General features: G+C 72.8%; 60 protein-coding genes and 1 pseudogene (2 of these 61 running past the window's edge). 33 read left to right on the forward strand and 28 right to left on the reverse strand.

The window, feature by feature from the left end; genetic code table 11:
* Positions 1-42 carry the beginning of an aminotransferase-like domain-containing protein gene (locus Vau01_RS38505; protein ID WP_204004161.1) on the reverse strand. It extends 1,356 nt beyond the left edge of the window, so 42 of the gene's 1,398 nt are visible here — the first part of the coding sequence; its start codon is at positions 40-42; its stop codon lies beyond the left edge, outside the window.
* Here Vau01_RS38505 and Vau01_RS38510 point away from each other — a divergent pair.
* On the forward strand, positions 41-958 hold the full coding sequence (locus Vau01_RS38510) for a DMT family transporter (protein ID WP_204004164.1): 918 nt from the start codon (positions 41-43) through the stop codon (positions 956-958). The two genes, Vau01_RS38505 and Vau01_RS38510, sit on opposite strands and share 2 nt — an antisense overlap.
* Here Vau01_RS38510 and map read toward each other — a convergent pair.
* Complete coding sequence (map, locus tag Vau01_RS38515; protein WP_204004167.1) at positions 915-1,685, reverse strand: type I methionyl aminopeptidase; 771 nt, start codon at positions 1,683-1,685, stop codon at positions 915-917. The two genes, Vau01_RS38510 and map, sit on opposite strands and share 44 nt — an antisense overlap.
* Before the next feature lie 57 nt (positions 1,686-1,742).
* On the opposite strand from map, the gene Vau01_RS38520 reads away from it, so the two are divergent.
* From Vau01_RS38520 to Vau01_RS38530, 3 genes are all read left to right on the forward strand, one after another.
* Positions 1,743-2,024, forward strand: a complete 282-nt coding sequence (locus Vau01_RS38520; RefSeq protein WP_204004170.1) for a helix-turn-helix domain-containing protein — start codon at positions 1,743-1,745, stop codon at positions 2,022-2,024.
* Positions 2,025-2,132: 108 nt separating this feature from the next.
* Positions 2,133-3,437, forward strand: a complete 1,305-nt coding sequence (fucP, locus tag Vau01_RS38525; RefSeq protein WP_204004173.1) for an L-fucose:H+ symporter permease — start codon at positions 2,133-2,135, stop codon at positions 3,435-3,437.
* Positions 3,434-4,699: an ABC transporter substrate-binding protein gene (locus Vau01_RS38530; RefSeq protein WP_204004175.1), complete on the forward strand. Its 1,266-nt coding sequence runs from the start codon at positions 3,434-3,436 to the stop codon at positions 4,697-4,699. Before fucP ends, Vau01_RS38530 begins: the two co-directional genes overlap by 4 nt.
* Here the strand turns inward: Vau01_RS38530 and Vau01_RS38535 are convergent.
* Together Vau01_RS38535 and Vau01_RS38540 are read right to left on the reverse strand one after the other, a co-directional pair.
* Positions 4,696-5,343 carry a hypothetical protein gene (locus Vau01_RS38535; RefSeq protein ID WP_204004176.1) on the reverse strand — a complete coding sequence of 216 codons (648 nt, stop codon included), beginning with the start codon at positions 5,341-5,343 and terminating at the stop codon, positions 4,696-4,698. The two genes, Vau01_RS38530 and Vau01_RS38535, sit on opposite strands and share 4 nt — an antisense overlap.
* Positions 5,344-5,387: 44 nt before the next feature.
* Entirely contained in the window at positions 5,388-5,951 is a 564-nt protein-coding gene (locus Vau01_RS38540; protein ID WP_204004178.1) for a TetR/AcrR family transcriptional regulator, read from the reverse strand.
* A gap of 85 nt (positions 5,952-6,036) precedes the next feature.
* Between Vau01_RS38540 and Vau01_RS38545 the strand changes: the two genes are divergently transcribed.
* Genes Vau01_RS38545 through Vau01_RS38555 form a run of 3 tightly spaced genes read left to right on the forward strand, consistent with a single transcriptional unit; the run spans position 6,037 to position 8,621 of the window.
* Complete coding sequence (locus tag Vau01_RS38545) at positions 6,037-6,471, forward strand: hypothetical protein (RefSeq protein ID WP_204004180.1); 435 nt, start codon at positions 6,037-6,039, stop codon at positions 6,469-6,471.
* A gap of 9 nt (positions 6,472-6,480) precedes the next feature.
* Positions 6,481-7,161, forward strand: coding sequence for a class I SAM-dependent methyltransferase (locus Vau01_RS38550; protein ID WP_204004182.1), 681 nt, complete (start codon positions 6,481-6,483; stop codon positions 7,159-7,161).
* Between the two features lie 50 nt (positions 7,162-7,211).
* Positions 7,212-8,621, forward strand: coding sequence for an MATE family efflux transporter (locus Vau01_RS38555; protein ID WP_204004184.1), 1,410 nt, complete (start codon positions 7,212-7,214; stop codon positions 8,619-8,621).
* Here the strand turns inward: Vau01_RS38555 and Vau01_RS38560 are convergent.
* Complete coding sequence (locus Vau01_RS38560; protein ID WP_204004186.1) at positions 8,605-10,815, reverse strand: DUF6055 domain-containing protein; 2,211 nt, start codon at positions 10,813-10,815, stop codon at positions 8,605-8,607. The genes Vau01_RS38555 and Vau01_RS38560 overlap by 17 nt on opposite strands.
* Positions 10,816-10,970: 155 nt before the next feature.
* On the opposite strand from Vau01_RS38560, the gene Vau01_RS38565 reads away from it, so the two are divergent.
* Positions 10,971-11,480 (forward strand): hypothetical protein, encoded by a 510-nt coding sequence (locus tag Vau01_RS38565; protein WP_204004188.1) that lies wholly within the window; start codon positions 10,971-10,973, stop codon positions 11,478-11,480.
* 4 nt (positions 11,481-11,484) lie between these two features.
* On the opposite strand, the gene Vau01_RS38570 is transcribed toward Vau01_RS38565, so the two are convergent.
* The 5 genes from Vau01_RS38570 to Vau01_RS38590 form a co-directional block, all read right to left on the reverse strand.
* Complete coding sequence (locus Vau01_RS38570; RefSeq protein WP_204004190.1) at positions 11,485-12,171, reverse strand: cupin domain-containing protein; 687 nt, start codon at positions 12,169-12,171, stop codon at positions 11,485-11,487.
* A complete protein-coding gene (locus Vau01_RS38575) occupies positions 12,168-13,130 on the reverse strand; it encodes a DUF6807 domain-containing protein (protein ID WP_204004192.1) in 963 nt (320 codons plus the stop codon). Before Vau01_RS38575 ends, Vau01_RS38570 begins: the two co-directional genes overlap by 4 nt.
* Positions 13,106-14,203 (reverse strand): Gfo/Idh/MocA family protein, encoded by a 1,098-nt coding sequence (locus tag Vau01_RS38580; protein ID WP_204004194.1) that lies wholly within the window; start codon positions 14,201-14,203, stop codon positions 13,106-13,108. The genes Vau01_RS38575 and Vau01_RS38580 overlap by 25 nt, the downstream gene beginning before the upstream one ends.
* 92 nt (positions 14,204-14,295) lie before the next feature.
* Positions 14,296-16,086, reverse strand: coding sequence for an NPCBM/NEW2 domain-containing protein (locus Vau01_RS38585; protein ID WP_204004196.1), 1,791 nt, complete (start codon positions 16,084-16,086; stop codon positions 14,296-14,298).
* 41 nt (positions 16,087-16,127) lie between these two features.
* Positions 16,128-16,511 (reverse strand): hypothetical protein, encoded by a 384-nt coding sequence (locus Vau01_RS38590; protein ID WP_204004197.1) that lies wholly within the window; start codon positions 16,509-16,511, stop codon positions 16,128-16,130.
* Positions 16,512-16,565: 54 nt separating this feature from the next.
* Between Vau01_RS38590 and Vau01_RS38595 the strand changes: the two genes are divergently transcribed.
* From Vau01_RS38595 to Vau01_RS38615, 5 genes are all read left to right on the forward strand, one after another.
* Positions 16,566-17,516 (forward strand): hypothetical protein, encoded by a 951-nt coding sequence (locus Vau01_RS38595; protein ID WP_204004199.1) that lies wholly within the window; start codon positions 16,566-16,568, stop codon positions 17,514-17,516.
* A 34-nt stretch (positions 17,517-17,550) separates the two neighbouring features.
* Positions 17,551-17,721 carry a hypothetical protein gene (locus Vau01_RS38600; protein WP_204004202.1) on the forward strand — a complete coding sequence of 57 codons (171 nt, stop codon included), beginning with the start codon at positions 17,551-17,553 and terminating at the stop codon, positions 17,719-17,721.
* Positions 17,722-17,739: 18 nt separating this feature from the next.
* Positions 17,740-18,207: a GNAT family N-acetyltransferase gene (locus tag Vau01_RS38605; RefSeq protein WP_204004204.1), complete on the forward strand. Its 468-nt coding sequence runs from the start codon at positions 17,740-17,742 to the stop codon at positions 18,205-18,207.
* Positions 18,208-18,209: 2 nt separating this feature from the next.
* The gene (locus Vau01_RS38610; protein WP_239152189.1) at positions 18,210-18,686 is read left to right on the forward strand and encodes a nitroreductase family deazaflavin-dependent oxidoreductase; all 477 of its coding nucleotides are present in this window, start codon (positions 18,210-18,212) and stop codon (positions 18,684-18,686) included.
* A 75-nt stretch (positions 18,687-18,761) separates the two neighbouring features.
* On the forward strand, positions 18,762-19,787 hold the full coding sequence (locus tag Vau01_RS38615; protein WP_204004206.1) for an MBL fold metallo-hydrolase: 1,026 nt from the start codon (positions 18,762-18,764) through the stop codon (positions 19,785-19,787).
* Here Vau01_RS38615 and Vau01_RS38620 read toward each other — a convergent pair.
* A complete protein-coding gene (locus Vau01_RS38620) occupies positions 19,780-20,226 on the reverse strand; it encodes a hypothetical protein (protein ID WP_204004208.1) in 447 nt (148 codons plus the stop codon). The two genes, Vau01_RS38615 and Vau01_RS38620, sit on opposite strands and share 8 nt — an antisense overlap.
* Positions 20,227-20,404: 178 nt before the next feature.
* Between Vau01_RS38620 and Vau01_RS38625 the strand changes: the two genes are divergently transcribed.
* From Vau01_RS38625 to Vau01_RS38650, 6 genes are all read left to right on the forward strand, one after another.
* On the forward strand, positions 20,405-21,985 hold the full coding sequence (locus tag Vau01_RS38625) for a hypothetical protein (RefSeq protein ID WP_204004210.1): 1,581 nt from the start codon (positions 20,405-20,407) through the stop codon (positions 21,983-21,985).
* Between the two features lie 72 nt (positions 21,986-22,057).
* Complete coding sequence (locus Vau01_RS38630; protein ID WP_204004212.1) at positions 22,058-22,657, forward strand: dihydrofolate reductase family protein; 600 nt, start codon at positions 22,058-22,060, stop codon at positions 22,655-22,657.
* Positions 22,654-23,814, forward strand: a complete 1,161-nt coding sequence (locus tag Vau01_RS38635) for a sensor histidine kinase (RefSeq protein ID WP_204004214.1) — start codon at positions 22,654-22,656, stop codon at positions 23,812-23,814. The genes Vau01_RS38630 and Vau01_RS38635 overlap by 4 nt, the downstream gene beginning before the upstream one ends.
* Positions 23,811-24,467, forward strand: coding sequence for a response regulator (locus Vau01_RS38640; RefSeq protein ID WP_239152190.1), 657 nt, complete (start codon positions 23,811-23,813; stop codon positions 24,465-24,467). The genes Vau01_RS38635 and Vau01_RS38640 overlap by 4 nt, the downstream gene beginning before the upstream one ends.
* Positions 24,468-24,567: 100 nt before the next feature.
* Positions 24,568-25,533 (forward strand): hypothetical protein, encoded by a 966-nt coding sequence (locus Vau01_RS38645; protein WP_204004216.1) that lies wholly within the window; start codon positions 24,568-24,570, stop codon positions 25,531-25,533.
* Entirely contained in the window at positions 25,451-26,314 is an 864-nt protein-coding gene (locus Vau01_RS38650; protein WP_204004218.1) for an exodeoxyribonuclease III, read from the forward strand. The genes Vau01_RS38645 and Vau01_RS38650 overlap by 83 nt, the downstream gene beginning before the upstream one ends.
* Positions 26,315-26,500: 186 nt before the next feature.
* Here the strand turns inward: Vau01_RS38650 and Vau01_RS38655 are convergent, their stop codons facing one another.
* Complete coding sequence (locus tag Vau01_RS38655) at positions 26,501-26,737, reverse strand: hypothetical protein (protein WP_204004220.1); 237 nt, start codon at positions 26,735-26,737, stop codon at positions 26,501-26,503.
* A 7-nt stretch (positions 26,738-26,744) separates the two neighbouring features.
* Between Vau01_RS38655 and Vau01_RS38660 the strand changes: the two genes are divergently transcribed.
* Positions 26,745-27,623: an alpha/beta hydrolase gene (locus Vau01_RS38660; RefSeq protein WP_204004222.1), complete on the forward strand. Its 879-nt coding sequence runs from the start codon at positions 26,745-26,747 to the stop codon at positions 27,621-27,623.
* Between the two features lie 53 nt (positions 27,624-27,676).
* Here the strand turns inward: Vau01_RS38660 and Vau01_RS38665 are convergent, their stop codons facing one another.
* The 8 genes and pseudogenes from Vau01_RS38665 to sigJ all read right to left on the reverse strand — a co-directional run bounded on the left by Vau01_RS38665 (position 27,677) and on the right by sigJ (position 35,620).
* On the reverse strand, positions 27,677-29,011 hold the full coding sequence (locus tag Vau01_RS38665) for a WD40/YVTN/BNR-like repeat-containing protein (RefSeq protein WP_204004224.1): 1,335 nt from the start codon (positions 29,009-29,011) through the stop codon (positions 27,677-27,679).
* Positions 29,004-29,558, reverse strand: coding sequence for an RNA polymerase sigma factor (locus tag Vau01_RS38670; protein ID WP_239152191.1), 555 nt, complete (start codon positions 29,556-29,558; stop codon positions 29,004-29,006). Before Vau01_RS38670 ends, Vau01_RS38665 begins: the two co-directional genes overlap by 8 nt.
* Positions 29,559-29,690: 132 nt before the next feature.
* Positions 29,691-30,134 (reverse strand): cellulose binding domain-containing protein, encoded by a 444-nt coding sequence (locus tag Vau01_RS65410; RefSeq protein WP_373320366.1) that lies wholly within the window; start codon positions 30,132-30,134, stop codon positions 29,691-29,693.
* Positions 30,135-30,278: 144 nt separating this feature from the next.
* A pseudogene (locus Vau01_RS65415) lies at positions 30,279-31,316 on the reverse strand (glucuronyl esterase domain-containing protein); the annotation flags it as partial.
* Positions 31,317-31,515: 199 nt separating this feature from the next.
* Positions 31,516-32,118, reverse strand: coding sequence for a phosphoesterase PA-phosphatase (locus Vau01_RS38680; RefSeq protein ID WP_204004226.1), 603 nt, complete (start codon positions 32,116-32,118; stop codon positions 31,516-31,518).
* A gap of 25 nt (positions 32,119-32,143) precedes the next feature.
* The gene (locus Vau01_RS38685; RefSeq protein WP_204004228.1) at positions 32,144-33,394 is read right to left on the reverse strand and encodes a D-alanyl-D-alanine carboxypeptidase family protein; all 1,251 of its coding nucleotides are present in this window, start codon (positions 33,392-33,394) and stop codon (positions 32,144-32,146) included.
* Positions 33,395-33,417: 23 nt separating this feature from the next.
* A complete protein-coding gene (locus Vau01_RS38690) occupies positions 33,418-34,584 on the reverse strand; it encodes an NAD(P)/FAD-dependent oxidoreductase (protein ID WP_204004230.1) in 1,167 nt (388 codons plus the stop codon).
* A gap of 73 nt (positions 34,585-34,657) precedes the next feature.
* Positions 34,658-35,620 carry an RNA polymerase sigma factor SigJ gene (sigJ, locus tag Vau01_RS38695; RefSeq protein WP_204004233.1) on the reverse strand — a complete coding sequence of 321 codons (963 nt, stop codon included), beginning with the start codon at positions 35,618-35,620 and terminating at the stop codon, positions 34,658-34,660.
* Between the two features lie 83 nt (positions 35,621-35,703).
* Between sigJ and Vau01_RS38700 the strand changes: the two genes are divergently transcribed.
* The 3 genes from Vau01_RS38700 to Vau01_RS38710 are packed head-to-tail and all read left to right on the forward strand — an operon-like array spanning position 35,704 to position 38,650.
* A complete protein-coding gene (locus Vau01_RS38700; RefSeq protein ID WP_204004235.1) occupies positions 35,704-36,915 on the forward strand; it encodes a pectinesterase family protein in 1,212 nt (403 codons plus the stop codon).
* 60 nt (positions 36,916-36,975) lie between these two features.
* Complete coding sequence (locus Vau01_RS38705; RefSeq protein WP_204004238.1) at positions 36,976-37,563, forward strand: sigma-70 family RNA polymerase sigma factor; 588 nt, start codon at positions 36,976-36,978, stop codon at positions 37,561-37,563.
* Positions 37,505-38,650 (forward strand): hypothetical protein, encoded by a 1,146-nt coding sequence (locus tag Vau01_RS38710; protein ID WP_204004240.1) that lies wholly within the window; start codon positions 37,505-37,507, stop codon positions 38,648-38,650. Before Vau01_RS38705 ends, Vau01_RS38710 begins: the two co-directional genes overlap by 59 nt.
* Here the strand turns inward: Vau01_RS38710 and Vau01_RS38715 are convergent.
* The 4 genes from Vau01_RS38715 to Vau01_RS38730 form a co-directional block, all read right to left on the reverse strand.
* Positions 38,634-39,203: a mycothiol transferase gene (locus tag Vau01_RS38715; protein ID WP_204004242.1), complete on the reverse strand. Its 570-nt coding sequence runs from the start codon at positions 39,201-39,203 to the stop codon at positions 38,634-38,636. The two genes, Vau01_RS38710 and Vau01_RS38715, sit on opposite strands and share 17 nt — an antisense overlap.
* Positions 39,204-39,248: 45 nt before the next feature.
* The gene (locus Vau01_RS38720; RefSeq protein WP_204004244.1) at positions 39,249-40,220 is read right to left on the reverse strand and encodes an MEDS domain-containing protein; all 972 of its coding nucleotides are present in this window, start codon (positions 40,218-40,220) and stop codon (positions 39,249-39,251) included.
* The gene (locus Vau01_RS38725) at positions 40,217-40,558 is read right to left on the reverse strand and encodes an STAS domain-containing protein (protein WP_204004246.1); all 342 of its coding nucleotides are present in this window, start codon (positions 40,556-40,558) and stop codon (positions 40,217-40,219) included. Before Vau01_RS38725 ends, Vau01_RS38720 begins: the two co-directional genes overlap by 4 nt.
* 76 nt (positions 40,559-40,634) lie before the next feature.
* A complete protein-coding gene (locus Vau01_RS38730; RefSeq protein ID WP_239152193.1) occupies positions 40,635-41,735 on the reverse strand; it encodes an SGNH/GDSL hydrolase family protein in 1,101 nt (366 codons plus the stop codon).
* Positions 41,736-41,792: 57 nt separating this feature from the next.
* Between Vau01_RS38730 and Vau01_RS38735 the strand changes: the two genes are divergently transcribed.
* Both Vau01_RS38735 and Vau01_RS38740 read left to right on the forward strand, forming a co-directional pair.
* Positions 41,793-42,752, forward strand: coding sequence for a hypothetical protein (locus Vau01_RS38735; protein ID WP_204004250.1), 960 nt, complete (start codon positions 41,793-41,795; stop codon positions 42,750-42,752).
* 92 nt (positions 42,753-42,844) lie between these two features.
* The gene (locus Vau01_RS38740; protein ID WP_204004252.1) at positions 42,845-43,645 is read left to right on the forward strand and encodes a (2Fe-2S)-binding protein; all 801 of its coding nucleotides are present in this window, start codon (positions 42,845-42,847) and stop codon (positions 43,643-43,645) included.
* Here the strand turns inward: Vau01_RS38740 and Vau01_RS38745 are convergent.
* On the reverse strand, positions 43,635-44,183 hold the full coding sequence (locus tag Vau01_RS38745; protein WP_204004256.1) for a carboxymuconolactone decarboxylase family protein: 549 nt from the start codon (positions 44,181-44,183) through the stop codon (positions 43,635-43,637). The genes Vau01_RS38740 and Vau01_RS38745 overlap by 11 nt on opposite strands.
* 49 nt (positions 44,184-44,232) lie before the next feature.
* Here Vau01_RS38745 and Vau01_RS38750 point away from each other — a divergent pair, with 49 nt between their 5' ends.
* From Vau01_RS38750 to Vau01_RS38760, 3 genes are read left to right on the forward strand one after another with little or no spacing between them, the layout of a single operon-like run.
* Positions 44,233-44,574 (forward strand): winged helix-turn-helix transcriptional regulator, encoded by a 342-nt coding sequence (locus tag Vau01_RS38750; protein ID WP_204004259.1) that lies wholly within the window; start codon positions 44,233-44,235, stop codon positions 44,572-44,574.
* Positions 44,575-44,577: 3 nt separating this feature from the next.
* Entirely contained in the window at positions 44,578-46,548 is a 1,971-nt protein-coding gene (locus Vau01_RS38755; protein WP_204004262.1) for a bifunctional copper resistance protein CopD/cytochrome c oxidase assembly protein, read from the forward strand.
* Between the two features lie 22 nt (positions 46,549-46,570).
* Complete coding sequence (locus tag Vau01_RS38760; protein ID WP_204004264.1) at positions 46,571-46,939, forward strand: hypothetical protein; 369 nt, start codon at positions 46,571-46,573, stop codon at positions 46,937-46,939.
* Between the two features lie 2 nt (positions 46,940-46,941).
* On the opposite strand, the gene Vau01_RS38765 is transcribed toward Vau01_RS38760, so the two are convergent.
* Entirely contained in the window at positions 46,942-48,846 is a 1,905-nt protein-coding gene (locus Vau01_RS38765; RefSeq protein ID WP_239152194.1) for a potassium transporter Kup, read from the reverse strand.
* Between the two features lie 91 nt (positions 48,847-48,937).
* On the opposite strand from Vau01_RS38765, the gene Vau01_RS38770 reads away from it, so the two are divergent.
* A complete protein-coding gene (locus tag Vau01_RS38770; RefSeq protein WP_204004266.1) occupies positions 48,938-49,321 on the forward strand; it encodes a TIGR03618 family F420-dependent PPOX class oxidoreductase in 384 nt (127 codons plus the stop codon).
* Between the two features lie 69 nt (positions 49,322-49,390).
* Here the strand turns inward: Vau01_RS38770 and Vau01_RS38775 are convergent, their stop codons facing one another.
* Together Vau01_RS38775 and Vau01_RS38780 are read right to left on the reverse strand one after the other, a co-directional pair.
* Positions 49,391-51,181, reverse strand: a complete 1,791-nt coding sequence (locus tag Vau01_RS38775; protein ID WP_204004268.1) for an efflux permease Rv1217c-related protein — start codon at positions 51,179-51,181, stop codon at positions 49,391-49,393.
* Positions 51,178-52,068, reverse strand: a complete 891-nt coding sequence (locus Vau01_RS38780) for an ABC transporter ATP-binding protein (protein WP_204004270.1) — start codon at positions 52,066-52,068, stop codon at positions 51,178-51,180. The genes Vau01_RS38775 and Vau01_RS38780 overlap by 4 nt, the downstream gene beginning before the upstream one ends.
* A 38-nt stretch (positions 52,069-52,106) precedes the next feature.
* Here Vau01_RS38780 and Vau01_RS38785 point away from each other — a divergent pair, with 38 nt between their 5' ends.
* The 4 genes from Vau01_RS38785 to Vau01_RS38800 all read left to right on the forward strand — a co-directional run.
* Positions 52,107-53,186 carry a sensor histidine kinase gene (locus tag Vau01_RS38785; protein ID WP_239152195.1) on the forward strand — a complete coding sequence of 360 codons (1,080 nt, stop codon included), beginning with the start codon at positions 52,107-52,109 and terminating at the stop codon, positions 53,184-53,186.
* Entirely contained in the window at positions 53,183-53,845 is a 663-nt protein-coding gene (locus tag Vau01_RS38790; protein WP_204004272.1) for a response regulator, read from the forward strand. The genes Vau01_RS38785 and Vau01_RS38790 overlap by 4 nt, the downstream gene beginning before the upstream one ends.
* Before the next feature lie 50 nt (positions 53,846-53,895).
* Positions 53,896-54,723 (forward strand): SAM-dependent methyltransferase, encoded by an 828-nt coding sequence (locus Vau01_RS38795; protein WP_239152196.1) that lies wholly within the window; start codon positions 53,896-53,898, stop codon positions 54,721-54,723.
* An 89-nt stretch (positions 54,724-54,812) separates the two neighbouring features.
* Positions 54,813-55,208, forward strand: the start of a protein-coding gene (locus tag Vau01_RS38800; protein ID WP_204004313.1) for a TrkH family potassium uptake protein. 861 nt of this gene lie beyond the right edge of the window; only the first 396 of its 1,257 coding nucleotides appear in the window; the start codon lies at positions 54,813-54,815; its stop codon lies beyond the right edge, outside the window.

Consider the following 55,208-nt stretch of genomic DNA (forward strand, 5'->3'; position numbering starts at 1 on the left):
CAGATCTTGGATAACGCGGTCGGTGGCGTTACCGTCATTCATGAGGGTTCAGAGTAGCGCTACCGCGCCCCAAACGATAACGGCCGGGCTCGGGTACGGCGCCCTGGGCGTGCTCGCGTTCAGCATGTCGCTGCCCGCCACCCGGGTCGCCGTCGCCGACCTCGACCCGTGGTTCGTCGCGTTCGGCCGCGCCGTCGGCGCCGGGCTGCTCGCCGTCGGGTACCTGCGCCTGACCGGAGCGCCGCGGCCGACCCGGGACCAGTGGCGCCGGCTGGCCGTGGTCGCGCTCGGCGTCGTCGTCGGGTTCCCGCTGTTCACCTCGCTCGCGCTGACCACGTCGACGTCGGCGCACGCGGCCGTGGTGATCGCGGTGCTGCCCGCCATGACGGCCGTGTTCGCCGTGCTGCGGGGCGGCGAACGGCCCCCGCCGTTGTTCTGGGTCGCGAGCGGCGGCGGGCTGCTCGCCGTCCTCGTATTCCTTGCCGCCACCGGAGCCGTCGCCGGAGCCCTGACCACCGCGGACCTGTTCCTTCTCGCGGCGGTCGCGTTGTGCGGCCTCGGCTATGCCGAGGGCGGCGTGCTCGCCCGCGAACTCGGCGGCGCGCGCACGATCTGCTGGGCGCTCGTGTTGTCGCTGCCGGCCACCGTCGCGGTCACGGTGGTCGCGGCGGTTGCGGATCCGCCGCACGCGGGCACAACCGAGTGGACGGCGTTCGCCTACGTGAGCGTGGTGTCCATGTTCCTGGGGTTCTTCGCCTGGTACGCGGGGCTCGCGCGCGGCGGCATCGCCCGGGTGGGGCAGATCCAACTGGCCCAGCCGGTGCTGACGCTGGCCTGGTCGGCGCTGTTGCTGGGGGAGACGGTCACCCGCTGGTCGATCGTGGCGGCGGCCGTCGTGCTGGTGTGTGTGGTGCTCACGCAGCGCGCGCGGTCAGCACCTGTGGCCCGTCGTCGGTGATCGCGACCGTGTGCTCGGAGTGCGCGGTGCGGGAGCCGTCGGCGGAGCGGATCGTCCAGCCGTCGGCGTCGTACCTGATGCGGCCGGTGGTGCGGGCCCACCAGGGTTCGAGCGCGAGCGTCATCCCGGCCACGAGCTTGAGGCCGCGCCCGCCGCGTCCGCTGTTGGGGACGTGCGGGGCCTCGTGCATGGTCCGCCCGAGCCCGTGCCCGCCGAACTCCGTGTTGACCGGATAGCCGTACCGGTCGGCGACCGCACCGATCGCGGCCGAGATGTCGCCCAGCTTGTTGCCGACCCGCGCCGCGTCGATGCCGGCGACGAGCGCCTCCTCGGTGGCGGTGATGATGCGCTGGTCGGCCGGGTCCGGCGTGCCGACGATCACGGTGCGCGCGGAGTCGGCGACCCAGCCGTCGATGCTGACCGCGATGTCCATGCTGAGCACGTCGCCGTCGAGCAGCGTGTAGTCGTGCGGCAGGCCGTGCAGCACCGCGTCGTTCACGCTCAGGCAGATGACGTTGCGGAACGGCCCGCGGCCGAACGACGGGGCGTAGTCCCAGTAGCAGGACTCCGCGCCGCGTTCGCGGATGAGGTCGCGCGCGTGCTGCTCCAGGTCGAGGAGGTTGACGCCCACGTCGGCCCGCGCGCCGACCTTCGTGAGAACCTCGGCGACGAACGCTCCGGTGACGCGCATCTTCTCGATCTCGGCGGGCGACTTCAGCTCGATCATGCCGGTACTTTAATACCAGAGGTGGCGGGATTAAAATACCGGTCCTATCCTTGTGGCGTGGTTCGCAACCCGCTCACGCCCCAGCAGATCGAGGCCGGCCAGCACCTCGGCCGCCGGCTGCGGACCGCCCGCGGTGACCGCCCCCTCGACGAGATCGCGCACGCGGCGGGCATCTCGCCCGAAACGCTCCGCAAGATCGAGACCGGTCGGCTCCCGACCCCGGCGTTCGGCACGGTCGCCTGCCTGAGCGACGTGCTCGGCCTCCCCATCGAAGACCTGGCATCCGCGTGGCGCGCCGATCTCCGTCCGAAGCCCGTCCACCTGAAGGCCGTCTCCTAGCGCGGGCCGAGCTAACCCGTAAATCGGCACAGTGAAGTGTGTCGATCATGATTACATTGGGTAGGCGTCTGACTGCTGAGGGCACGCCCTCGCGGAAGGAGCCCCCCGATGGCGATTGTGGCTCGTGACGTCGACAGGGAAGCCCGCCCGCCACTGATCGGCCGCGGAATGGTCGTCCTCTTCGTCGCGTTGATCGGGTGCTTCACCGCGTGGGGCGTGGCGCAGGATCTGACCACGCCGATGGTGGCCGGCTTCAAGCGCATCTTCGAGATGAGCACGTTCCAGGCGTCGCTCGTGCAACTCGCCTATTTCGGTGCGTACTTCCTACTGGCCCTCCCGGCCGCGTTCCTGAACCAGCGGTTCGGCTACAAGGTCGGGATCCTGACGGGGCTCGGCCTCGCCGCGACCGGCGCGTTCATGTTCTATCCCGCCAGCAAGATCATGACCTACGAGGCGTTCCTGGTCGCCCTGTTCGCGATGGCCGCCGGGTGCTCGATGCTGGAGACGTCGGCCAACCCCTACGTCATGTCGCTCGGCCCCGAGGAGACCGCCACGCGGCGGCTGAACTTCGCCCAGGCGTTCAATCCGGTCGGCACGAACCTCGGCGTCCTGCTCGCGGCGACGCTCATCTTCCCGAAGCTCGCCGATCCGGTCGACATCTCGTCGCTGACCCAGGACGAACTGCACGAGGTCCGCGCGGGTGAACTCGGCGCGGTCATGGGTCCGTATCTCGGCCTGTGCGTCCTGTTGGCGGTCATCGGGCTGGTCATCTTCACGCAGAAGTCGCCGCCGATCGTCGAGGAGTTTCCGGACGCGGGGCCGTACGAGGGCGGCACGCGGGGATTGTTCGGGGTGCTCTGGCGCACCGGGCGCTACCGCTACGGCGTCGTCGCCCAGTTCGCCAACGTCGCGGCCCAGGTCTGCGTGTGGACGTTCCTGATCCAGTACGTGCAGCAGGCGTTGGGCGGCAGCCTGGCGAAGGGCGGCTTCTACCTGCAGCTCAGCCTGCTCGTGTTCCTCGGGTCGCGGTTCTTCATGACGTGGCTGATCGGTCGGGTGCGGGCGACTGCCGTGCTCGCGGTGCTCGCCTTCGTGGCGGTCGGCCTGTGCGGGTTCGCGATGGCGAGTCCGAACCTGGCCGGTGTGATCGCCGTGGTCTCGCTGTCCTTCTGCCTGTCGCTGATGTTCCCGACGATCTACGGCGTCGCGCTCAGGGGCCTCGGCCCGGCGACGAAGTTCGGCGCCGCCGGTCTGGTGATGGCGATCGTCGGAGGTGCCGTCATGCCGCTCGTGCAGGGAAAGCTCGTCGACGAGACGAGCGCGGCGTTCTCGTTCATCGTCCCGGCCGTGTGCTTCGCGGTCGTCGGGCTGTACGCGCTGTACTCGCTGCGGGGGGAGGGGGAGACCTCATGAGAGCGCGGCTCGCCGTCCTCGTGACCATCGTTCTCGCCGTCGGCGGCTGCACCGGCGACGAACCGACGAGCACCGACAAGGCAACCGACGACCTGGAAGTGGTGTCGTGGTGGACGTCCGGTTCGGAGGCCGCCGCGCTCGACGTCCTCCTGACCGCGTTCCGTACGGAGAACCCGGGCGTCGACCCGGTCAACGCGGCCGTCGCCGGCGGGGCCGGGTCGCAGGCGATCGTCGCGCTGGCGAAGCGGTTGCAGAAGAACGACCCGCCGGACGTCTGGCAGACGTTCGCCGGCCGTGCGGTGCGGGGCTACGCCGAGCGGGGCGTGGTGCGCGACGTGACGTCGGTGTTCGACGCCGCGTCGATGCACCCGACGATCGCGCGCTCGCTGCTGCGCGACGGCCGGCCGTACGGCATGCCGACCGGTGCCCACCGCGGCAACGTGTTGTGGTTCAACCTCGCGACGCTCGCGAAGGCCGGCGTCGCGGTGCCGGCGGCCGGCTACTCGCTGACCGCGTTGCTCGACGACCTGCGGCGGCTCAAGGACGCCGGCGTCACGCCGCTGTGCCTCGGTGCCCGGGACCCGTTCACCACCGTCGAACTGTTCGAGAACGTGCTCCTGAGCGCGGTCGGCGTCGACGGCTGGCGGGACCTGACCGGCGACACCCTCGACTGGCGCGGTTCCCGGGTGCAGGCGGCGCTGCGCTCGTTCGGCGAGCTGCTCGGCTACGCCGATCCGCGGGCGGACGGCCTCACCTGGGACGCGGCGATGAAGAAGCTGGCGTCGGGCGGGTGCGCGTTCGCGTCCATGAACGACTCCGCGTACGGGGAGCTCGTCGCCGGCGGCGGTCGCGAGGGCACGGACTTCGGCGTCGTGCCCTTCCCCGGCACGGGTGGCGGCTTCCTCGCGGTCGTCGACGTGTTCGTCGCCGCGACCCGCGCCGACAACGCCCGCAACGCGCTGGCGTTCCTGAGCGTCATCGGCCGGCCCGCGGTGCAGGCGGCGTTCAGCCGCGCGAAGGGGTCGGTGCCGGTGGTGCGCGACGTCGACGTCTCGGCTCTGCCGGCCTACCAGCGGGCGGCGTCGGCGGACCTGTGGAACCTGCCGGTGCTGATGTCGGTGACCCACGGACAGGCGATGAGCCCGGAGTTCCAGGAGGGTTTCTACGACGCCGTGCGGACGTTCGTGCGCACGCGCGATCCGGACTCGTTCGCCGACACGCTCGAGGACGCCGTGGCGCGGGACCGGGTTCCGCCGCGCTAGCCGATGTACACGCGGCCGCCGGAGAGCTGGTGCAGTTCCATCAGCACGTCGTCGGCGCGGCGTCCACTGTAGAACGTCGACGCGGTGAGCCGGCTGCCGAGCAACGCGTTCTGCATCGCCATGTCGATGCGGGCGAACACGCCGGCGTGGCTGCCGGCGCGCGGATCGAGGGCCACGACGCAGATCGCGCGGTCCCACAGCCAGCGGCGCGGGTAGATCCGGGCGACCATCGGCCACGGCAGGTACACCGACCTCGCCGGCCACTTGCGGGCCCGGATCCACAGGCCCTCGGTGTTGGCGGCGAGCACCGGCCCGCCGGCCATGCCCATGCTCATCAGGATCGTCATCTGGAAGAGCCCGAAGACGGCGAGAAATCCGTACGCCGCGAACACGATCAGTGACAGGTCGCCGAAGCCGATGCCGGTGGCGGCGAACAGCAGGACGGAGGCGCCGAGGAGGGCCACGAAAGGGAAACCGAGGAACAGCGTGCCGAAGACGGCGAAGAAGCGACCGAACCGGGACTTCAGCACCAGCGGCTGCTGATCGGGGATCCGCTTCACCAACTCCGGCGGCGGAACACCGGGCGGGACCTGCGGGTGCCGCGGCACCGCCCAACTGTCGGGCGCGAACCGGGGATCATTCATGGGCGGCATTGTGCCCGGTGGCGGCGGTCGCCACAGTCCCACGTTCAGCCGGGCCTGGGCCGGTCCAGGATGAGGTCCGCGGCGCGGGCGAGAACCTGGCCGCGGGTGCGGTCGCCGTGGTCGGCGGCGAGGAAGTGCCCGCCGATCGCCACGCAGAACGCGATCAGGCTGCGCGCCTCGACCTCGTCGACGTCGGCGCAGAATGTCCCGATCATCTCGCGCAGCAACCCCATGCGCCGGTTGTCCACCCGGCGCAGGCGTTCGGCGACCGCCTCGTCGCGCCGGGCCCAGTCGCGCACCGCGAGGTCGATCGGCAGCAGGCGGTCGCTCGAGAACGTGAGCATGCCGGCGCGCCGGGCCCGGGTGCGCGGATCGCCGCCCTCCCGTTCGACGCGGGCGAGCACCTCGTCGGTGCTCTCCCGTTCCCAGGTGTCGAGCATGGCGCCGAGCAGCGCGTCGCGGTCGGCGAAGGACCCGTAGAAACCCCCTTTGGTGACGCCGAGCCGCTTCGCCAGCACCTCGACGCGCACGGCGTCGGGCCCGCCGTCGGCCAGCGCCCGCAGCCCCTCCTCGATCCACCGCTCCCGCGACGTGCGCGTCGTACCCACGATGTGCCTCGCCTCACCATCTATATACGGGACCGTATAACAGCGCTAGCCTGCACATATACGCTACCGTATAGGAGGCCGAGCGATGGTCGTGGCCGAGCGCACGCTGAGTTCCCTGCCCCGCATCGACTACGCCGACCGGTTCACGGTCGACAACACCGCCACCGACGCCACCCCGGAGCAATGGGCGCGCGCCATGTTCGGCAACGTCCCCAGCCCGGCCGAACGCCTGATCTGGCGCGGTTTCCTGGGCCTGCGACTGCTGCCGGGGCGGTCACCGTCCACTGTGGCCGGTTGGCGGATCGACGGGCGGGGCGACGACTGGATCCGGCTCGCCACCGGGTCGTGGTTCATGTCGGGCAACCTCGTGGTGCGGGTCGCCGACGGGCAGGTGGCGCTCGCGACGCTCCTCCGTTACGACCGGTGGCTGGCGCCCGTCGTGTGGCGGCCGCTGTCGGCCGTCCACCGGTTCCTGGTGCCCCGCGTCCTCCGGAAGGCGGCCGCGCGGCTCGCCTCCTAGACTCGCGGGGTGCGAATCAGGGAAGTGCGCGAGAAACTGGAGCGCGACGGTCCACCGTGGGCCCGCGACGACAACGACTTCCGCACGGTGGCGTTGCCGGCGCACGACTGCGACCTGCTCCGCGATCTGCTCATCACCGAGCGCGCCGCGACGGTGGTGGAGATCGGGCTCGCGTACGGCGGTTCGGCGCTCGCGATCGGTGAGGCGTTGGTCGCCGTCGGTTCGGAGCGCCCCCGGCACGTCATCGTGGATCCCTTCCAGGACACCGCGTTCTCCGACGTCGGCTGGGAGCAGCTGCGGTCGGCCGGGCTCGACACGGTCGCCGAACTCGTGCGCGACTGGTCGTCGATCGTGCTGCCGCGACTGGTGACCGACGGGTTCGTCGCCGACGCGGCGTTCGTCGACGGCAGCCACCGGTACCACGAGGTGTTCGTCGACCTGTACTTTCTGCGCAAGCTCGTGCGGCCGGGCGGGCTCGTCGTCCTCGACGACAACTGGGCGCCGTCGGTGCGCACGGCGGCCCGCTACTTCGAGCGGAACCTCGGCTGGACAACGGTTTCCGACGCGTTCGCCGGCGGCAGCCGGCAGCACGTCGGCAACGATCCGACGGCGGAGCTCGTGCCGCGGTGCGTGGCGTACCGGATCCCCGAACCGGTCGAGCCACCCTTCGAGGACTTCCATCCGTTCTGACGGGCTACGCTGTCGCCTTCACGGCCGATCGACAGATCACGGGAGGGGCCATGGAACAGAGCACCGTCGCGCGTCCGCCGGCCAAGGTCGAGGCGCTGGCCGCGGCCCGCGGCCTCGGCGCCCACGCGCTGACCCGCAAGGGCGAGAACCCGTTCGTGATGTTCTTCGGGTGGACCGTCGTGGGCGTCGTGCTGCTCGGCGTCGCCGCGCTTCTCGGTTGGCTCGCCGGGAAGACGGAGATCCGCGCGCTCGCGCTCGGCGCGGTCCTCGCGGTGCTCGGCGGCCTCTTCGTCATCGGGCTCGGGTTCTTCGAGATCTTCCGCGGATTCCGCGTCACCTACGTCTACCACGGCGGTCTGGTGTGGACGAGCAACGGCCGCACCGAGGCGGCCACCTGGGCCGAGGTCGACCGGCTCACGGTGCTCTCGTTGCCGAACAAGCGCCCGCACCTCGCGAAGGTCACCACCCTCGACGGGCGCCACGCGCCGATCGCGATGGAGTGGACCGATGACGCCGACCCGGTGCACGCCCGGCTCGTCGAGGTCTTCCAGGCGATCGGCCGGCCGCCGCACGACAGCGAGGCACCCGCCCGGCCCGGACCGGAGACCAGCCTGGAGGACAGGACCCTGATCCGGATCGCCGCGATCTTCGGCATCGTCGGCGGGTTCGCGCTGTCGTTCACGCTCGACCGGGGCGCGGGGCTGCAACCCGGACTCGCGCTGACGCTCGGGTTCCTGGCGGTCGCCATCGTCGTCAGCGCGGCCGGGTACCTGATCGACCAGCGGCTGATCCGGGCCGGCCAGGTGTTCCTCGGGCTCGTCGGCGTCATCCTGCTGATCGCCGCGAACCACGTCTTCGAGGGCCACTACATCGTCGTCACGGGCGCCACGCTCGCGGCCGAGGCGGGGATCGTCGCGCTCGGAGTCGGTATCTACCGCAGGATTCCGGCGCCGCGCCGGTTCGGCCGCCGGCAGAAGATCGCGGCCACGCGCGGGTGGCGGTTCATGCCGGAGGTCGCGGTTCCGGTCGGGGGACCGGTGACGGCGACGCGGCTGATCGGCGTCCCCACGCAGGCGTCCGGCACGACGGGTGAAGGCACGGTGACGGCCACCGCGAACGGTCTCACGTGCGTCGCGTACGACCGGGCCCGCCGGCGCCCGCGGCTCACCGACCAGGTTCAGACGGCGTGGACGGTGTTCCTGCCCGCGCCGCTGCCCTACATCACCCAGGCCGACGTCGACTCCGTGCGCTCCGGGACGCCCACCGACCGGCCGGTGCATCCGGTGGCGCACATGCTCGCGGGCGTGCCGTCGCCGAACACCACCTGGTGGATCGAGGGCGGTTACCTGTACGGCGTCTCGGAGACGCCGGCGCGGGCGGACCTGGTCGCCGACCGGATCGAGCAACTGACCAGGTTCGCCGCGCAGATTCCGTGGCAGCGCATCACGACTGTGGCGTGAACGCCTTGACCTCCAGCAGCCCGACGGAGCTGGTTCCGGTGGACTGCAACACGACCCGCAGCCGCGTGGTGCTGATCGTGGTGTGGGTGACCGTGTTGTACGCGTTGGCCGCCACCGGGTACCCGCTCGCGCCGGGCACGTCGGCGTAGGCGCTGCCGGTCCAGTACTGCAGCTTCCAGCTCGACGGCAGGTCGATGCCCTGGCCGTCGTCGAACAGGTACACCTGCGTGCGGTTGATCGTGACGGCGCTGCCCCAGGTGAGTTCGGCCCACTGCTGGCCGCTGTTGGGCCAGGTGCCCCACCGCGGGTTGGTCGAGTCGTTCGACGACGTCGGCTCCACGCCGTCGTTGATCGCGTTCACCGACTCCCACGCCGACGTGTACGACGCCGACGGCGTCGCCGCACCCGCGACGTTGACGTTCCCGGTCGGCGGCGGGTTCGTGGGTCCGCCGCCGATCGCGAGGTCGGCGCTGGCGAAGTTCGTGAACGACGGGTTTACGTCGGCCTCGCCGCCGGCGCCGTTGCAGCCGCGGTCGGGGTTGAACGCGAGGTACGTCCCGGAACTGCACGCGATCGCGAACTCCGCGTCGCCGCCGACCACGATGCTGCCGGACAGGTTGGCGCCGCCCTGGATCAGCGCGTTGTCCCTGACCACGGCGTTGCCGCTGACCGATCCGCCGTTGACCCAACCGAGGCCCTCGATGCGCGCGTTGCCGGTGACCGATCCCGCGTACACCGCGGCCTTCGGGCCGACGTACGCGGTCGACGCGACGTTCGCGTTGTTCGACACCCAGCCGCCGCCGTTGGCGTGCCAGTGCCCGCCGCCGGTCGCGGCCGGCTTCACGTACCCGGGCTCGAACCCGCTCGGCGTGGCGCCGGAAACCCGGAACTCGTACGGGAAGCGGCGCGCCCTGTTGTAGCCGTCGAGGAACGCGTAGTGCGGCACGGCCGTCGGCGTGCCGGTGACGACCAGCCACACGTCGGTCTCGCCCGACTGCAGTGGGAAGTCGATCTGCCCGTCGGTTCCGGTGAACAGCGACGAGTACCGCGGGGTGCTCCCGTTGCGCGTCGCGACGAGGCCGAACGTCCAGCCGCTCGCGCCGGTCTCGGCGTGGCCCTTCAGCCGCACCTGCACGAGGCCGCCGCTGGCCGACGGCACCAGCTTGATCTTGTTGAAGCCGTAGTCCGACGGCGCCTGGCGCGGGTTCATCCGGTAGTGGCCGAGGCTCTGGTTGACCGCCTCGACGTTGCCGCCGTTGTAGGCGTTGAGGAATCCGGCGCCGTACACGTTGTTGATGAACGGCATCAGCGTCGACCGGTTGCCGAAGTCGTACGTCACCGTGCGGGTGGCGTACTCGCCGACGCGCCGGTTCAGCTCGGTCTGGCTGATTCCCGTGATGCGACGGTACGTCTCGAGCGGGTGCTCGCTCGTGCGCGCCTCGTTCCAGATGCGGTTGAACATCGCGAGCCCGTCGCGGTCCTTGATGTACTGCACCAGCATCCAGTTGCCGTAGTGGTGCCGGCTGCTGCTGTAGTACAGGTTCTCCGAGCGCAGCCACCGGGTCAGGTCGCCGGCCGCGGTGGTCGGCAGCGCCTGCATCGCCATGAACTCGGCGCTCGTCTCCCAGAACGTGCCCGCGGACGCGTTGGTGAACCCGGAGCCCGACCGCCCGAGGAACGTGTAGTTCTGGAACACGTGCCCGAGTTCGTGCGCCAGGCCCCACGATCCGGGCAGGGCCGCACCGGGTGCGATGTTGATGACGCCGACCGTGCCGTCGACCGAACCGCCGGTGGCCCAGGCGTTGAGCTCCGTGCGGTTCCAGGTGTTCGTCACGATGACGATGATCTTGTACTGCGCGAGCAGGCCCGTCTCCGGCGTGAACTGCATCGTGTTCACGTAGAACGAGTACAGGTTCTCCAACTGCGTGATGATGCTGTTCGGGTCGAAGGTGTAGGGCGAGGGCGCCGACACCGGGTTGGTGCCCGACTTCTCGCCCCACAGCAGGATGAAGTTCGTCGACTCCCGGCTGCGGTTCGACGCCCACGGCACCTCGCCGGTCTGCGTCCACCGCGCGGGAATGTAGACGGCCTTGACGGCGGCCGTCGCGGGGGTCGGCGCCGGCGCGAGGATCATGCTCGCGACGGTCGCGAGGGCGAGCGCCAGCGCGAGCAGCACCCGTCTGTTACGGCTCATGGGGGAACGCACCATCCATTCGAGGCAGGCGGTGCCGCGGGGAGGTGACCCTGGCGGAGGGCTGCGGCTATCGACATTGACCAATGTCTGGGCAACCACTGTGCCCGACGAAAACGTTTTCGGCAAGGTCTGCGGGCGGCGTAGGATCCGGCGGTATGACGGAGGTTCCCGGCGAGGTGGCGGCCGTCATCAGGCGGGTGTCGAGCCGGAAGGGCCGGGCGTACGCGGTCGAGCTCGGTGCCCACCTGCTCGAAGACCTGCGGTACGAGATGCAGTTCACCGACGCCGACGTGCGGCTGGTGCTCGGCGCGGCCTGCACCACCGCGGCCCGCGCGGTCGACCAGTTCGTGGCCGCCCTGCAGTTGCCGTACCCGGCGAGCCGGGGCTGGGAGGACATGTTCCACCAGCTCGGCGAGGGCGGAACGAGCCGGCGGCGGTACGTGTTCGTGGCCGACGCGGGCGAACTGCTCCGGCACGAGGAACCGGAACTGTGGTACCGGCTCGTCGCCGATGTGCGGGGCGGGCCGTACTGCCTCGGCGGCGGCTGGACGACGGTGGTTCTGGTCGACGACGAGTACGGCTGGTCGCGGTCGCGGTTCGGCACCGCCACGGCCGCCGAGGACGCCGCCCGCGCCGGGTTGCAGGACGCCGAGCGCCCCCGGTAGAGCCTCAGCGCACGTCGTGGGTGTGCAGCCGGCCGCACATGCCCCAGCCGGCCTCGGCGCTCTGCGGCGACTCGCGCACCCGTCCCGCGCGCAGGTGGCCGCCGTCGCCGCCGGCGAGGGCGTCGAGGACGGTCGCGGTCCGCCGGGTCTCGGCCGCCACGGTGCCGTCCCACAGCTCCCGCCACCGGCCGACCGCGGGACGCACGAGCGCGGCCGCGTGCCCGTAGAACTCCCTCAGCGCCGGCCCGCCGCCGGCCACCAGCCGCCGGAACCCGTCGACGGCGAGGTCGCGCCGGCGGGTGACGGCCCCGTCGGGTGCGTCGGCGGGCAGTCGGGCCGCCTCCCGGTACCGGTCCGCGTCGGCGACGACGTCCGGCGGGAACGTCATCACCGCGTCGCCGGCCTCGGGCAGCCCCGCGTTCGACATCACCACGACCACCTCCAGGCCGCCGTGGTTGATCGCCCGGTGGATCACGCCCGGCGTGAACCAGACGGCCGAGCCGGCGCGCAGCGGCGTCTCCCGGAAACCGGACGCGTCGAGCGTCTGCAGCGCGCCGCTGCCGCCGGTCACCACGTACGCCTCGGTGGACGCGGTGTGCAGGTGCGGGGTGCCGCCGGCGAGCCCGTCGGCGCACTGTCCGGTGTAGACGGACAGCCGCGTCACCGAGGTGCCGCCGGGAAAAGCGGTCACAACGGCACCGTGGCGGGTATCAGGCGGGGACCCGCGAGCGCGGCCCGGCCGTGCGCGGCGAGCGCGGCGGTGCCGTCGTCGCCGTGGTCGCCGTCGGTGACGACCACCGCGTACCGCAGGCCGAGCGTCTCGCCGTGGGGAAGGTCCAGCTCCTCGCTGAAGAACGGCGCCGGGTTCAGGCACGCGAACTGCTCGCTGCGCGCGAACCACTGCGGCGGGTGCCGCGGGTTGTCGGAGTCGTCGACGATCAGGACGGTCGACGCCCGGTCGGTCTCGTCGTGCCGGCCGCGGAACGCGAACCACTCGGCGGTGGTGCCGCGCAGCTCGTCGCCGCCCGCACCGGCCGGTGACTGGATGACGCCACCGGTGAACGACCGCGGCCCGCGCCAGAACAGCCCGCCGTAGCCGGCGTTCTCCCGGCCCTTCGTGGTGGGCGACCCGAACGCCAGCGTGTCGCCGCTGACGTTGGTGAGCGCGGTCTCGAACGTCAGCACCCAGCTGGTGCCGTCGGCGACCCGGCCGGTGATCGCGCGGTGTTCGGTGATGACCGGCGCGCCCTGCTGCGAGAACCAGTCGAGGCTGTGCGCCAGCTCGGCGACGCCGTCCTTCGTGCGGCCCAGGTGGACCATTTCGCGGTGGTCGGCGTTGCCGTTGTTCTCCAACTGGACGTAGTGCCGCCCGTGCACGTACGTGCGGCCGCCCCAGAAGTTGTGCTCGCCGACGAACGGCAGCGCCAGGCTGATCCCCTTGTGCCACACGTGATCGTGCGGGCGGAACGCCGACACGAGGTCGCCGCCGAGCGTGCGCAGCGGGTGCACGTACGGTCGGGGCGACTCGCGCTGCGCGGTGCCGGGCCGGTAGACGTAGGTGAACAGGGTGACGCCGCCGGCCGTCACGCTCACCGACCGGTCGATCGCGTGGTCCAGCTCGAGGGTCACCGGGTCGGTACCGCTTCCCATGGGGCTCCTGCTCCGTTCATCCGTCGGGCGAATGGGCTGCTGGCGTCGATCTGTCCACTGTGGACGGGCGCGCCCGTGAACGCCGACGCGTAGACGGCGGCGACGAACTCCATCGTCTGCCGCGTGTCGGCGGTGGTCACCGGTGGCGGCAGGCCCGCGTCGAGCGCGTCGAGCACGGCGGCGACCTGGCCGGTGTGCCCACCGACCACAGTGGACGGTTGCCGCGCCCACCGCTCGGCGACGGCCTCGTGCCCGGGCACCGGCGTGACCGTCCAGTCGTCGTCGGTGTAGCCGTACAGGTGCGACAGTTCCACCGTCGCGTACTCGAAGTCGAAGCGCAGGTCGGACGTCTGGCGCGGCGACACCACCGAGTTCACCACCGACGCCACCGTGCCGTCGGCGAACGTGACCAGGGCCATCGACACGTCCTCGGTCCGCACCGGACGCGAGCGGCGGGCGGCCACCGCCGTCACCTGTTCCCACGGCCCGAGCACCGACAGCAGCAGGTCGAACTGGTGGATGCCGTGACCCATCGTGGGGCCGCCGCCCTCGGTGTCCCAGTTGCCGCGCCAGGGGACGGCGTAGTAGGAGTCGTCGCGGTACCAGAGCGTGTCGCAGGTGGCCAGCAGCGGGCGTCCGAAATCCCCGGCCGCCGTCATCGCCCGCAGCCGCGCGGCCCCGGCCCCGAACCGGTGCTGGAACACGGTTGCCAGGTGGGCGTTGCCGGCGGCGGCCGCGTCGACGAGCGTGTCGAGTTCGGCCAGCGACAACGTCGGCGGCTTCTCGACGAGCACGGTGACGCCGGCCCGTAGGCACTCCAGGGCCAGCGGCAGGTGCGTCGACGGCGGCGTGCACAGGTGCACCAGGTCGACGCCGTCGGCCAGCACCGCGGCCAGGTCGGGCGCGACCGTGGGTACCGCCCACCGCTCGGCGAACGCGCGTGCCCGCCCGGCGTCGACGTCGACGACCGCGGTGAGCCGGGCCCGGTCGGCGTGCTCCTGCAGCGCGGTGGCATGGGCACCGGCGATCGCACCGGTACCGACGATGGCGGCGCGGTAGCTGTGTTCGCTCATGGCGTGGCGCACTCCGGCGGGGGTGAGGAAAGCGCTTTCCTCGGCCAGTCTGCCCGCCGGCCCCACCGCGGGTCAAGGGGCCGGCAGCGCACTCAGCACTGGAACTGGGCGTCGGCCCAGACGGCGGTCGCCGGAATCCCGCCGTCGCGGCGGGTGGTGACCACCAGCTCGACCCGCTGCACCGACTGGACGTCGACGGACAGGTGGCGGCCGCCGACCTCGGGGCTCATCGGGCCGGACCGGTACAGCGGCTGGTCGTCGCCCCACACGGTGAACCCGATGCGGGCCGGGTCGGTGTTGCCGACCGGCGCGATCGCCGCCACGACGGCGGTGAACAGGCGGCACTCGGCGGGCCGGGTGACCCGGATCCGGCTGAACGCGTACACGCCGAGGCCGTGCTCGTACGTGACGCCGTCGACCTCGATCGGGCCGCCGTCCTCGGGTTCGTCGCCGCCGTTGGTCAGGTTGCGTTCGACGGGGCCGAGGCCGTTGGCGATCGCGGTGTACGGCATGTCGCTGACGTAGCGCGTCTCCTGCGGTTGCGGTTGGCGTTGCTGCGACGCGGTGGGCGTGCCCGGGCCGGCGACGGCCACGCCGGTCACGCCGAGGGCGAGCACGGCGACGAGGCCGACCACCGCCGGGCCGCTCCACAACCGCGGCCGGACCGGCCGGGCCGCGGGCACCGGCGCGAGGCCGGAGACGGCCGCGGGCGAGACCGGCGCGAGGCCGGCGCCCGGCGGGGGCGAGACCGGCGCGGAGACCGGCGCCGGCGACACGGGCGCGGAGGCGGGCGAACGCGTCCACGGCAACAGCCGGGCCGGGCGGCCGGCGGACAGGTCCTCGATCCAGCCGAACACCAGCACCGCCACCGCGGTCATCACCCCGACCGACGCGAGCAGCGCCGCCCACCAGCTCGTCCCGCTCAACCCGAACCGCTCCACGACGAGCAGCGCGATGATCCCGCCGGGCAGGTGCCACAGGTAGATCGTCACCGCGCGCCGGTTGACCGCCGCCACAAGAGTGGTGGCCCAGCGGCGGGCCGAGATCCAGGTCAGCTTCGGTTCGAACCGCAGCACGACGAGCACGAACGCCGCCGACCACAGGCTGCGCCCGACCGGGACGTGGTTGAGGTCGAACGTGCCGGTGTGCAGGCCGTACCACAGCACCGATCCGGCGCCGGCCACCGCCAGGGTCGCCGCCGAGAGGAAGAACTGGCGGTCCGTGAGGCGGCGCAGCCGGCCGTCGTGGTGGGCGAAGCCCAGCATCCAGCAGCACGCGTACGTGGTGACGTTCCAGATCGAGTCGCTGAGGTAGCCGCCGGGCGCGAGGATGCCGAGGTCGACCGCGACCGGAACGGCGATCGCGACCGCCAGGGAGAGTCGTGGCCACCGGCGGTAGATCATCAGGAGGACGGGCGACAGCAGCACCAACCACAGATAGGTGACCAGGTACCAGAGCATCACCGTGAAGCTCCAGCCCCACCGGCCGCCGCCGGGCGGGGTGTGCAGCGGCACGATCCACCACACCAGTTCGCCCCAGCCCAGCTTCGACGCCGGCGCCGACGACCAGCCCTGCAGCAGCATCACCGGCACGGCGAGCGCGGCCAGTCCCCACAGCGCGGGCAGGAGGCGCCGCACCCGCGACCGGAGGACGCGTACGCCGCTGCCGCGGTCGAGCGACCGGGCCATCAGCGAACCGGCGATCGCGAACATCACGCCCATCGCCGGGAAGACGATGGGGATCCAGGCGAAGCCGAGGACGTGGTACACGACGACCCGCACCAGCGCGGCCGCCCGCAGCACGTCCATGTAGAGGTAGCGCTTCTCGGGCGCGCGCGGCGGCGACGTGACCGTGCTCTCGCGCACGGTGCTCAGGGGTGACACGGAGTTCTCCTCACACAGGCGGTGCGGGCGTGACGGACAGGTCAACCCGTGTGAGGAGGCGCCCGTCCCCGCTGATGGCGTTCGGCGCCGGGCGCGAGCGGTCCGGAGCCGCCGGCCGTGACCGCGAACACGCCGGGCGACTCCGCGGCCGGTGTCGCCTGCAGGTATCCGGAGAAGACGTCGAGGTCGGCGGACCCGTGGGCGGCTGCCTGCGCGGGCATCGCGCCAGGCCCCGACATCGCCGCGCCGAGAGGTGGGTGGCCGCCGCAGGGAAGGCCGGCCACGGCGGTGAACAGCGCGATCGAGAACGCGATCGAGAAGGACGCCAGCAGCAGTGCCGCGAGCGCCGGCAGGCCTACCGCCTGCCCACTCCGGCGCCCGACTGCATGCGCGATTATCGGCCCCACCTCCACCCGATACCCCACCGTACCTTCTTGTAGTCTGCTGACCCGGAAAGCGGCGAGGAGGTGCCAGCGCGGGTGACCAATCCCATCCCCCTGCCCCCGTGCGATCCCGGCGGCCCGCGTGCGGAAGCCGTCGCCGCGTCGATCAACGATTGGGTGACGTCTCCGGAACTGGCCGAACTGGTCAAGCATTTCGGCGGCGTGGTACCGGCCGGGCCGTTGGCGTCGGTGCTCGACCGGGTGGCGGAGTTCTCACAGGTGTGGGACTTCCGGGGCGGGACGAAGGAGCGGTTCGACACCGAACGCGTCTACTACGACGCCGATCTCGACGGCCGCGTCCGGTCGCTGATCCGCACGCTCGGCCTCGGCGGCTCGCCCGGCCCGGCGCACCCGGCCTACGACCACGTCGTGGTGCTCGGCGGCGGCATCCGCGTGTCGCTCGGTCGCAGCGGGTACGCGGCCGAGCTCGTCACCGGCGGCGGGGTCACCGCCCGCACCGTCGCCGGCCTCGGCAGCCTGCGCCACCGCGACGACCGCGAGTACCGCGAGGGCCTGCGGCTGGGCCTCGACCCGGTCGAGACCGAGGCCGACATGATGCTGGTAGGGCTGCGGAAGTTCCTCGGCCTGCCGGCGGAACCGACCGCCGAACGCGCCGGCGACGGGTGGTGGCACCGCAGCTGGACGGTGGACCGGCCGGGCGTGGCCGAGGTGCACGTGCTGGCCGCCGCGTCGAGCCGCCCGCCGCTCCGGGCCAACACCGCCGACACGTTTCTCGGGTGGGCCGAGCACGTCGGAGCGCCGGTGCCGACCGACCGGCTGCTCGTCGTCACCAATGATCCTTACGTGCGGCATCAGCATTGCGACGCCGTGCGCCTGCTGGGAAAGCGGTACGGCTGCGGCATCGAGACGGTCGGGTACGACGACGCCACGATGCGGGAATGGGGCCGGCCGTTGGCGACGACCGAGTTGTTGCAGGAGGTGCGGTCGTCGATCCTGGCGATGCGCAACCTCTTCCAGGCGCTGTAGATTGCCGGCCGTCCGCTGTGGGCAATAGTGGCTCATGGTGCTGCCAGGTCCCGATCCCGACGAGTACCCGCCGATCAACCCGAACGAGCCGGTGCCCGACGATCCCGGCGAGTTGCTGCCGGACACCCCGGACACGCTGCCGCCCCCGCCGGTCGAACCAGGCCGCGGCCCCGGCGAACCCGACGGGGTTCCCGAACCCGCGTAGCGGTCCTACGCTGCCGGCATGGCCGTGACGCTGCGCGAGATCGCCGACGACAACCGCGACGCCGTCCTCGCCCTGAGCGTGGCGCCGGAGCAGGAGCGGTTCGTCAGCTCCGTGCGCAAGTCGCTCGACGACGCGGTGAAGTACCCGCAGGCGAACCCGTGGTACCGGGCGGTCTACGCGGGTGCGGAACCGGTGGGGTTCGTGATGCTGAGCTGGAACGTGGACCCGCAACCGCCGGGCATCGTCGGGCCGTGGTTCCTGTGGAAGCTGCTCATCGACCGCCGGCACCAGGGCCGCGGCTACGGCGCCGACGTCGTGCGGCGGGTCGTCGAGCTCGTCCGCGCCGAAGGCGCGACCGAACTGCTCACCAGTTACGTGCCGGGTGACGGGGGGCCGGCCGGGTTCTACGAACGGCTCGGCTTCGTACCGACCGGCCGCGTCGACGGTGCCGGCGAAACCCTCGTCAGCCTGGCGCTGGACCGGTAGCCGTGTCGGTACGGGTGCGGTACGCGAAGCTGCTGCGGCGGCTCGGGCACCAGCGGTGGTTCGCCTGGTTCGGCCGGCAGGTGACGCCGCTCGACCGGTGGGTGCGCCGCCGCACGCGGGGGAAGTGGTCGCTGTCGGGCGACTCGGCCACGCCGGCCCTGCTGCTGACGACCACCGGCCGCCGCTCCGGGCTGCCCCGGCAGCAGCCGCTGCTGTACGCGCGGGACGGTGCCGACTTCGTCGTGGTCGGGTCGAACTGGGGTCAGGCGGGGCATCCGGCGTGGTCGGCGAACCTGCTGAGCGAGCCGTCCGCGATCGTCGACGTCGACGGCGAGCGGATCCCGGTGCGCGCCCGGTTGTGCGGCGGCGCCGACCGGGAGAACCTGTGGGCGCTGCTGGCCGAGGTGTGGCCGGCGTACGAGACGTACGACCGGCGCGCCGGCCGGGAACTGCGGGTGTTCCGGCTCACGCCGGCCTGAGACGGCCGTCCCTCGTAGGGAGACACTGCACACAAACGGGTGCCGGGTGCTCCCGGTCTGCTGTTCACTGCCGGGATGGACCCGGTTCCCGACGACCCCGAGCGCGACTGGACGGCGCCGGGCGTCTACGAGGTGATGCCGGGCCTGTACCGCATCCCGCTGCCCATGCCGTCCGACGGGCTACGCGCCGTGAACGTGTACGCGGTGCGCGACGGCGACGCGCTGGTGCTCGTCGACTCGGGGTGGGTGGTGCCCGAGGCGCTCGACGTCATGCAGCAGGCGCTGCGGGCGCTCGACGCCGACCCCGGCCGGATCAGCCGGATCCTCGTCACCCACGTGCACCGCGACCACTACACGCTCGCCGTGCGGCTGCGCCGCGACCACCCGTCGATCCGGGTCGGTCTCGGCATCGGCGAGCGGCCGTCGCTGCGCGTCGTGCAGTCGTCGCCGCCCGACCGGCCCGGCGGCCTGCGCGACCAGTTGACGCTGTGCGGGGCCGCGGCGCTGGCCAAGGAGCTGTCCGAGGTGTCGGTCCACCACGACACGAGCGAGTGGGAGGACCCGGACGACTGGCTGGAGGCGCCGTCGACGGTCGACCTCGCCACCGCGTCCTGGCAGGCGCACCCGACGCCCGGGCACACCCGTGGTCACCTGGTGTTCGTCGACGCCGATCGGGACGTCATGTTCTGCGGCGACCACGTACTGCCCCGGATCACGCCGTCGATCGGGTTCGAGCCCGTGCCCGCCGAGTCGCCGCTGCGCGACTATCTCGACTCGCTGAACCTGGTGCGCGCGCTGCCCGACCGCCGGCTGCTGCCCGCGCACGGGCACGTCGGGCCGAGCGTGCACGCCCGCGTCGACGAGCTCATCGAGCATCACGACGTGCGGCTGCGCGACACGTTCGACGCGCTTGCGGGCACGGCCTTCGAGACGGCGCAACGGTTGCGGTGGACCCGGCGCGGTCGCGCCTTCGACGAGCTGGACCTGTTGAGCCGCTGCCTCGCCGTCACCGAGACCGCCGCGCACCTCGACGTGCTGGCCGGCACCGGCCGCCTGGACCGCACCGAAAACGACGGCGTCCGGTACTACCGCGTCACGTGATCTGTCCATTGTCGACGGTCAGAGCCGTGATGTCGGTATTCTCGTAGAACCTGAGGTAGCCGACGAAGCCGTCGCGGGCGGCGCGCGGGCCGAGCCGGTCGAGAAGCGCCCGCACCGCGGCGAACTGGTCGGGGTGCAGCTCCTGGCGAACGGTCAACGCCCATCCGTCGTCGCGGGTCTCCAGCCGCTGAACGAGCGCGCCGCCGATGCGGTGCGCCGGGCCCGTCGCCGCGAACAGCGCCTCCGGTTCGGCCTTCTCCCACTCGCAGTCGGGATCGCCCGGGTCGCCCAGCGGCCAGGTCTCCACGTACGCGCCGGTGCCGAACACCAGGCGCTCCGGCCGCTCGCCCGCGCCGACGTGCCAGCGCAGTTCGGCCTCCTCGTCGGGCGTGAGGTCGCGCAGGTCGAGCGCCAGCACGAACTCGTACAGATCCGCCATGCCGGCACCCTACGCCGCCGACGATCTTCGCGAGGGGAGGTGTCTATCCTCCCGTTCATCGACGTCCGACGATCGATGCCCGAATAGTTACGGAAGGGGGATCGCGGCGATCGCGCGGATCTGACAACATTCGTCTCCGCGCCGGTGTGGCGCCACAGCAACGAGGGTGGAACCAACTGTGACGACGCCGCCGAACCAGCCGGAACAGCCCGACCCGACGGCCGGGCCGGGCCAGCCGGAGCCGCCGCGCGAGCCGGTTGAGCCGGAGTCGCCGGCCGGGCCGGCAGCGACTGTGCCGCCGGCCGAGCCGGAGCCGGCGCGCGAGCCGGAGCCGTCGGCGGGGTCGGTCGAGCCTGTGTCGGCGGCCGAGCCGGAGCCGGTGTCGGGCGAGCCGGAGCCGGTACGCGAGCCGGAACCGTCGGCGGAGCCGGTGTTGGTCGAGCCGGTCCCGGTGGAGCCAGTACCGGTGGAGCCGGTCCCGGTGGAGCCGGTGTCGCTGGCCGAGCCGGAGTTGCCGCGCGAGCCGGAGTTGCCGCGCGAGCCGGAGGCGTCGGCCGAGCCGGTGCCGCTGGCCAAGCCGGAACCGTCACCCGAGCCCCCGGCCCAGGCGGAGTCGCCCGCCCAGGCGGCCCAGGCGGTGCCGGGCCAAGAGGTGCCGACTCAGGCGGTGCCGGGCCAGCCGGTGCCGCCGGCCCAGGCGGTGCCGCCGGGCCCGCAGCAGCCCTACGGCTCGCAGAATCCGTGGGATCCGGCCGCTGCCGCGCAGGGCGGTGTGCCCGGCGGTGGTTACGCCATCCCGCCGCTCGGGCCGGCGCCGACCGACGGCCCTCCCGGTTACGGCTACGACCCGTTGATCAGCCCGGATTACAACGGATGGTTCCGCCGCGCGACCACCATCGTCAAGGTGGGATGGCGGCCGCTGGCCGTGCTCCAGGTGATCGGCGGCGTGACGGCGCTCATCGTGCAGGTGCCGTTCCTCATCTGGGCGCTCACCGCCAGTTCGGAGTTGACGGAGTCCATCGAGAACGACCCCGAGGCGGCCCCCGACCTGGGCCTGTTCCTCGGCGTGATCGGGCTGACGTTCCTCGGCGCGTTCATCGCCATTCTGGTGGCCGCGTTGGTCTCGCTCGCCAGCATGCGGATCGGCGTGGCCGTGGCGACGGGGGCCGAGCCGGACGTCGGCGCGGCGTTGCGTCAGGCGCTCAGCCGCATGTTCCCGTTGCTGGGCTGGCAGATCACCGCCGGGTTCATCATGATCGCCGGAGTCTGCGCGTGCATCCTGCCGGCGGTCTACCTGTACGCGGTGTTCGTGACGATCCCGGCGGTCGTCGCGTTCGAGCGGACGAACGTGATCGGCCGGTGCTTCAGCCTGTTCCACCGGGACCTCGGGGCGGCGGTGGCCCGCGTCGCGACGATCGCCGGGTTCACCATCGCGGCCAGCGTGCTGGCGTCGATCATCGACGGGGTCGTCAGCGCGATCACCGGTGCCTCGGCCGGTTCGCTCGGGTCGGACCTGCCCGACGAGGTCACCACCGGCGCGCTCCTGGGCAGCGCGCTCCTGACGTCGGTGATCTCGGTGGTCATCGGCGGGGCGGTGGCCGTGCTCACCTCGCAGCTGACCCTCACCGCGTACGCCGATCTTCGCGCCCGCGTCGAACCGCTGTCGACGGGGATGCTCGCCTACGAGATCGGCCTGCAGGCGCCGCCGACCGCGCCGCCGACGACACCGCCGACCACGCCGCCGGCCCAAGCCTGGTAGAAGAGATGTAGAGAAGGCGGTCGCGGCTCCGTCTGACGGGTGAAGCCACCCCTGAGGGAGAGGATCACCCCGATGAGCAAGGTCGTCGTGGACATGGCCGCGTCGCTGGACGGATACACCGCCGGGCCGAACCAGAGCCTCGAGAAGCCGTTCGGAGACGACGCGTTCACCAGCCTGACCGACTGGATGACCCAGGCGGCGGAGGAGAACAAGGACGAACTCGACGCGATCACCGACGCGGGCGCGTTCGTCATGGGGCGCAACATGTTCGGGCCGGGGCGCGGCGCGTGGGACCGCACCTGGCGGGGCTGGTGGGGCGAGGACCCGCCGTACCACGCCCCGGTGTTCGTGCTCACCCACCACGAGCGTCCGGCCGAGAAGATGGCCGGCGGCACCACGTTCCACTTCGTCACCGGCGGGATCGACGAGGCGCTGCGGCTGGCCCGGGAGGCGGCCGGTGACCGCAACGTGTCGGTCGCCGGTGGCGCCGCGACCGTCAACCAGTTCCTGGCCGCCGGCCTGGTCGACGAGCTGCGCCTGCACGTCACGCCGGTGCTCCTGGGCCGGGGCGAGCGGCTGTTCACCGGCACCGCCCGCACCGAACTGACCCAGGTTTCCGCCCGCCGGACCTCGCTGGTGACGCATCTGCGCTACGAGGTGCGCCGGGCTTGACACGGATCCTCGACCGGCTCGGACGACCGCTCACCGCACGGTGGGCGGTCGCCCTCGACCTGTCGCTCGCCGCCGCGTTCCTGGTGGCCATGGTGGCGATCCGGGTCGCGGAGGGCGGTGACCGGCTCGCCCTCGCCGTGGTGCTCAGCGTGGTCATCGCCGGCAGTCTCGTCCCGCGCCGGCGCTATCCGCTCGGGTCGTACGTGGTCGGGTCGTCCGGGCTCGTCGTCGAGTCGCTCGCCGTCTCGCCCGGCCAGCTGACGCCGTACGCGAACCTGATCGGCCTGTACGCGCTGGGTTTCCACGCGAGCCGGGGCCGGGCACTGGTGGGTCCGGTGATCCTGGTACCGGGCGTCCTGGCCTACTTCGCCCACGAGAACGGCTCCTCGGTGGCGAGCGCGGTCGGCGTCGTGGTGGTGTGGCTGCTGGCCTGGGCGGCGGGGTACGCCGTCGCGCGCCGGCGGGAGCAGATGGAGGCCTACCGGCGGCTGGTGCGCCGGGAGGCGGTCATCAACGAGCGGGTCCGGATCGCCCGCGAACTGCACGACGTGATCGGGCACACCGTCAACACGATGCTGGTGCAGGCCGGTGCCGGGCGGGTGGTGCTCGACACCGACCCCGACCGGGCCCGCGAACTGCTGGTCAGCGTCGAACGCACCGGGCGCAACGCGCTCGCCGAACTCGACCGGGTGCTCGGCGTCCTGCGGTCCGACGACGAGCCGGAACCCGGCCTGGACGACCTCGACACGGTGGTGCGGCCGCTGGTCGACGCCGGGATGGCGGTGCGCGTCGAGCTCGACGCCTCTCTCGGCGGCACATCGGGCACGGATTCGGCGGCGCGGGGGCTGCCGCGCGGGCTGGAACTCTCGGCGCACCGGATCGTGCAGGAGGGGCTGACCAACGCGCTCAAGCACGGCCGGGCGCGCTCCGCCACGGTCAGGATCAGATTGGACGCGATGAGCACGCTGGTCGTGGAGGTCCGCGACGACGGGCGGGGGCCGGGTGCGGGTTACCGACCGGGCCGCGGACTGCTCGGGATCGCCGAGCGGGTCAGCGTGCTCGGCGGAACGGTGGAGCACGGCCCGGCACCCGGCCGCGGTTTCGTGCTGCGGGCGCTGCTCCCGGTCCACAAGGATTTTGCGGAGCCGCGGCCGTGACCGTCCGTATTCTGCTGGCCGACGACGACGCCCTGCTCCGGGCGGGCGTGGCGGTCGTGCTGGGCGCCGCGCCCGACCTCGAGGTGGTCGGCGAGGCCGGCGACGGGATCGCGGCCGTGGACCTGTGCCGCGCGCTGGCGCCGGACGTCGTGCTGATGGACGTGCGGATGCCCGGCATCGACGGCATCGAGGCCACCGCCCGCGTGGTCGCCGCCGGGCTGCCGACGCGCGTGCTGGTGCTGACGACGTTCCCCAACGACGACTACGTCTGGCGGGCGCTGCGGGCCGGCGCGAGCGGGTTCCTGCTCAAGCGGGCGTCGCCGGAGCGGCTCGTCGACGCCGTGCGCACCGTCGCGGGTGGCGACACGCTGCTCGACCCGTCGGTGACCCGCGCGCTGGTGGAGCACTTCGTGGCGGGCGGGCCCGGTCCGGCGGCCGGATCGCCCGAGCGGGAGCGGCTCGGCCGGTTGACCGCGCGCGAGGTCCAGGTGCTGCGGCTGGTGGCCGAGGGCCTGTCGAACGAGCAGATCGCCGACCTGCTCGTGATCGCCGAGTCCACCGCGAAGACCCACGTGAAGCGGATCCTGCAGAAGATCGAGGCCCGCGACCGCGCGCAGGCGGTGGTGCTCGCGTACCGGGCCGGCCTGATGTAGCGCGTACCCCCGTGGGGGTACACGAGGTGACCTCCACGGAGGGACGCGGCGCGGCTACCTTCGGACCTACCGTTTCGGCCAGGTGTTCGAAGGGGGAGTCATGGTCGGCACGGTGTGGCGGGCGGTCCGTCCACAGAACGGTTTCCAGCGGCTGCTGTGGTGGGCCGGCACGCTGCTGTTGGCGTCGGGCGCGGTGCACCTGGTGGTGGCGTTGGTCGACGGCGGGTCCTGGTGGGGGCCGGTGTCCTGGCGCAAGCCGGTGGTCTTCGGGCTCTCCATGGGCCTGCTGCTCTGGTCGATGGTGTGGGCGTTACGCCGGCAGGCGCAGCGGTGGTGGGTCACCGTGCCGGCCGGGCTCGTCGGTGCCAGCCTGGTGCTCGAGGTCGCTCTCATCACGATGCAGCGCTGGCGCGGCGTCCCGTCGCACTTCAACGCGGCAACCGCGTTCGACAGCGCGGTCTGGTCGGTGATCGGCATGACGATCATCGTGCTGACCCTCGGCGTGCTGTGGTCGTTGGTCGCCTCGCTGGTGCGGTTCCGGGGGAGCGCGGCGACGCGGATCGCGGTCGTCGCCGGGTTCGCGGCGGTGCTCGTCGCCGGCGCGATCGGCAAGGACATGGCGGCGATCGGCGAGGCCGCGGTCGACGCCACCGGGCGGGTGCCCGACGACATCCTGTTCGGTGCGGCCGGCAGCGCCAAGCTCGCGCACGCCGTGGGGCTGCACGCGATCCAGGTGCTCGGCGTGCTCGCGATTCTGCTCGACGCGGGGCGGTTGCGGGCGCGGGCGGCGGCGTGGGCGATGGCCGTGGCCACGACCGGGTACGCGGCGGCGTTCGGCGCCGTCACCGCGACCGCGTACGCCGGGTGGGCACCGCACGATCCGACGCCCGCGATGGCGGTTCTGCTGGTCGGCGGAGCGGTCGCCGTGGCGGTGGTGGGCGTGGTCGCGTTGTGGGCCGTGCCTTCCCGGGTAGCGTCGGGTGATGCGGATCGCGACCTGGAACGTGAACTCGGTGAAGCAGCGGATGCCCCGGTTCCTGCCGTGGCTCGACGAGCGGAAGCCTGACGTGCTGTGCGTCCAGGAGACCAAGCTCACCGACGCCGCCTTCGCCACGCTGCTGGAGTCGGAACTCGCCGACCGGGGATACGCCTTCGCCCACCTCGGCCAGGCGCAGTGGAACGGGGTGGCGATCATCTCCCGCGTCGGGCTCGACGACGTGGTGCACGGGGTGGCCGGCGCGCCCGGCTTCCCCGATCCGGAGGCGCGGGCGGTCGCGGCGACGTGCGGCGGGGTGCGGGTCCACTCGGTGTACGTGCCGAACGGGCGGGAGCCCGACTCCGACCACTACAAGTACAAGCTCGAATGGCTGGCCGCGCTGCGCGAGGTGGTCGGTGCGGGTCCGGAGGCGGCGGTGGTCTGCGGCGACGTGAACATCGCGCCCACCGACGCCGACGTGTTCGACCCGCAGGCGTACGTGGGGCAGACCCACGTCACGCCGCCGGAGCGGCAGGCGCTGGCCGACCTGCAGTCGCTCGGCCTGCACGACGTCGTGCGCGAGCGCTGGCCCACCGAGCGCGTCTTCACGTACTGGGACTACCGGGCCGGCATGTTCCACAAGGACCTCGGCATGCGGATCGACCTGGTGCTGGCCACCGGCGCGGTCAGCGGGCGGGTGCGGGCGGCCTGGGTCGACCGGCACGCCCGCAAGGGCACCGGCCCCAGCGACCACGCCCCGGTGATCGTCGACCTCGACGAGGCGCCCGACGGCGACATCGGGCCGGTCGTGCCGCCGCCCTCGGCCACCACTGGACGCGGGAAGAATTTCCGATTGCCGCAGTCGCGTTGAATATCGATGCTTATTTACGTCTGATAGACCCTGTGCTGCGACTGTATTCCAGTACTTAACAGTAATTCGGTTTTATTGAATGAATGCGGTGGGCGGGGCGAAACCGTTGTGTTGTCACGCGTCCCGGTTTGTGCCGGCGGGCCTCCGGAATAACCGGCTGGCCCTACCATCCGGTGGCCCATTCATTCATTCATAGAACTGGATCGCTATGTCCAAAATCACTCGATTGCTGGTTTCTGCGGTTCTCGCGACGATATTCGGAATTGTTGTCGTGCCGGCCGCCGCGCGTGCGGAGGATCCCGGTTGGGCGACCTGCTCCCAGCAGTCCGTTCCGGTCTTCCTGTCGGCTTCGAATCCGACCAAGTACGTCGTCGAGGGCCGGCTCTGCCTGCGATCCGACAACGCCTCCCGGAACCAGACCATCCAACTGATGGTCGCCGGGATCACGTACGACCAGAACCTCTTCAACTCGTCGCAGTCGCCGAACACGAACTCCCACGTGTTCGCGTCGACGAGTCGCGGATATTCCACGTTCGCGATCGACCGGCTGGGTACCGGGCTCAGCCAGAAACCCGCACCCGAACTGCTCACGGTGCAGTCGCACGCGTATGTCGTCGGGCAGATCGTGCAGGCGCTCCGGGCCGGAACGATCGGCGGCCGGGCATTTCCCGTTGTCGTCGGGGTGGGCCATTCGTTCGGGGCGGCCATCCTGCAGTATCTCGCCGGCACCTCCACCGTGTCCGGCACCATTCCCAACTACCTGGTGCTGGGCTCGTTCCTGATGACGACCTACGCGCCGACCGTCACCCTGTTCGCCAACTCGCTGTACGCGGCGACGTCGGACCCGAAGTTCGCCGGGTCCGGCTTACCCGCCGGCTACATCACCACGATTCCGGGTACCCGGGACGACCTGTTCCTGTACACCCCCGGTGTCGAGACGGCGATGCCCGCGTACGAGGAGTCGGTCAAGTCGCTGGCCACGCTCACCGAGCGCACCAGCATCGGCGCGGCCCGCACACCCGCGGTCACGCTTGCCATCAAGGTGCCGGTGATCATCGTGGTCGGGCAGTACGACGCGCTGTTCTGCCACGAGCCGAGCGGCCTGACCTGTGCCGACGCGACCAAGGTCAAGGCGCGGGAGGCGGCGAACTTCGGTCCGAAGGCCTGCCTCAGCACGTACGTGGTGATCGACGCCGGACACGCCTACGGCCTGCACATCAAGGGCCGTGACGCGTACAACGCCACGAACACCTGGGTCGACCAGTACACGTTCTCGGGCACGAAGGACGTCAACGGCTGCGTCATCTGACCCGCACGGTCGGGTCGGCCACCAACGTGCTGTGGCCGACCCGACCGCGTTCCCTACGGCATGTCGACCGTGCGCCAGGTCCAGCCGTCGTCGGAGACGCTCAGGACCTCGCCCGAGGTGACCACGTAGCGGCCGGTGGCCTGCTGGGAGGTCACCTGGGTCAGCCGCCGCACGTCGGCCGGGTAGCCGCTCAGCGTCACCGGTGCGTAGCCGCCGGCGCCCGGCCGGAAGACCCGGAAGTCCGACCCGTTCTTGACCACGTGCGCGCCGTCGGCGGTCACGTAGCCCGCGTCGGGCACCTCGGGAATCGGGCCGCCGGGCACCCGTTCCCAGGTCACGCCGCCGTCGGTGGTGCGGTACGCGTCGTGCTTCAGGTCGGTGCGGTAGGTCAGCACGTAGGCGGTGGCGCCGTCGCCGGCCGCGACCGCCGGCAGGTACATGGTGGCGACGAACCGCAGCGTGTCCTGGGCCGGCACGCCGTCGGTGAACACGTGCGTGGTCCAGGTGCGTCCGCCGTCCGGGCTCGCCGCGATGGCCGGCTTGTTGGATGCGGGATCCAGCCCGGGGACCCACAACCGCCCGCTCACCGGCACGTCGACCTGGTGGCCCAGCCAACCCTGCGCGTACCGGACGCCGGTGGGCTGGTTCGCCAGCGGCGCGAACCGCCCGGTCTCCGGGTTCACCGCGTACAGGCGGCACGGCGTCTCCTCCTTGACCATGCCGCAGTCGACGACGCGGGTGCCGGCCGGCACGGCGTCCACCGGTTGCTCGTCGACGCCCGGCCGCTGCCAACTGCGTCCACCGTCCCGCGTGATCCAGAACCGCTGTTCCGGGCTCACGGTCCGCCCGTCGTACGCCGACTTGAAGGACTCGTACGCGTCCACCGCTCCCGTGGCCCCCGACTCCGGGATGGTCACTATCAGACGATCGGACCACAGCAGGACACCGGGCGCCACCGCGTCCAGGAAGCCGCTCGGCCGGATGTCGGCGCCGGGGGTCGTCGACGGTGGAACGGCGCGGCGGCTCCAGGTGCGACCGGCGTCGGCGGACACGTGCAGTTCCGGACCGCAGGTGCGGCAGCGCTCGGAGACCGCGTAGAGCTCGTCGGCCTTCGCGGCGACGACGTCCGTCCACCGGGGCCAGCCCGCGTTCATGTCGACGCTGGGCGTCGGTGTCGGCGTGGCGGCGGGCTGCTGCCCGTCACCCGGTCCCGTCGTCAGGCCGACCGCGGCCACGACCGCCGCCGTGAGCCCGGCCACGACGGACGCCGCGGCGTTGCGCCGGCGCCGGCGGACCCGACCGGCGCGCCGGCGGATGACCTCGAAATCGGGCTGGCGGGCGGCATCGTCGGTGTATTCGCGCAGCCCGGCGAAGTGGCCCTCAGGCATGGCGCACCTCCTCGGGATCGTCGTTCTTTTCGAAGGGATCGGCCACGGCCAGGAAGCGCGCCAGCGCGGTGCGGCCGCGCGCGAGTCGTGCTTTCACGGTGCCCACGGGGACGCCGAGCGTGGCGGCCACCTCCAGCACCGGCAGATCGGCGAGGTGGTGCAGCACCACGGCCTCGCGCGTCGGCGGTGCCAGCCGCCGCAACGCGGTGAGCAGCTCGACCCGGTCGACCGACAGGCCGGGAACGGCCGCCGGCGTCACGTCGACCCGGCCCGCGCGGACCAGCCGGTCGAACACCCAGCGGCGCCGGTACCGGGTGCGGGCGACGTTGAGCGCCACCACGCGGAGCCACCGCTCCGGGTCCTCGGCGCCGAGGAACGCCTTCGGCCGGGTGAGCACGCGGGCGAACGCGTCCTGCACCGCGTCCTCGGCCTCGGCGAGGTCACCGATCAGGCCGAACAGCTGCGCCACGAGCCGCCCGTAGTGCACCTGGTACGCCTGCCGCACGGCGTCTTCCACACCGTCTTCCGGATCGTCATCGGCATCCACACGCTCTCCCCTCGGGTGAAGGTCTCGCAGAAGGACCAGCGGTGCGGCTCCGAGGTTGCACCCCTCCCCTGAATACGCGGAACCGGTGGGCTCCCGCCTTCGGGAGTGCCCACCGGTTCCGGTCGTTGGATTTCAGGTGGCGGTGCAGGTGGTTGGTGGGGTGCCGAGAGAGCCGGTTCCCTGGAAGCCGAACTCGGTGCTCTGGCCGGCGGTGAGGCGGCCGTTGTAGGAGACGTTCGCGAGTTGAACGGCTCCGCTCGCTCCGGTGCGGGTGGTGTTCCAGCTGTTCGTGATCGTCGCTCCGGCGGGCAGGGTCATGGCGACGGTCCAGCCGTTGATCGGGTTGGCGCCGGCCGTGACGCGGATGGTGGCGACGAAGCCGCCGGTCCAGGCGTTGACCGACACCGACGCGGCGCACCCGCCGACGGGCGGCGGGCTCGACGGCGAGCCGGGCGGTGAACTCGACGGTGAGCCCGGCTGCGAGCTCGGGGGATTGCTGGGGGACTGGCCCAGGTTCGGCGTGGTCCAGTCTCGCCACTCGGCCAGGTTGCCCTGTGCCCGGGACGAGATCCGCATCGCGCCCGCGGCGTTGCCGGTGCGCAGCAGGTGCTTCTGGATGTTCTGCTGCAGCGGCGTGCGCCACTCGGGCCGGTTGGCGCAGTGCGTGCCGTCGGCGACGTCGGACCAGTACGTGATGTTGTCGCCGGCACCGAGCGCCTTGTAGACCTCGGCGCCGCCGAGCGCGGCGACGCTGGCCGAGCGCGGGCCGAGGTTCGCGATGTGCGGGTTGTCCATGACGAACAGCCCGCGCGGCGCCACCATCGCGACCATCTCGTGCGTGTCGACGGGCAGCCGGTTCGGGCTGCCGGTGAACGTGCCGAACGCGTCGCCGAACCACGGTTGCTCGCCGTAGGCGCTGCTGAGGCTCTGCGCGCCCTCGCCGGGGACGCCGCGCAGGATCGGCACGCCGGCGGTGCCCGACTCGATCGGCATGGTGAGCGCGATGCGCTGGTCGAACGCGCCGATCACGAAGGCGCCCTTGCCGAAGCGGGAGCAGCCGGTGACGCCGGTGGCGTCGGCCCGCAGCACGGTCCCGCCCGACGACTCGATGACGTCGATGATCCGGCTGACGCCCCACGCCCAGGCCATCAGCAGGCCGGTCGGGCTGGTGTTGCCGTAGATGCTGTAGAACGCGCCCTGCTTGTTGTTGCGTGGCGTGCCCTCGCGCCCGACGGCGTAGGGGTCGTAGTTGATGACGGCCGCGCCGGCCGCCCGGATCGCGGCGGTGTCGGCGCCGAACCCACCGAGCACGACGACGGCGGGGAACGGCCCGGTTCCGCTGGGCAGCTGTACCGACGCGGAGAAGCTGGAACTGCGCCCGTTGTGGCTGACGTTGACGGTGATGTTGCTGCCGGACACCGTGCCGGTGACGCTCTGCGGCTTGGCCGGCTTCTCGCCGTAGACGAACTTCTCGGCCAGGCGCTTGATCTCCTCGCGGCGGCAACGCCAGTCGCCGGTGGTGGTGATGCGCGAGTTGTCGAGGCGGCGGAACGGGTCGGGGAGCCGGGCGTTGGTGGGCAGGGAACCCGCGTCGGGAAGGGCGGGGACCGCGCAGTCGGCGCCCTCGTTCTCGACGGTGGACGCGGCGAGTTGCGCGGCCGGGGCGGTGCCGGCCACGGTCACGATGGCCGTTGCGGTGGCGACGAGCGCGGCCACCGCGAGTGCGATGACGGATGTTCTGCCCGAGTGGATGGTCACCGGGGCACTCCTCTCGCTTTCACGCGAAGCGTGACGGACAGGGAGCGCCCGATCCCGAAACTTTCGGCGGCCAGGGGGGATGGGAGCGCTCCCGAATGGGGGTCCGCACAGTCTGTTGCAACGGATCGGCCGACGTCAATACCGTGACATCGGCCCGCCAGCGAGTGTCGAAACTATCGGAAACTTTCGATGAGCGGACTCAGCGGAGGAGGCCGAACACGGCTCCCGAGATCAGGGCGCCGATCAGCGTGCCGGCGACCACCTGGGCCGTGGTGTGGTCGCGGAGCCGGACGCGGGACCAGCCCACGGCCGCGACCACCACGGCCGTCGCCCACATGGCCGGGCCGAAGACCAGCACCAGCACCAGCGTGGTGCCCGCCGCGACGCCGGCGTGCACGCTCAGCTTCCAGAAGTGGTTGATGGCGGTGGCCACCACGCCGCCGGCGAACATGGCGACCACGAGCGCGGTGACCTCCCGGGGCGCGCCGAACGCGGCGAGCACCCCGATGCCGACGAGCACCGACACCAGCCCGAGCGCCAGCGGCTTCGTGCGCTGCTCGCGGACGCCGATGTGCCGGTCGCTCAGCCGGCCGCGGAGGACGCCGTACATGACGACCGCGTACGGGACGACGCCGACGAACAGCGTCGCGAGCAGGCCCCAGGCCAGGCCCGACGCCACGGTGCGGCCGGCGTGCACGCCGACGACGATCGGCAGCACGGCGACGAGCACCGGCGGGGCGAAGATCTCGGTGAGCCAGCGCGCGAGGCGGGTGACCCGATCAGGGGGCGCGGTCGTGACCATCGACGACCATGGTGCCCTACGGGCTTTAGACGTCGCGGACCGGCGCGCCCTGTGCCCGTCTCCGATATCGCGACCGACGGCGCCGCGCCAACGCCACGACCTTGACCACCGCGAGCCCCAGCACCGCGACCGCGAGCGCGATCAGCGCGCCGAGGATGCCCCAGGCCGACCCGAAGTCGGACACCGGACTGGCCGGGCCGGCGGCGGTGCCGTGCGGACCGGGCGCGGCGCTCGGTGTGGGCGGGGTGCGTTCGCGGGTGACCTCGTCGGGCGTCACCAGGTGACCGACCTGCGCGGCCGACGGAACAGCGAACGCCCAGTCGAGCAGCATCGACGCCTGCTTCCAGGTGCGTCCGAACGGGACGACCTCCGCGCCCATCAGCGTGACCACCAGGCGGCGGCCGTTGCGTTGGGCCGCACCGACGTAGGTGTGCCGGGCCTGGTCGGTGAAGCCGGTCTTGCCGCCGAGCGCGCCCGGGTAGTTCTTCAGCAGCTGGTTCTCGTTCTGGATCTGGTAGCCGGTCGGGTCGCGCGGCGGCTGCGCCGGCCACTGCATCCGGTCGAGCGTGTCGTAGCGCACGAAGTCCTCGCGGGCGAAGTCGGCGCGGGCGATCAGGGCGAGGTCGTAGGCGCTGGTGAACTGGTCGGGCTCGTCGAGGCCGTGCGGGTTCGACGCGTGCGTGTCCTCGGCGCCGAGCCGGTAGGCCTCCGCGTTCATCGCGGCGACGCCGGCGGCGATGCCACCCGGCCCGCCGGCCATGCGGGCCAGCGCGTTCGCGGCGTCGTTGCCCGACTGCAGCAGCAGCCCGTACCACAGCGTCGACACCGGATACTTCCCGCCGACCAGCAGGCCGACCGCGGAGCTGTCCGACGGCAGCGCCAGGTCCTCGGGCGTCGCCTCGACCACCTGGTCGGGCGGCAGGAGCGGCAGCGCCGTCGCCGCGAGGAGAAGCTTCTGGACGCTCGCGGGGCGGCGCCGCACGTGCGCGCCACAGGCGGCGAGCACGGCGCCGCTGTCGAGGTCGGCGACCACCCACGTGGTGGCCGCGACCGCCGGGGGAGCCGCCACTCCCGACGGGACCGCCAGCCCGGTGCCGCCGAGCTGGTCGCCGCCCCAGAGCGGGCCGCCCGCGGTGCGGATCGTCGCGGGCGGGGTGGGCGGGATGCTCGGCAGCGACTGGTAGGGGCAGGGCACGGGCGCGGCCGATGGTGTCGTCGCCGCCGGAACCGGCACGAGAAACGTCGTCGCGATCACGGCGACCGTCCAAGCTCCCACGCGGCGAGGGTAACGAACCTCCCCTACGGGCGCGGGGCGGTTGCGGGATCCGTGGTGACGCGGCGGCGCCGGGCCGGCAGGCCGTACATCGGGTTGGCGACGCCCCACGCGGCACCCTTGCAGATCAGCTCCTTGTAGACGGCGGCGAACCGTCCCGTCAGCACCGCGTTCCGGGCCCGGTCGTCGGCGGTGACGTACTGGATCAGCCCCTCCTTGCGTCCCAGCGAGACGCACTGGTTGAAGTAGGCCAGCGGCGCGTGCGGGAGCCGGCCGCCGGTGAGGCGGGCGGCGATCGAGTCGGCGGCCTGCCACGCCATCGGCTGGCCCGACGCGCACGACATGCGCAGCGGCTTGTCCCCGGCGCCCCGCGCCAGGGCGGCGTCGCCGATCGCGTAGACGTCCGGGTGCGACACCGAGCGCATCGTCCCGTCGACCACGATCCGGCCGTCGGTGTTCGTTTCGAGGGTGGTCGCCGCCGCGATCGGGTGCACCGTGAACCCGGCCGTCCAGACGGTGACCGCGGCCGGGACGGTTCCCTGGTCGGTCACCACGTGGTCCTCTTCCACCGCGCTCACGGCGGCGTTCTCGTGCACCGTGATCCCGAGGCCCGTGAACACCTTTCGCACGTGCGCGCGGCCCTTGGGCGAGAGCCAGTCGCCCAGGTCGCCCCGCGCGACGAGCGCGACGTCGAGGTCCGGGCGGGCCTCGGCGATCTCCGTCACGGCCTCCAGGCCGGTGAGGCCGCCGCCGACGACGACAACGGGCCGGCCGGCTTTCAGGGCGGCCAGCCGTTCGCGCAGCCGCAGCGCGCCCGGGCGGCTGGCGAGCTGGTCCGCGTGCTCGGCGGCGCCGGTGACGCCGTGGTCGGCCCAGCGGCTGCCCAGGGCGTAGACGAGCGTGTCGTATTCGACGACTCCATCGCTCAGGGTGACCGTCTTCCGGTCGACGTCGACGGCGGTGACCGTCGCGAACCGCAGGTCGACGCCGGTGCCCGCGAACATCTCCCGGAACGGGCGGGGTTTCAGGGTCTGGCCGGTCGCCACCTGGTGCATCCGGACCCGCTCGACGAAGTCGGGCTCGGCGTTGACGAGCGTGATGGCCACGTCCTCGCGGCGCAGCCGCCGGGCGAGGCGGCCGGCGGCGAAGGCGCCGGCGTATCCGGCACCGAGGACGACGATGCGGTGCTGCATGTCCGTGCTCCTGTCTTGTGGGGTCGCCCCTTGAACCGGGTAGCGCGCCGGTTCCTGACAGGTGTGAAGCAGGTCACCACACGAGGGTGAGGGCGGGCTCCCCGGTGGCCTTCCAGCGCGCGGTGGCGCGGTCGAGCTTGTCGGGGTTGACCTGGTTGCGGACCGCGACGATGCCGTCGGCGGTGACCTCCAGGCACATGACGCCCAGCACCCGGCCGTCGGCGACGGCCACCACGGCGGGCTCGCCGTTGACGGTCGACGCGTAGACCTCGGCCCGGTCGCCGAGGATCGCGCGCTTGGCCGGGCCCGGCTTGAACATGCCCCACAGGAACTTCGCGACCGCGACGGCGCCTTCGTACGCCTTCACGCGTGCCGGGATCTTGCCGCCGCCGTCGCCGACCGAGATCGCGTCGGCGGTGAGCAGGCGCACGAGCGGCTCGGTCTTCCCGCTGGTGGCCGCCGCCAGGAACTCCTCGACGATGCGCCGGGCCGCCGCCGCGTCGATCTCCACGCGGGGCCGCTCCCGGGTGAGGTGCGCCTTGGCCCGGTGCAGGTGCTGCTGGCTGGCCGCCTCGGTGATGTCGAGGATCGCGGCGATCTCGCGGTGCGGGTACTCGAACGCCTCCCGCAGCACGTACACGGCCCGCTCGGTGGGTGCCAGCCGCTCCATGAGCGTGAGCACGGCGTACGAGACCGACTCGCGCTGCTCGGCGGTCTCCGCCGGGCCGAGCATCGGGTCGCCGGCGAGCAGCGGCTCGGGCAGCCACCGGCCCACGTAGGTCTCGCGGCGCGCCCGGGCGGAGGTGAGCTGGGTGAGGCACAGGTTGGTGAGGACCTTCGTGAGCCAGGCCTCCAGCACCTCGATGCGGCTCCCGTCGCCGGCCGCGCGGCCGGCTTCGGCGGCCTGCCAGCGCAGGAACGTCTCCTGGACCGCGTCTTCGGCCTCACCCGCGGACCCGAGGAGGCGGTACGCGATCGCCTCCAGGCGCGGCCGGGCGGCCTCGAACCGGTCGACGTCACCTGCGGTCAAGGTCATGGGGCCGATCGTAACGCCGGGGGCTTGACATCGATCGGCGTTGCTACCAGGCTGCCGGGAAAGCGCTTACCTAAGGGGTTCCCGTGTCCACAGTCGCCCGCCTCTCGACGGCGGCGGTCGCCGCCGTCACCCTGCTCGCGCTCGCTCCGGCCGCTTCCGCGCACGCGGGCGGGAGGGCCGCGCCCGGCACCGTCACGCGGCCGATTCTCTCGGCGGCGGAGGCGGCGCGGTTCACCCCGGCGGCCTACCTCGAGCACTCCGGGCCGATCGCCGCGCCGGTCGTCGACCCGTGGCGCCCCGGTCCCGTGCGCACGCACGGCGTCCGGCCCGACGTGGTCGTGCGGCCGGGCGACAGCGTGCAGGCGGCGGTGAACGCCGCGTACCGCCTCGGCGGCGACAAGCGCCGGTACGTCCTGGTCCGGCCCGGTACGTACACCGGCACCGTGTTCATCCCGGCCGGCGGCCCGCCGCTCACCGTCTACGGCGTCGGTGACGTCCGGATCGAGTTCGCCATCGACGCCGGCGTCACCCCGGCGGCGTGGGCGGCGGCCGTCAACCCGGACGGGCAGCGGTACGCCGAGGGCGACCCGGCGTGGGCGATGTACCGGTCGTGCGCCACCCGGACGCAGGCGACGGTCGGGCTGTGCGCGTCGGTGGTCTGGTCGGAGAGCGTGGGGCTGGAACTGGCCGGCCTCACGATCGTCAACACGTTGCCCGACCTCGCCGGGACGCACCAGGCGCTGGCGCTGCGCACCGACGCCGACCGCACGCTCGTCGAGCGGGTGCGGCTGATCAGCCGCCAGGACACCCTCCACACCAACGCCGCCGACATCGCCCGGATCGCGCGGGTCGTCGTGCGCGACAGCTACGTCGAGGGCGACACCGACTTCGTGTTCGGGCGGGCCGTCGCCGTGTTCGAGCGCGTCCACTTCCGCACCGTGTCGACCCGCAAGCCCGCCGACGGCGTCGTGTTCGCGCCGAGCACCGCCCCCGCCAACCCGTTCGGGTTCCTGGTGCGGCACAGCCTCATCACCACCGACGCGGGCTACGACGCCGCGCCGACCGCACACCTCGGCCGGGCCTGGGACCAGAGCGCCGGCGCGACCGGCTACCTGCCCGGCGTCTCCCCGAACGGCCAACTCGTGATCCGCGAGTCCGCGATCGACGCCGGCTACAACGCCGACGCCCCGTGGGCGCCGGCCGCCACGACCGCCCGTCCGTTCGCCGGTAACGTCGCGGCGGACCGTAACCTCGACGACCCGCTGTTCAACCGCCTCTGGGAATACCGCACCTGAACCGTGCATCGTTTCCGGGGTGACCGACCGTCCTATCAGCGGCGGGAAGGAGACCCCGGGTTGACTCCAGACGAGCATGACCGGTTTCGGGAGTTCGTCGCGTCGCGGATGGCGTCGCTGCGGAATCTGGCGTTCGTGACCTGCGGGAACTGGCACGCCGCCGAAGACGCGGTGGCCAACACCCTTACGAAGCTCTATCCGCGGTGGGCGAGCCTCGACCGGCCCGACCTGTACGCGCAGACGATGGTGGTGCGGGCGGCGATCGACGAGACCCGCCGGCCGTGGTGGCGGCGGGAACGCTCGGCCGGCGACGCGATGCCGGACGTCGAGCTCGCCGATCCCAGCCTGGCCACCGACGAGCGGCTGCGCGTCCAGGCGGCGCTGCAGGCCGTGCCGGTGCGGCAACGGGCGGTGCTGGTGCTGCGCTACTACCTCGGCATGTCGGCCGAGGAGGCCGCCGACGTGCTGGGCGTGCGCGCGCCGACCGTCCGCAGCCAGACGAGCCGGGGTCTGGTGAGTCTACGGGCGGCCCTGGCCGCGGGAGGTGTGGTCCTTGATGAATCAGAACTTGGAGGAACGATCGATGCGGATGCGGGACGTAGTGGACGTGGTGACGTCCGACCCACCCCCGCTGCGGTACGGCGTTGACGACATCGTCGCGTCCGGCGAGCGGGCGCAACGGCGCCGGCGGCTCGGCCGGGCGGTGGCGGGCGCGGCGTCCGTCGTGGTCGGGCTCGGCGTCGCGGCCGCGGTGGTCGTCCCGTCGTTCACTTCCGGGGGGACCGGGACCAGCGCGCCGAACTCCGTAGGCGCGCCGGCGGCCGCGCCGGCCGGACCGGTGGGGCCGTTCACGTTCACGTTCGGCACCTACACGGTGGGGCGGCTCACGGTGGCCGCGCCGATCGACGTGTCGACCGCGTACGAACTCGCCCCCGTGTACGCCGAGGGGCTGACGTCGAACGACAAGCCGGCCGACCCGTCCACCGAAATCCCGGGCCGCGACAAGGGCGCCCCCGGTTACCGCCCCGACCCGGCCAAGGACCTGTACGCCTACCTGACCGTCTACCGTCCCGGCGCCTACGACCCGACGAAGCTCGCCGGCGCCCAGCCGGTGACGATCGGCGGCCGCCCCGGCCTGGAGGTCACCGACACCACCGGCAACTGGCCGATGACCCGGACGCTGGCCTGGCAGCACGCCGACAACGCCTGGGCCGTGCTGTCGGTCCGCTCCGACGACACGACCTACCCGTCGGCAGACGACCTGCGTCGCCTCGCCGCCGGACTGCGGACCGAGGCCCGCACCCCGGCGAAGGTGCCGGTCAAGTTGGGCTACGTGCCGGCCGGCTACGGGCTCACCGAGGTCGGCGTGCACGCCACCACCGGCCTGAACGGCATCTCGTCGGCGCGGGCCGGCGACCACGCGGGCCTGCTCTACAGCAAGCCGGCCCAGCCGACCACCGGCCTGACCGGCCCGTTCGAGAACCCGGACGGCGGCAACCCGACGGGCAGCTTCGCGATCTTCGTGGTGCCGTCGGCCAACTCGAACCAGCCGACGTCGTCGCCCGGCGTGAGCTGCCTGACCGGCTTCTGCAACCGCTACTTCGACAACGGCAAGGTCCTGGTGCAGGTGTCGAGCGAGGGCCTGCTGCCCGACAGCGAGATGCGCAGGATCCTGGAGGGCGTCACGCTCACGAACGTCCAGGACGAGTCGACCTGGGTCAGCCCGGTGTCGTGACCGGTCGCCAGCCGGGTGGGGGATCCTCACCCACCCGGCCGTCGACCGCCTCGCGGATCAGGTCGGTGTGCCCGGTGTGGCGGCCGTACTCCTCGATGAGGTCGCACAGCAGCCGGCGCAGGTTGAGGTGCTGCCCGTCCGGCCAGGACAGCCACACCTCCTGCTCCAGCCCGCCCTTCTCCAGTGCCGTGGCGAGCCGCTGTCGCGAACGCTCCACCGCGCCGTCCCACAACGCGTACAGGTCCGCCGGCGACAGGCCGGTGGTGTCGAACGTGAAGCTCCACGGGCCGTCCTGGTCCCAGCCCATCGACGCCCACGGCTCGCCGATCGGCTCACCGCTCAGCCGGTGGGCGAACATGTTGTCCTCGCACACGGCCAGGTGCTTCAGCAGGCCGCCGATGGTCAGCGTCGACTTTCCGATCGTCGTGCGCAGGCCCGCGGCGTCGAGGGCGTCGGCCTTCCACCGGAACGTGGCCCGCAGCCGTTCCAGCGCGCCGACCACGTGCTCGACCTCGGTGCCGGCGGTCGGGGGTTCCCAGGGGGTGTCCGTCATACCCAGCACCGTAGGACCGGTTCCGGACGATCCCCGTCCGGAACGTCAGGCGGGGTTGCGGTGGGTGACCTCGTGGGGGAAGTGCAGGCGCACCGACGTCAGGCCCGGCCCCGTGTGGACGGACACCACGTCGGCCAGTTGGCGGGCCAGCCACAGGCCGCGGCCGGCGGCCGGGTCCGTTCCCGGCGCCAGGTAGCCGGCCAGGGCGGGCAGCGGGCGTCCACCGGCGTCGTCCGCCTGGGCGACCAGGGTGTCGCCCTGCCACCAGGCGCGCACGCGCACCGGGGGCATGCCGTGGACCAGGCCGTTGGTGGCGATCTCGACCACGGCGATCACCACGTCGTCGATCGCCAGGTCGGTGAACTCGCGGCTGCCGGCCCACGAGGCCACGGCGCGGGCCAGGTCGCCGAGGTCGCCGGCGCGGCGCACCGGCAGGTCGAGGTCGGTGAGTCGCGGCGGTGCGGGCAACGGGACGCCGTTGCGGGCGGCCAGGAACTCCGCCGGCGGGACGTGCCGGTCGTTGACCACGTCGCCGTCGGAGGTGACCTCGTGGTTGTGCACGGTGCGCACGTTCTCGATGATCTGCTCGGGCTGCCGGCGACTGTCGTAGATGCAGGTGATCGGGCAGCCGAAGTCGGCGTAGGCGCTGTTGCACATCGCCTCGAACGACATGTAGGCGGCGGCCCGGTCGAACGGGATGTCGCGGCTGACGCCGACGGAGAGGTCGGGCTCGGCGACCACGTGCACCCGCCGACCGGCGGCGTGCTGTGCCTCGAGATAGCTCCGGAATCCGGAGTAGACGAACCCGAGCCGCTGGTTGTAGGCGCTCGTGTCGCCCCATTCCAGCCGGTCGCTGGACGTACCGAACTCGGCGCGCACCATCCGCTGGGTGTCGGCGCCGACCACCATCAACACCGGCGCGTTCCGGTCGAGGTTCTCCCGTAGCGCCGGCATCAACCGGTGCCGCAGGCTCTCGTCGGAATCGACGATCAGCGCGGCGTGTCTGAAACCCGTCACCGCCCTGCCCTTCCTTGCTGGCCGTACTCCGTCACTTCGAGGCCGTCGGTACCGACGAGGCCGCTGATCCGCATCACGCGGAACACCGCCGGCGCGCACCGGACCTCCAGGGTCGCACCGGAGGACCGGGCTCCGAAACCGGTCAGCACGACCCGGACGCCCGCGGCGCCGAAATAGTGGACCTCGGTGAGGTCCAACGTGACGACCCCGGCGCCCACCTCCGCGGCGACCCGGCTGCTGACACCCACCCAGTTCCCGAGGTCGATGTCGCCGACCAGGCGCAGGACCGTGCCGTCGCGGTAGAGGGAGCACCGGGTGGTGCGGAACTGCTCCGTCACACCCGGCAATTTACCGTCCGGCCCGGCGGCCGCGCGGCTCCACCGACCGGACGACCGCCGGCGGGTGACGTCGATGTCACCACCGCAACTGCAGCGTGTCGACGAACTCGGTGAGCCGGTTCGCGATGACCTCGTGGTCGGCGCGGGACGGATGCCAGTCGCAGCCGCCGTAGTCGAGACCCTCGTTGCCGTAGTACCAGTACCGGACGCGGTCGTCGCCCCGGGCGTTGCGCTCGGCGACCACCTGCTGCGCCGCGTCGGCGAGCGCGGTGGTGTTGTAGACGTAGGTCGCGCTGACCACGATCACGGCGCGGGGACCGTACCGGGCCCGGAGCGTGTCGATGAACCCCTGGTACGCCTCGCGGTACGCGGTGGCCAGCGTCTCCGCCGTCCACGGCTCACCGGGGTTGACCGGCGTGGAGAAGTCGTTGATGCCGAGCCCGACCACGACCAGTTGCGGCCGCCAGCCCCGGGTGGGCCACACGTCGCCGGGTACGGCGAGCAGTGCCCGCTCGTAGTAGGTGCGGTAGTCGGTGCCGGGGTCGCTGCCGTTGTAGTTGCGCACCATTCCGCGTCCGCTGAACGCGTTTGTCTGGTAATCGGCGCCGAACCGCCGCGCGGTGAGCGCGCCGAACGCCCGATCGGCGTTGGTGGTGCGGTGGAGCTCGTCGGACGTGCAGGTGCGGGTGGCCGACATGTTGCCGTAGCCGGCGGTGTACGAGTCGCCGATGAACTCGATCTGGCGGCGCCGGGCCGGCGGTGCGGCGAGGATGGCGCCACCGGGTCCGGCGACGAACCCGCCGAAGCTGCTGGTGGCCCACGGGCTCTCGGACCGCTTGACCACCCGGATCCGGTGGGTGCCCCGGGCCAGCCCGGAGACCCGGTGGGTGCCGGCCGCCGGGGTCACGAGCGTGGCGACCACGGCTCCGTCGACCTCGACGTCGTAGTCGGCGGCCGGGTCGTCGAGCGTGACGCCCACCGACGTCCCGCGGAACCGGCCCTCGAAGTAGACGCCGGGCCAGCTGTACAGCAGGCCGCCGTTCGACGGCTTCACCCGGCCGGCGGTGTGCACCGGTGCCGGGGGATGCGCCGCTGACGCGCGTCCCGTTGCCGTCACCGCGCCCCCGGCGAAGAGCGCGACCAGCGCGACCACCGCAACCACCGGACGGATCCGCATGACACCTCCCATAAAGCGACCGCCGTCGATGTTAGCGGATGCGTGGATGATGGACCCGTGCACGCGTCGATCGTGGAGAAGCTGCTGGCGTCCGACGAGCCGTCGGTGCGTTGGAAGGTCCGCACGCACGTACTGGGCGAGGACGACGACCCCGACCTGCGCGAGGAGATCCGGCGGTCGGACCGGGTGCGGCGGCTGCTGGCGCCGTGCGGGTCGGCAAATGTCTACGCCAAGTGGCAGGGCGCGCAGTGGGCGCTGGCGGCGCTGGCCGACCTCGGGTACCCGCCGGGCGATCCGGCGCTGCGCCCGTTGCGCGACCGCGTCCTCGACACGTGGCTCGACCCGTCGTTCTACGTCGAGTTCGAGGCGACCGCGAAGGCCGGCGTCTACCGGCGGCGCGGCGTACCGGTGATGCGCGGCCGGTACCGGCGGTGCGCGTCGCAGCAGGGCAACGCCCTGTGGTTCCTGCACGTCCTCGGCCTGGCCGACGACCGCTGCGCCGCCCTCGCCGAACGCCTGCTCCACTGGCAGTGGCCCGACGGCGGCTGGAACTGCGACAAGAACCCCGCCGCCGCCACCTCGTCGTTCGCCGAGACGCTGCTGCCGATGCGTGGCCTGGCCGCCCACGGCGAAACGGCCGCCGCCCGCCGCGCGGCCGAGGTGCTGCTCGCCCGCCGCCTCGCCTACCGGATCAGCACCGGCGACCTGATCCGGCCCGAGTACGCCAAACTGCACTACCCGCTCTACTGGCACTACGACGTGCTCGGTGGCCTGAAGGCCGTCGCCGGGGCCGGTTTCATCGGTGACGCGCGCAGCGCCGACGCGCTCGACCTCCTCGAATCGTTGCGGGTGGCCGACGGCTGGCCCGCGCACGCCCGCTACTACCGGGTCTCGACCGAGATCGCCCTGCACAACGACTGCGTCGACTGGGGCGGCACGAGCACGCGACGGGCCAACCCGTGGGTCACGGCCGACGCGCTCACGGTCCTCCGCGCGGCCGGCCGCCTGCGGTTGTGAACGGTGTCGCGCCGGCGCAGCCGAGGTGTGGCCGGCGCGCGCGGCGAGCGTATGCGAGGTTGGAACTCTTGACACGGCGGAGAAGGTGGGCTGTGCGCGCACTCGAGGCGGCGGCGACGATCGGACCGTACTTCGCCTGGGACGAACTGCCCGGGCCGACCGGCGACTGGCGGCCGCTCGCCGAACTCGACGAGCCCGAGGTCCTGGCCGGGCGGGTAGCCGTGGTGCGGCGGGCGCTGGCGTCCGGAACGGGGCCCGACGCGGTTCCGGAGCGGGTCGCCGCGTCCGTGTGGTCGCTCGGGGTGTTCTCGCGGTTGGTGTCGGCGCCGTTGGCGGCCGTGGCGTTCGGGGCGGACCTGCCGGCCCCGCGCCGGGACCAGGTGTGGTGGCGGGCGGTCGACGGTGGGCCGCTTCCGGTGGCCGTCGCCGGCATCGGGGTGGTCGCGACCGTCGACGCGGACGACGACGCGGTGGCCGAGGCCTTCGGGGAGATCGTGGTCGACGGGTTGATCGGGCCGCTGCTCGCCGCGTTCCGGCGCCGGTTCCGGTTGTCGCCGAAGGTCCTGCGCGGGAACGTGGCCTCGGCACTGGGCGGCGCGGTCACGGTGCTGGCAAACGCGGGCATCAGCGCGAACGCGGGCGCGGGCATCGGCGCGAACGCGGGCGCGGGCACTAGCGCGGGCATCAGCGCGGGCGCGGGCGCCCGCGACGGCTCCGGCGTGGACCGGGCGCGACGGATCGTCGAGCGCCTGCTGGCCCGCCCACCCCTGGCGGGGGAGGCGACGGTCGTGCGCCCGCCGTGGCGGCTGCGGCGTGCCAACTGCTGCCTCTACTACCGCGTCCCCGGCGGCGGCTACTGCGGGGACTGCGTGCTGCACCCCGTCAACCGCTGAGACCGGGCTCCGGCGCGAACCGGCCCACCCGGGCGACGTACGAGATCGCGTGGTACCAGCCGCAGACGAGCATCAGGTCCACGGCACCGTCCTCGCCGACGGCGTCGACCAGCGCGGCCCACTCGTCGTCGGTCAGGTCGTGGCGGGCGTGGAGGGCGTCGACGGCGGCGATCACCGCGCGGTCGGCCGGGTCGGTCCAGCAGTCGTCGCCGGCACTGTCGCCGGCGCCGCCGGTGGCCAGCGACGACACCTGGGCGTCGGTGAGGGCGGCCTTCGCCGCGAAGACCGCGATGTGGATGCCCCACTCGTACTCGGCGCCGCAGAGCGCGGTCGTCCGGTCGATGACCAGTTCGCGGTGCCGCAGCGTCAGCGCGCACTTCCGGGACAGGTAGTAGCTTCCCCAGCCCTGGATGGCCCGGGCCCGCTCGGGTCGGCGGGCGAACGCCTTGAACAGCGCGATCGGCGGGCCGAGGCCCTCGACGACCGCCGGGTCGACGTCGTCGGTCGCGAGCCGCGGTTGGTTCGGATTCCGAAGCATGCGCCGCACGCTAACATCAATGCTTTGAAAAAAGAAGCAAGGGGACCGCATGACAACACCGCTTCCCGGCCGCCCCGTCCGCGGATCCCGCACCGGGCGACCGGTGATGGCGATCCTCGACCTGCTCGGCCGCCGGTGGACGCTGCGCGTGCTGTGGGAACTGCGCGGCGACGCCGTCCCCACGTTCCGCGCGCTGCAGGCCCGCTGCGACGGCGTCTCGTCGAGCGTGCTCGCCGAACGGCTCGCCGAACTGCGGGACGCCGCGATCGTCGAACGGGCCGACGACGGGTACCGCCTCACCGCGCAGGGCCGGAAGCTGCTCGTCACGCTGGCGCCGTTGGAACGGTGGGCCAACACCTGGGAACCATCCGCGGGCCGGGACCGACCATAGGTCGTGAAAGCGAGATGGGCCATCGCGCCAGCCGCCGCGATAGGCGCGCTCCTCCTCGCCGCCTGGTGGAGCGGCGCGATAACCGGCCGCACGTACGCCGGCCTGCCGTACGCCGGGCCGGTGACGGCGTGGGGGCTGCCGGTGGTCCGGGCCGCGGTCGACGTCACCGGCGCGGTGACCGTCGGCTGGACGGTGACCGCGGCGTTCCTCCTGCCGGGGCTGGACCGGACCCTCCTCGGCCCGGCCGGCTACCGGCTGCTGCGCCGCGTCGCCTGGTTCGCCCTGGCCTGGGCGCTCGCCAACCTCGCCCTCCTCGTGCTGACCGTGTCCGACCTGCTCGGCCAGCCCCTCGACCAGGTCGGGAGCACCTCGGTCCGCAGCCTCGCCCTGTCGGTGCCGTCGGGACGGGCGGCGCTGGTGCAGGCCGGGCTCGCCGTGGCCGTCGCCGTCGCGTCCTGGATGGTTCTGACCCGGACCGGCGCCGGCGTGATCGCGGTGACCGCGTGCGTGGCCGCGCTGCCGCCGGCGCTCACCGGACACGCCGCCGGCGCCGGCAACCACCAGTTGGCCGTCACCAGCATCGCGATCCACATCCTGGCGGCGGCGCTGTGGGCCGGCGGGCTGAGCGCGCTCCTCGCCCTGCGGTCGGATCGCGTGCTGGGCGTGGCCGCCCGCGCCTACAGCCGGCTCGCGCTGGCCTGCTGGGTGGCGGTCGCGGTCACCGGCGTCGCGGGCGCGGCGATCCGGCTGGGCGCCGTCGAGCAGCTGCGGGAGTCGCGCTACGGGACGCTCGTGGTGGTCAAGGTGGTGGCGTTGGTCGCGGTGGGCGTCCTCGGCGCGTGGCACCGAACGCGGACGCTGCCGGCGCTCGCCGCCGGCGCACCGAATGCTTTCCGACGCGTGGCAGCGGCCGAACTCGCGGTCCTCGGCGCGACCATCGGCGTCGCCGTGGCGCTGTCCCGGACGCCGACGCCGGAGCCCACCGACCCGGTCGACCCCGACCCGGTGACCGACCTGCTCGGCTTCGCCGCCCCGCCGCCGATCTCGGGCCGGACGCTGCTGTGGCCGCCGCTGCCCGACGCGCTCCTGCTCGCCGTGGTCGTGGTGGGTGCCGCCGCGTACCTGGTCGGGGTGGCGCGGATGCGCCGGGCGGGGGACCGGTGGCCGCCGGCCCGCACCGTCTGCTGGCTCGCCGGTCTGCTCGTGTTCGCCGTGGCGACCGTCGGCGGCCCGGCCCGCTACGCCTACGTGCTGTTCAGCGCGCACATGATCCAGCACCTCGTGCTCGGCATGGTGGTGCCGATCCTGCTGGTCGGCGGCGCGCCGGTCACCCTGGCGCTGCGCGCCCTGAAGCCGCCGCGGAACCCCGGGGTGCGCGGCGCCCGCGACTGGCTCCTGCTGGCGCTGCACAGCCGGCCGACCCGCCTGCTGACGCATCCGCTGGTGGCGCTCGCGATCTACGTGGTCAGCCTCTACGGCCTGTACCTCACCGACCTGCTCGACCCGCTCATGCGCAGCCACCTCGGCCACCTGGCGATGCTGACCCACTTCGTCGCGGCCGGGTTCCTGTTCTTCTGGGTGCTGATCGGCGTCGACCCCGGCCGCCGCCGGATCGCGCCGCCGATCCTGGTGATCGTCCACTTCGCCGGGATGGCGTTCCACGCGTTCCTCGGCGTGATCCTGCTGCAGGCGACCACCGTCGTCGCCGAGCGCTGGTACACGGCCGTCCATCCGGTGTGGGCCGGCGACCTGCTCGCCGACCAGCGGCTCGGCGCCGGCGTCGCGTGGGCGCTCGGCGAGGCGCCGGCCGTGGTCATCCTGGTGCTGCTGGTGGCGCGGTGGATCCGGGCCGACGAGCGCGAGCAGCGCCGCCTGGACCGCGCGGCCGACCGGGCCGAGGAGACCGGCGAAGAGGACGACCTGGCCCGCTACAACGAATTTCTGAGACGCGCGGCGGAGGCCGAACGCCGGTGAGCGGGCCACGTATGCTGCCCCGGTGACGCGGAGGCACGGCAACCGGCACCTGACGATCGGCCTGGCCGCCGTGGGTCTGCTGGCGTTGGTGATCGTCGGGGTGCTCGCCTTCGGCGGCGGCTCGGCCGTCGTGCTGGTGCCGGGGGTCGGGATCGTGGCGTCGGTGGCCGGGATCGTCGCCGGGTCCGGCGGGCGGAGCCGGTCGCCCCGCGCGCGGCGCGGGGTCGCCGTCGTGGTGATCGTGGTCGCGCTCGTGGTCGGAGTGGTGGGCGTCGACACCTTGATCTGGCGGATCGACTTCGTCGATCTCCTGCTGGGCCTGGCGTCGGTCGGTGCGGCGGGTGCGATGGTGGCGCTGGGCGTCGAGCTCCGGGACGCGGCGCGCCGGTAATTTCACACGTCAATGTGGCTGCCGATGATCACCGTGCGGTCGCGGGGGAGCGCGAAGGCCTCGGCCGCGTCGGCGGTGATGTAGGACGTCGCGATGAACAGCCGTTTGCGCCAGTTGGCCATGGTCGGCTCGGAGCCAGGGCGGAGCTCGATCTTCGACAGGAAGTAGCGGGCGTTGTCGACGTCGATCTGGCCCTCGGTCTGTTCCGCGGTGAGCATCCGCAACGCCGCCGGCACGTCCGGCGACTCGATGTAGCCGTGCCGGACCGTGACGTGGGTGATCCCGTCGTCGGCGTAGCCGAGGCCATCGACGGTGATGCGCTCGGCGGCGGGGACGCGGGGCACCGGCTCGGTGGTCAGCGACATGATGACGACGTGCTCGTGCCGCACGTGGTTGTGCTCCACGTTGGCCCGCAACGCCAGCGGTGCCGTGTCCCGGCCCCGGTTGAGGAACACGGCCGTGCCGGGGACGATCCGGACCGGTAGCTCCTCGGAGTGCAACCGCGCGATGAACTCCCGCAGCGAACCCTCCTTGCGGTCGCGTTCGGCGGTGACGATGTGCCGGCCGCGCTGCCAGGTCGTCATCACGGTGAACGCGGTGAGCCCGATGAGCAGCGACAGCCACGCGCCGTGCAGCAGCTTGGTGAGGTTCGCCGCCACGAACAGCAGATCCAGCGCCACGAGGATCGTGGCCCCGAGCGCGAGCAGCCACGTCGGCGTGCCCCAGCGCGACCGCGCGACGAAGAAGAACAGCAGCGTGGTGCACGTGATCGTGCAGATCACCGCCGTGCCGTACGCGTACGCCAGCGCGGACGAGCGGCGGAACGCGAACACGAGCGTCAGCACCGAGACCATCAGCAGCCAGTTGATCCACGGCACGTAGATCTGGCCGGCGGTGGACTCCGACGTGTGCGCGATCCGCAGCCGGGGCAGGTAGCCCAGCCGGGCGGCCTGCGCCGCGACCGAGAACGCGCCGGTGATCACCGCCTGCGACGCGATCACGGTCGCGGCGGTGGCCAGCAGCACCATCGGCCACCGGCCCCACTCCGGGACGAGCAGGAAGAACGGGCTGCTGATGTTGGCCGGGTCGGCGAGCACGACCGCCCCCTGCCCGAAGTAGCTGAGCACGCAGGCGGGGAAGACCAGGATCACCCAGCCGCGCGTGATCGCCCGCCGGCCGAAGTGGCCCATGTCGGCGTAGAGCGCCTCGGCGCCGGTGACCGCCAGCACGATCGCGGCCAGCGAGAAGAACGCGATGTGGAAGTGTCCGGCCAGGAACGCGACCGCGTAGGTGGGCGACAGCGCCTTGAGGATGTCCGGGTTCTGCGCGATGCCGCCCACGCCGCAGGCGCCGATCGTCAGGAACCACGCGATCATCACGGGTCCGAACACCCGGCCCACGGCGGCCGTGCCGCGCCGCTGCCCCATGAACAGCGCCACGATGATCACGACGGTGACCGGGATGACCAGGCTCGACAGCGACGGCCGTACGACCTTGATCCCCTCGACGGCCGACAGCACCGAGATCGACGGCGTGATCATGCTGTCGCCGAAGAACAGCGCCGCGCCGAAGATGCCCAGGGCCGCCAGCGCCACGACGGTCCGCCGCCCGCGCGGCGACTTCCACCGCCGCAGCGCCGTGATCAGCGCCATGATGCCGCCCTCGCCGTCGTTGTCGGCGCGCAGGGCGAGCAGCACGTAGGTGACCGTGACGATGATCGTCACCGACCAGAAGATCAACGAGACGACGCCGAACACGTTCGCGTCCGAGACCGGCACCGGATGCGGGTCCTCGGGGTTGAAGACCGTCTGGAGCGTGTAGATCGGGCTGGTCCCGATGTCGCCGAAGACCACGCCGAGGGCGCCGACGACCACCGCGAACCGGGCCGTGTCGTGCACCGTTGTCACCCGGCTGACGATATCCCCTTTGATCGGCGTCACCTCCTCGGTTCCCGGAAGGAATGCTAGAGTTCCTTAAAGGAACTTAGAGGAGGACGCCATGCTCGACCCCCATGTCCGCGACACGTTCGACGGCACCCCGATCGCCCACCTGGCCACCGTCCTGCCCGACGGCTCGCCGCACACGGTGCCGCTCTGGGTCGGCACGCACGGCGACCGGCTCGTCTTCCTCACCGGCCCGGGCTCCCAGAAGGCCCGCAACCTGCGCCGCGACCCGCGGGTGGCCCTGTCGGTGGCGCCGGCGGAGAACCCGCTCGAGCCGGTGCTCGTCCGCGGCCGGGTGGTCGAATGGATCGACGGCGACGCAGGTTGGGAGATCATCGACCGGATCGCCATGAAGTACCTCGGCCAGCCCTACCCCCGCGACCTCGACCGCGTAGTCGGCGTCATCGCCCCCGACCGCCAGACCGTCGGCGTCCGCTGACCGCGTTCCGCGATCTTGGACTGCGTGCGGGCCTGGGGCACCGCGGGGAGTCCAAGATCGCGGGGAGACCTACGTGCGGAGGTCGCGGGCCGTGTAGGCGCGGGTGGCGGCCAGCGACAGGATTGCGGCCACGGCCAGCATCGCGTCGGCGGCGGCCCAGTTGGGCGGGGTCAGGGGGACCGGGGCGAGGTGGGTGAACGGGGATATGCCCGTCAGCCAGCCGGGAGCGCCCATCGCGGTCCCGGCGGCCTTGAGCAGGAAGCCGCCGACCGCCGGCACCGCACCGACCGGCGCGACCAGCCGAGGCGCCGCGCCGAGCGCGAGCACAGCGGCGGCCAGGCTCAGCACCACCAGCGGCAACACGTTCCCGGCGCCGGCCAGCGCGTCGCCGAGGCCCAGTCCGGAACCGGCGCCCGGCCCGGCCAGCACGGCGCCCGGCTCGGCCAGCGCGGTGCCCGGCTCGGCCAGCGCGTCGCCCGGCCCGGCCAGCACGGCGCCCGGCTCGGCCAGCGCGGCGCCCGGCCCGGCCAGCACGCCGCCGGTGCCGGCGGCCAGAGCGCGGCCAGGGCCGGTCAGCGCGCCGCCGGTGCCGGCGGCCGCATCGTCCGGGCCGAAGCCGGTGCCGGCCCAGATTCCGACGGCCGCCACCGTCAGCAGGATCAGTGCGCCGCCCAGGGTGGCGGCGGCGTGCGTGGCCAGGATCTTCGTGCGGGCGACCGGGTTGGCGAGCAGCAGCGTCAGGCGCCCGCCGGTCTCCTCGGCGGCGAGCCCGGCGGTGCGCACCACCGTGTACAGGCTCACCGCGACGGCCAGCAGCCCGAACATGGCGCCGGCGTAGCCCTCGGTGCGGTCGAGGCCGGTGACGCCGCCCCGGGCGGCGAGGTCGGCGAGGCGGGGGTTGGCGGTGAGGAACCCGGTCAGCGAGTCCGCGATCGCGCCCATGAGCAGGAAGCCGGCGCCGACGGCGACCGCCCAGCCCGCGGTGACGCCGAGCGCGCCGCGCACCGCGAAACCGCCGACGGAGCCGAGCAGCCACGGCCGCGACGCGCGGACGGTCGGCACGACGAGGATCCCGTCGCCGACGTCGCGCCGGCGGGCCAGCGCGGTGGCGGCGCCGCACGCCGCGGTCGCCATCGCGGCCAGCACGGCCAACGGCAGCAGGTGGTCGCCGGTGAACGGCCGGGTCGCCGCGATCAGCCCGAACGGTGACGCCCACCGCAGGCCGGCCAGGTGCGGCACGCCGTCGCCCAGCATGCGGGTCAGCAGGGCGGCGCCGAGCACGGACGTGCCCGCGCCGGTGGCCGCCGCCCGCGACGCGAACACCTGCGCGCACGTCGCGCCGACGCCGGCGAACAACGCGCCGACCAGGGCGATCCCGCACCCGAACAGCGCCGCGCCGCCGGCACCCGGACCCATCGCGGCCAGCGCGACGGCCGTGGCCGCGCCGATGACCGCCGCGCCGGCGGCGAGCACGGCGGTGTGCCGGGCGACGACGGCGGCGAGGGTCGTGCGACCGGCGAGCAGGAGGGTCCACCGGCCGGTCGCCTCCTCGCCGCGGGTGATCCGGACGGCGGTCACCAGCGCCCAGGCCGCCACCAGTACGGCCAGCGGCGTCCCGGTGCGCCAGGCCGCGAACGCGCCGGGATCGTCGAGGTCGGGCGCGGGACCGAAGAGCGTGCGGATCGCCGGGTTCGCGGCCACCGCCGCGAGCGCGGCCCGGTCGTCGCTGCCGGCGAAGAGGCCGTGATAGCTGACGATCACCAGCACGGACGCGCCGGCGGCGACCGTCGCGACGACCGCCGTGCCCCGGCGGACCTGCCGCAGCGCGAGCCCGACGACGGCGCGCTCGGCCGTCCTCACCGGGCCGCCGTGCCGTAGTAGTCGACGAAGACCTCCTCGAGCGTCGGCTCGCGCACCGAGATCGCGGTGATCTCGGTCGCCGCCAGTTCGCGCAGCATCGGACCGGGCGGCCCGCTCACCGTGAACGTCAGCGCCGACGGCCCGGTCTGCTCGATGTCGTCGACGCCGGCCGCCCAGCCCAGGTCGGGCGGGTCGCCGTCGTACGTGACGGTGATCCGGGTGCGGTGCCGCGTGCGCAGTTCGCCGACCGTGGTGACCTCGGCCAACCGGCCGGCGCGCAGGATGCCGACCCGGTCGCACACCGCCTCCACGTCGGCGAGCCGGTGCGAGCTGAGGAACACGGTGCGGCCGTCGGCGCGGGCCCGCATCACCACACGGCGGAACTGCATCTCCATCAACGGGTCGAGGCCACTGGTGGGCTCGTCGAGGACGAGCACCGGCGCCCGGGTGGCGAACGCCGCGATCAACGCGACCTTCTGCCGGTTGCCGGTCGAGTAGGTGCCGGCGACCCGCGACGGGTCCAGCTCGAACCGCTCGATCAGCTCGGCCCGGTACTTCAGGTCGACGCCGGGACCGGTGTTGCCGAGCAGGTCCAGGATCTCCCCGCCGGTCATCCGCGGCCACAACGCCACGTCGGCCGGCACGTGGGCGAGGAGGTGGTGCGCCACCGTCACGTCGGCGGCGTCGACGTGGAACACCATCGCCCGTCCGGCGGTCGGCCGGGCCAGGCCCAGCAGCAGGCGGATCGTGGTGGACTTGCCCGCGCCGTTCGGCCCCAACCAGCCGAACACCTCGCCCGCGCGGACCTCCAGGTCGAGCGCGTCGAGGGCGAGCACCCGCCCGTACCGCTTGGTGAGGTTCTCCGCGCGCAGCGCCGGCAGTTGCATCGGTGCCCTCCCCCGATCGAGAAGCATAAGCTCGGTCCATGATGCGACGCGGCGTTCCCGAGGTCGCCGTCGGCGTCGTCGCGCTCGGCGGCCTGATCGTGCAGTCGCACGGCGTCGACAGCCCCGCCGACGTGGCGGCGGCACTGGTCGTGCTGGCGTCGACCGGCGCGTTGGTCCTGCGCCGGCGGTACCCGGTCGCGGTCGGGGTGGCGGCGCTGGCCGCGATCGCCGCCTACGGCGCGCTGCTGCACCGGCCCGGCCCGATCATGCTGGTGTTCGTCGTCGCGCTCTACACGGTCGTCGACGAGGGGCACCTGGCGGTGGCCCTCGGGCTCGGCGCGGCGTCGGTGGTCGCGTTCGCGGTCGCCGACGTCAACACCCGGGGGAACGGGGCGACGCTGCTGCACGCCGGGTGGGTGGTGGCGGTGATCGTCGGCGTGACCCGGAACCGGCGCGCCTACCTCACCGAGGCGCGGGCCCGCGCCGTCGCCGCCGAGCAGCGCGCCGAGGAGGCGGCCCGGCGCCGGGCCACCGAGGAGCGGCTGCGCATCGCGCGCGAACTGCACGACGTGCTCGGTCACCACCTCTCGATGATCAACGTGCAGGCGAGCGCCGCGCTGCACCGCCCGGACCCGGACCGGTCGACGCAGGCGCTCACCGCGATCAAGCAGGCGAGCCGGGAGACGCTGCAGGAACTGCGTCGCACGATCGGCATCCTGCGCACCGACGGTCCCGTCGCCGCACCCGGTCTCGACGGCCTCGACGATCTGGTCACGACGGCCAGGCGGGCCGGGCTGGAGATCCGCGCGGAACTCGCCGAGACCCGGCCGCTGCCGCCGGACGTCGACCTGGCGGCGTTCCGGATCGTCCAGGAGGCGCTCACGAACGTCACCCGCCACGCGGGCGCGACCGCCGCGGTGGTCCGGGTCCGTCCGGACCGCGACGCCGTCGTCGTCGAGATCGAGGACGACGGGACGGGCGCACCGGGTCCGGCCGGCGCCGGGATCACCGGCATGACCGAGCGGGCCGAGGCCCTCGGCGGAACGCTCGCCACCGGACCGGGCCCGGCCGGCGGCTTCCGGGTCAGCGCCCGCCTCCCGTTGGGTGTCGCGGCGTGATCCGGATCCTGCTCGCCGACGACCAGACCCTGGTCCGCGCCGGGTTCCGGTCCATATTGGACGGTGAGGACGGCATCGACGTGGTCGGCGAGGCCGTCGACGGCGCCGACGCGGTCCGGCTGGCGTATCAGGTGCGGCCCGACGTCGTCCTCATGGACATCCGGATGCCCGGCCTCGACGGCATCGCCGCCACCCGCGAGATCGCCGCGAGGACCGACGTCCGGGTGATCATCCTGACCACCTTCGACCTCGACGACTACGTGTACGACGCGTTGCGGGCCGGCGCGAGCGGCTTCCTGGTCAAGGACACCGAGCCGGCGGAGCTGATCCACGCGGTGCGGGTGATCGCGCGCGGCGACGCGCTGATCGCGCCAGCGATCACCCGTCGCCTGATCGCCGAGTTCGCCGCCCGGGCCCGGCATCCCGACCCGGGCCCGCGGCTGGCGGCGCTCACCGAGCGGGAGCGGGAGGTGATGGCGCTGGTCGCCGCCGGCCTGTCCAACGACGAGATCGCCGCGCGGCTGGTCCTCAGCCCGGCCACCGCCAAGACCCACGTCAGCCGGATCATGACCAAGACCCAGGTCCGCGACCGGGCGCAGCTGGTGATCCTCGCGTACGAGTCCGGTCTGACTGTCCCCGGCTGGCTCAGCCGGTCCTGACACCGTGGATCCGGCCCCATGAATCCGACCCCGAAAGATAGGCTTCGATGATGGGTGACGGTGGGTTCGACGTCTCCCGGCCGCATCCGGCGCGCCGGTACAACTACTGGCTCGGCGGCAAGGACCATTTCCAGGCCGACCGCGACTCCGCCGCCATGATCGAGGAGTTCATGCCGTCGGTGCGGATCGGGGCGCTGGAGAACCGCCGGTTCCACGGCCGGGTGGTGCGGTACCTGGCGGCCGAGGCCGGCGTGCGGCAGTTCGTGGACATCGGCTGCGGCCTGCCCGCGCCCGACAACACCCACGAGATCGCGCAGGACGTCGACCCGACCGCGCGCGTCGTCTACGTCGACAACGACCCGCTCGTGCTGGTCCACGCGCGTGCCCTGCTGACCGGTACGCGGGAGGGCCGCACCGCGTACCTCGACGCCGACCTGCGCGAGCCCGACCTGATCGTCGGGAGTTCCGAGGTGCGGTCGACGCTCGACCTCGACCGGCCGGTGGCGGTGCTGCTGGTCGCCGTCATGCATTTCATCCTGGACACCGACGATCCGTACGGCCTGGTGTCGCGCCTGACCGGTCCGCTCCCGGCGGGCAGCTACCTGGTGCTCACGAACGCGACCACCGACTTCATGCCGCCCGAGCGGATCGCGATCTTCGATGCCGCCAACGCCCGCGCCGACCGGCGGGAGGACCGGGTCCGGCTCCGGTCCAGGGCCGAGGTCGAACGCTTCTTCGCCGGCCTCGACCTGGTGCCGCCCGGCGTGTGTCCCGTGACGGCCTGGCGGCCGGCCGACCCGGACGCGCCCCGGCCCGCGTTGGCGGACGTCTCCGCCTTCGGTGGTGTCGCCCGGATTCCCCAGCCGCCTTCGTCGTAGACTGCCCCGTGCTCCGGCCCCGTCCGCATCCGGCCCGGACGGTGTCCGTGGCGTTCGTGTGCGCGGTCGCCGCCGGAACCGTTCTCCTGATGCTGCCCGTCTGCCGTGCCGGCCCAGGTTCGGCCCCGTTCATGACGGCCCTGTTCACCGCGACGTCGGCGATCACCACGTCGGGCATGACGGCCGTCGACACCGCCACCTACTGGTCCGGCGCGGGGCACGTGTTCCTCACCGCGCTCACCCAGCTGGGCGGCTTCGGGATCACCACGCTGGCCACCCTGCTGAGCCTGGTCGTGTCGCGACGGCTGGGGCTGCGGGGCCGGATGATGGCCGGCGCGGAGACGAGCACCGGGCTGGCGCACGGCGACGTGCGGGCGGTGCTGGTCCTCGCGGCGGTCGTGATGTTCGCCGCCGAGGCGGTGATGGCGACGTTCGTCGCGGTGCGGCTGTGGTCGGCCTACGCCGTCCCGCCGGGCCGGGCCGCC

It is taken from the genome of Virgisporangium aurantiacum, from assembly GCF_016863635.1.
In the GTDB taxonomy this organism is placed as follows: domain Bacteria; phylum Actinomycetota; class Actinomycetes; order Mycobacteriales; family Micromonosporaceae; genus Virgisporangium; species Virgisporangium aurantiacum.

Bases quoted from the DNA above. Each gene is read 5' to 3' on its own strand.
- Vau01_RS38510 (WP_204004164.1), top strand. From the start codon at position 41: ATGAGGGTTCAGAGTAGCGCTACCGCGCCCCAAACGATAACGGCCGGG.
- map (WP_204004167.1), bottom strand. From the start codon at position 1,685: ATGATCGAGCTGAAGTCGCCCGCCGAGATCGAGAAGATGCGCGTCACC.
- fucP (WP_204004173.1), top strand. From the start codon at position 2,133: ATGGCGATTGTGGCTCGTGACGTCGACAGGGAAGCCCGCCCGCCACTG.
- Vau01_RS38530 (WP_204004175.1), top strand. From the start codon at position 3,434: ATGAGAGCGCGGCTCGCCGTCCTCGTGACCATCGTTCTCGCCGTCGGC.
- Vau01_RS38535 (WP_204004176.1), bottom strand. From the start codon at position 5,343: ATGAATGATCCCCGGTTCGCGCCCGACAGTTGGGCGGTGCCGCGGCAC.
- Vau01_RS38545 (WP_204004180.1), top strand. From the start codon at position 6,037: ATGGTCGTGGCCGAGCGCACGCTGAGTTCCCTGCCCCGCATCGACTAC.
- Vau01_RS38555 (WP_204004184.1), top strand. From the start codon at position 7,212: ATGGAACAGAGCACCGTCGCGCGTCCGCCGGCCAAGGTCGAGGCGCTG.
- Vau01_RS38560 (WP_204004186.1), bottom strand. From the start codon at position 10,815: ATGAGCCGTAACAGACGGGTGCTGCTCGCGCTGGCGCTCGCCCTCGCG.
- Vau01_RS38565 (WP_204004188.1), top strand. From the start codon at position 10,971: ATGACGGAGGTTCCCGGCGAGGTGGCGGCCGTCATCAGGCGGGTGTCG.
- Vau01_RS38575 (WP_204004192.1), bottom strand. From the start codon at position 13,130: ATGGGAAGCGGTACCGACCCGGTGACCCTCGAGCTGGACCACGCGATC.
- Vau01_RS38580 (WP_204004194.1), bottom strand. From the start codon at position 14,203: ATGAGCGAACACAGCTACCGCGCCGCCATCGTCGGTACCGGTGCGATC.
- Vau01_RS38600 (WP_204004202.1), top strand. From the start codon at position 17,551: ATGGTGCTGCCAGGTCCCGATCCCGACGAGTACCCGCCGATCAACCCG.
- Vau01_RS38605 (WP_204004204.1), top strand. From the start codon at position 17,740: ATGGCCGTGACGCTGCGCGAGATCGCCGACGACAACCGCGACGCCGTC.
- Vau01_RS38615 (WP_204004206.1), top strand. From the start codon at position 18,762: ATGGACCCGGTTCCCGACGACCCCGAGCGCGACTGGACGGCGCCGGGC.
- Vau01_RS38620 (WP_204004208.1), bottom strand. From the start codon at position 20,226: ATGGCGGATCTGTACGAGTTCGTGCTGGCGCTCGACCTGCGCGACCTC.
- Vau01_RS38630 (WP_204004212.1), top strand. From the start codon at position 22,058: ATGAGCAAGGTCGTCGTGGACATGGCCGCGTCGCTGGACGGATACACC.
- Vau01_RS38645 (WP_204004216.1), top strand. From the start codon at position 24,568: ATGGTCGGCACGGTGTGGCGGGCGGTCCGTCCACAGAACGGTTTCCAG.
- Vau01_RS38650 (WP_204004218.1), top strand. From the start codon at position 25,451: ATGCGGATCGCGACCTGGAACGTGAACTCGGTGAAGCAGCGGATGCCC.
- Vau01_RS38655 (WP_204004220.1), bottom strand. From the start codon at position 26,737: ATGGTCTGGTTCCGGGAGGCGTTGTCGGATCGCAGGCAGAGCCGGCCC.
- Vau01_RS38660 (WP_204004222.1), top strand. From the start codon at position 26,745: ATGGTCGCCGGGATCACGTACGACCAGAACCTCTTCAACTCGTCGCAG.
- Vau01_RS38665 (WP_204004224.1), bottom strand. From the start codon at position 29,011: ATGCCTGAGGGCCACTTCGCCGGGCTGCGCGAATACACCGACGATGCC.
- Vau01_RS65410 (WP_373320366.1), bottom strand. From the start codon at position 30,134: ATGCGGATCTCGTCCCGGGCACAGGGCAACCTGGCCGAGTGGCGAGAC.
- Vau01_RS38680 (WP_204004226.1), bottom strand. From the start codon at position 32,118: ATGGTCACGACCGCGCCCCCTGATCGGGTCACCCGCCTCGCGCGCTGG.
- Vau01_RS38690 (WP_204004230.1), bottom strand. From the start codon at position 34,584: ATGCAGCACCGCATCGTCGTCCTCGGTGCCGGATACGCCGGCGCCTTC.
- sigJ (WP_204004233.1), bottom strand. From the start codon at position 35,620: ATGACCTTGACCGCAGGTGACGTCGACCGGTTCGAGGCCGCCCGGCCG.
- Vau01_RS38710 (WP_204004240.1), top strand. From the start codon at position 37,505: ATGCGGGACGTAGTGGACGTGGTGACGTCCGACCCACCCCCGCTGCGG.
- Vau01_RS38715 (WP_204004242.1), bottom strand. From the start codon at position 39,203: ATGACGGACACCCCCTGGGAACCCCCGACCGCCGGCACCGAGGTCGAG.
- Vau01_RS38730 (WP_239152193.1), bottom strand. From the start codon at position 41,735: ATGCGGATCCGTCCGGTGGTTGCGGTGGTCGCGCTGGTCGCGCTCTTC.
- Vau01_RS38745 (WP_204004256.1), bottom strand. From the start codon at position 44,183: ATGCTTCGGAATCCGAACCAACCGCGGCTCGCGACCGACGACGTCGAC.
- Vau01_RS38750 (WP_204004259.1), top strand. From the start codon at position 44,233: ATGACAACACCGCTTCCCGGCCGCCCCGTCCGCGGATCCCGCACCGGG.
- Vau01_RS38770 (WP_204004266.1), top strand. From the start codon at position 48,938: ATGCTCGACCCCCATGTCCGCGACACGTTCGACGGCACCCCGATCGCC.
- Vau01_RS38780 (WP_204004270.1), bottom strand. From the start codon at position 52,068: ATGCAACTGCCGGCGCTGCGCGCGGAGAACCTCACCAAGCGGTACGGG.
- Vau01_RS38785 (WP_239152195.1), top strand. From the start codon at position 52,107: ATGATGCGACGCGGCGTTCCCGAGGTCGCCGTCGGCGTCGTCGCGCTC.
- Vau01_RS38795 (WP_239152196.1), top strand. From the start codon at position 53,896: ATGGGTGACGGTGGGTTCGACGTCTCCCGGCCGCATCCGGCGCGCCGG.